A 55407-nucleotide genomic window follows, 5' to 3' on the forward strand; every position below is an offset into this window, starting at 1 on the left:
GCCAACCTGCGCCCGGTGCGCCCGCACGCGGCCGCGCTCGGCGCGTCGCCGATCAAGTCCGAACTGCTGCAAGGCGTGGACATCATGGTGGTGCGCGAGCTCACCGGCGGCATCTACTTCGGCGACAAGACCCGCAGCGAGACCGAGGCGACCGACCTCTGCCGCTACAGCGTGGTCGAGATCGAACGCGTGGTCCGCAGCGCGGCGGCGCTTGCGCGCGCTCGCCGCGGCCACCTGACCTCGGTCGACAAGGCCAACGTGCTGGAAACCTCGCGGCTTTGGCGCGACGTCACCACGCGCGTGATGCGCGACGAATTCCCCGACGTGACCCTCGAGCACCAGCTGGTCGACTCGATGGCGATGCACCTGCTGTCGAAGCCACGCGCCTACGACGTGATCGTGACCGAGAACATGTTCGGCGACATCCTCACCGACGAGGCCTCGATGCTGGCCGGTTCGCTCGGCCTGCTGGCGTCGGCGTCGCTCGGCTCGGGCAAGGTCGGGATCTACGAGCCGATCCACGGCTCCGCGCCCGACATCGCCGGCAAGGGCATCGCCAACCCCTATGCCACCATCCTCAGCGCGGCGATGCTGCTGCGCCATTCGCTGGGACTGGAGGCCGAGGCCGCGGCGGTCGAGGCCGCCGTCTCGTCGGCGCTCGATGCGAAGGTGTTCACCGCCGACCTCGCGGCCGCGGGCCAGGGTGTCGACACGCGGACCGCGGCCCAGGCTGTCGTCGACCGCCTCGCCTGACGCATGCGCGCAACTGCGCGGCATGCGTCATTCCCGCCCAGGCCTGTTTCCCGCTTGCGTGGTTGCCAACCGGCGACCGACGGGCTCACCTGGGAATCAAGTGCCAGCGCCGAACAACCAGGGCTGCGACGCGCGATGGCGCGCTTCGAACGAGGCGATCGCCTCGTGCTCCTGCAGGGTCAGGCCGATGTCGTCGAGGCCGTTGTACAGGCAGTGCTTGCGGAAGGCGTCAATCTCGAACCGGTACTGCACGCCATCGGGCCGGGTCACCATCTGCGACGCGAGGTCGACGGTGAGCTGGTAGCCGGGTGTCGCCTCGCACTGTTCGAACAGCGCGTCGACCGCCGCTGCGTCCAGCACGATCGGAAGCAGCCCGTTCTTGAAACTGTTGTTGTAGAAGATGTCGGCGAAGCTCGGCGCGACGATCGCACGGAATCCGTATTCCTCCAGCGCCCAGGGCGCGTGCTCGCGCGAGGAGCCGCAACCGAAGTTCTCGCGCGCCAGCAGCACGCTGGCGCCGCGGTAGCGCGGGAAGTTGAGCACGAAGTCCGGATTGACCGGGCGTACGCTGTTGTCCTGCCCCGGCTGGCCGATGTCGAGGTAGCGCCATTCGTCGAACAGGTTCGGCCCGAAGCCGCTGCGCCTGATCGACTTCAGGAACTGCTTGGGGATGATCTGGTCGGTGTCGACGTTGGCGCGGTCCAGCGGTGCGACCAGGCCGGTGTGGGTGGTGAAGGGAGTCATGGCTTCGTGTCTGGTGATTGGTGATTGGCAAGGGCGTCCGGAGTCGTAGGCTTCGCTTTTTTTCGAATCACGAATTACAAATTACGAATCACTACTGGCCATTTCCCGCACATCCACGAAATGCCCCGACACCGCCGCCGCAGCGGCCATCGCCGGGCTGACCAGGTGGGTGCGCCCGCCGGCGCCCTGGCGGCCTTCGAAGTTGCGGTTGGAGGTGGACGCGCAATGCTCGCCGCTGCCGAGCTTGTCGGGATTCATCGCCAGGCACATCGAGCACCCCGGTTCGCGCCACTCGAATCCGGCGTCGAGGAATACCCTGTCCAGGCCTTCCGCTTCGGCTTGCGCCTTGACCAGGCCGGAACCGGGCACCACCAGCGCCTGCTTGATGGTGGACGCCACCTTGCGACCCCTGGCGACGGCCGCCGCCGCACGCAGGTCCTCGATCCGCGAATTGGTGCAGGAGCCGATGAACACGCGGTCGAGCCGGATCGTGGTGATCGGCTGGTTCGCCTCCAGCCCCATGTACTTCAGCGCGCGGGTGATCGAATCCTTGCGCACCGGGTCGGGTTCGCGTTCCGGGTCGGGCACGTTCTGGTCCACCGCCAGCACCATCTCCGGCGACGTGCCCCAGCTGACCTGCGGCTTGATGTCCTCGGCGCGCAGCTCGACCACGGTGTCGAAGTGTGCGTCCTCGTCGGACACCAGCCCCTGCCACGCGGCCACGGCGGCGTCCCAGTCGGCGCCTCTGGGCGCGAACGGGCGGCCTTTCACGTACTCGATCGTCTTTTCGTCGACCGCCACCATGCCCACGCGCGCACCGGCCTCGATCGCCATGTTGCAGATGGTCATGCGGCCTTCCATCGACAGCGCACGGATCGCGCTGCCGCCGAACTCCAGCGCATGGCCGTTGCCGCCGGCGGTGCCGATCCGGCCGATCACCGCCAGCACGATGTCCTTTGCGGTGACGCCGAACGGCAGCTCGCCGTCCACGCGCACCAGCATGTTCTTCATCTTCTTCGCCACCAGGCACTGGGTGGCCAGCACGTGCTCGACCTCGGAGGTGCCGATGCCGTGCGCCAGCGCACCGAACGCACCATGGGTGGAGGTGTGCGAGTCGCCGCAGACCACGGTCATGCCCGGCAGGGTCGCGCCCTGCTCCGGGCCGACCACGTGCACGATGCCCTGGCGGGCGTCGTTCATCTTGAACTCGAGGATGCCGAAGTCGTCGCAGTTCTCGTCCAGCGTCTGCACCTGCAGCCGCGAGACCTCGTCGACGATCGACTCCAGCCCACCCTGCCGCTCGGCGCGGGTGGTCGGCACGTTGTGGTCGGGCGTGGCGATGTTGGCGTCGATGCGCCAGGGCTTGCGGCCGGCCAGACGCAGGCCCTCGAACGCCTGCGGCGAGGTGACCTCGTGCAGGATGTGGCGGTCGATGTAGATCAGCGAGGAGCCGTCGTCGCGGCGCTTGACCTCGTGCATCTCCCACAGCTTGTCGTACAGCGTCTTGCCTGCCATCGGCGTGCCCCGCGTCGGTCCGTTGGTCTGGGTGGCCTCGGCGCGGACGCCGGGCGACCCCATCCTAGGCACTTGCCATCAATAACTCCAATTCATATTTTTCATTCTTCGAATAACCAGACGGAATGAAGTGGACCTCGCCAGCCTGGAGGCTTTCGTCGCGGTCGCCGACAGTGGCGGCTTTTCGGCCGCGGGCGAACGCCTGCACCTGACCCAGCCCGCCGTGAGCAAGCGCATCGCAGTACTCGAGGGGCAGCTCGGCCGACGCCTGTTCGACCGGGTCGGGCGCGAGGTGGCGCTGACCGAGGCCGGGCAGTCGCTGCTGCCCCGCGCCCGCCGCATCCTGGCCGAACTGGAGGACACCCGCCGCGCGCTCGGCCACCTCGACGCCGAGGTCGGTGGCCGGCTGAGCCTGGCCACCAGCCACCACATCGGCCTGCATCGCCTGCCGCCTCTGCTCCGGCGTTTCGGCCAGACCCATCCGCTGGCCGCACTCGACCTGCGCTTTCTCGATTCGGAACAGGCCTGGGCCGAGGTGCTGCACGGCCGGCTGGAACTGGCGATCACCACGCTGGGGCCCGCCGCGGCACCGCTGCGCACGGTTCCGGTCTGGGATGACCGGCTGGAGTTCGTGGTCGCACCGGACCATCCGCTGGCCGGGCGCGAACAGGTGGACCTGCGCGACCTCGCCGCGCATCCGGCGGTGCTGCCCGACGCCAACACCTTCACCCACCGCATCGTCGCCGAACGCTTCGCCGCCGAGGACCTGGCGCCGACGCTGCGCATGACCACCAACACCATGGAGACGCTGCGCATGCTGGCCAGCGTCGGCCTGGCCTGGAGCGTGCTGCCTCAGACGATGCTCGACGCGCAGACCGTGGTACTGCGCGTGCCGGGCGTGGCGTTGCAGCGCCAGCTGGGCTACGTGACCCACGCAGGGCGCACGCTGTCGAGTGCGGCGCGGGCGTTCATGGCGCTGCTCGACGACGCCGCCGCACGCGACTGAGGCTCAGCCCGACGGGGCGGGCTGTGGCTGCGATGCAGCTGGTTCCGGTTCATCGCGGCGCACCCGGAACCACGCTGCGTACAGCGCCGGCAGGAACAGCAGGGTCAGCACCGTCGCCACCGTCAGACCGCCCATGATCGCCACCGCCATCGGCCCGAAGAACACGCTGCGCGAGAGCGGGATCATCGCCAGGATCGCGGCCAGCGCGGTCAGCACGATCGGCCGGAAGCGGCGCACCGTGGCATCGACCACCGCATCCCAGCGCGCGTGCCCGGCGGCGATGTCCTGCTCGATCTGGTCCACGAGGATCACCGAGTTGCGCATGATCATGCCCGCCAGCGCGATCGTGCCCAGCATCGCCACGAAGCCGAACGGCACCCGGAACACCAGCAGGAACAGCACCACGCCGATCATCCCAAGCGGCGCGGTCAGCAGCACCAGCGCGGTCCGCGACAGGCTGCGCAGCTGCAGCATCAGCAGCGTCACCACCACGAACAGGAACAGCGGCAGCCCGGCCCTGATCGAATCCTGGCCGCGGGTGGAGTCCTCGACCGTGCCGCCGGTCTCGAGCCGGTAGCCCCCGGGCAGTTCCGCGCGGATTTCCTCAAGGGTCGGCAGGATCTGCGCGACCACCGTCGGCGGCGTCAGCCGGTCGCGGATGTCGGCGCGCACGGTGACGGTCGGCAGCCGGTCGCGATGCCAGATGATGCCGTCCTCGAACACGTATTCGAGGTTGCCGATCTGCGACAGCGGCACCGACTGCCCGCTCTGTGTCGGGACCGCCAGGCTGCCGAGCAGGTCGAGCCGCGCGCGCTCGTCGTCCGTGCCGCGCAGCAACATGCCGACCAGCTCGTTGCCTTCGCGATAGGTGCTGACCTGCAGCCCGCTCAGCGAACCGGACAGGAACTGCGCGACATGCTGCGAACTGACGCCGAGCGCGCGGGCGCGGTCCTGGTCGATGCGCACCCGCACCACCTTGCTCGGCTCGTCCCAGTCGAGGTTGACGTTGGCCACGTGCGGATTCTCCCGCACCTTCTCCGCGACCCGCACGGCGATCGCGCGCACGCGCTCGACGTGTTCGCCGGAAACGCGCAGCTGCACCGGATAGCCCACCGGCGGCCCGGTCTCCAGTCGCGTCACCCGCAGCTGCAGCTCGGGGAACGCGGGGGCGACCTCGTCGGTCAGCCAGGCGCGCAGCGCCTCGCGCGCGTCGACGTCCCGGGTCATCACCACGAACTGGGCGAAGTTGGGCTGCGGCAGTTGCTGGTCGAGCGGCAGGTAGAAGCGTGGCGAACCGGTGCCGACGTAGGCGACGTAGTTCTCGACGCCCTCGCGCCCGTCGAGCAGCGCCTCGAGCCGCCGCACCTGCGCTTCGGTCGCGCGCAGCGAACTGCCTTCGGCCAGCTCGACGTCGATCATCAGCTCGAGCCGGGTGGAATCCGGGAAGAACTGCTGCGGCACGAAGCGGAACATCGCGATCGAGGCGACGAAGGCCGCGACGGTCGCCCCGATCACCAGCCAGCGATGGCGCAGCGACCAGTCGAGCACGCCACGCAGGCGAACATAGAACGGCCGCTGGTAAGGATCGTGGTCATGCGCGTCGTGCGCCGCCGGTTGCAGTGCGAACGCCAGCCGCGGCCAGCGCAACGCCATGCGTTCGCGCTGCCCGCGCCAGCGCGCGGCCAGGGATCCCGGGCGTGGCGGCCGCGGATGCGCAAGATCCGGCAGCATCTTGTCGCCCAGGTACGGGATGAACAGCACCGCGGCCACCCAGGACACCAGCAGCGCGATCGTCACCACCTGGAACAGCGAGCGCGTGTACTCGCCGGTGCCGGAAGCGGCGGTCGCGATCGGCAGGAAGCCGGCGGCGGTCACCAGGGTGCCGGTGAGCATCGGGAAGGCGGTGCTGGTCCAGGCGAAGCTCGCCGCGCGGAAGCGGTCGAAGCCCTGCTCCATCTTGATCGCCATCATCTCCACCGCGATGATCGCGTCGTCGACCATCAGCCCCAGCGCCAGCACCAGCGCGCCGAGCGAGATCTTGTGCAGGCCGACGTCGAACCAGCGCATGGCGATGAAGGTCATCGCCAGCACCAGCGGGATCGACACCGCGACCACCAGCCCGGTGCGGAAGCCGAGCGAGAAGAAGCTGACCAGCAGCACGATGGTCACCGCCTCGGCCAGCACGCGCATGAACTCGCCGACCGAAGCATCCACCGCCGCCGGCTGGTCGGCGACCTTGCGCAGTTCCATGCCTGCCGGCAGGGTGCGCTGCAGCCGCGCGAATTCGCGCTCGAGGGTCTCGCCCAGGCGCAGGATGTCGCCCCCTTCGTGCATCGACACGGCCAGGCCGATCGCGTCCTCGCCCATGAAGCGCATGCGCGGCGCCGCCGGATCGGCGAAGCCGCGGGTCACCGTGCCGATGTCGCCGAGGCGGATGGTGCGGTCGCCGGCGCGGATCGGGAACTGACGCACCTGCTCGACCGAACCGAACGCACCATCCACGCGGATCTGGACGCGGTCGGTGGCGGTTTCGAAGAAACCGGCCGGCACCACCGCGTTCTGCTGCGACAGCGCCTCCTGCACCGCCGCCAGCGGGATCCCGAGCGTGGCCAGCCGGGTGTTGCTGACCTCGATCCACAGCTTCTCGTCCTGCAGGCCGACCAGTTCGACCTTGCCGACGTCGTCCATGCGCTGCAGCTCGAGCTGCACCCGGTCGGCGTAGTCCTTGAGCACCGCGTAGTCGAAGCCCTTCCCGGTCAGCGCGTAGATGTTGCCGAAGGTGTCGCCGAACTCGTCGTTGAAGAACGGTCCGACCACGCCCTCGGGCAGGGTGGCGCGGATGTCGCCGACCTTCTTGCGCACCTGGTACCAGAGGTCCGGGATCTCGCGCGAATGCATCGCATCGCGGGCCATGAAGATCACCTGCGACTCGCCCGGGCGCGAGTACGAGCGGATGAACTCGTAGTCGCCGGTCTCCATCAGCTTCTTCTCGATCCGCTCGGTGACCTGGCGCGCGACCTCGTCGGCGGTCGCGCCCGGCCACAGCGTGCGCACCACCATCGCCTTGAAGGTGAAAGGCGGGTCCTCGGAACGGCCGAGTTGCAGGTACGAGAACACGCCCGCGATCGCGACCACGATCATCGTGTAGAGCACCAGGCTGCGGTTGCGCAGCGCCCACTCGGAGAGGTTGAAGCGCATCGTTCAGCGGCTCCGTGGTGCGCCAACGCGGCCTGCGCTGTTGCGCACAGGCGCCCGCTGCGGACGCGGCCGCACCCGGATCACGGTGCGCGTTCCGGAGCCGGTGACGACGCGGCCGCCACCGGCCGGTTGTCGCGATCGACCGGCGACACGCGCTGCCCTTCCCGCAACAGGTGTCCGCCCGCGGACACCACCCAGTCGTCCGCGGAAAGTCCGGACAGCACGGGCACCCTGGTTTCACCGAAGTCACCGAGCTTCACCGGAACCGATCGCAGCGTGCCGTCGGCCGGTTCCACCACCCAGACCGAGTGGCCGCCATCCGGACCAGGCTGCAGCGCGGACAGGGGCACGCTCAGCGGCGCACCTGCGCCGTTGCCGGCCACGTACACGCGCGCGCTCTGGCCGAGCTCGACCGAAGTCCGCGCCCCGGCATCGAGCGCGACTCGCGCAGCAAAGGTGCGGGACTGCGGGTCGGCGGCCGCGGCGATCTCGCGGATGCTGCCGGGCAGGCGCCGGCCCGGCGTGTTCCACAGTTCGACCTCGACCGGCTGTCCGACACTGATCCCGCGGATGCGCGATTCCGGCAGCGCGATCGCCACCTCGCGGCCGCCGTCGCCGGCCAGGGAGAACACCGCCTGCCCGGCCGCGACCACCTGACCGGCCTCGACCAGGCGATCGGCGATCACGCCGTCGCGCGGCGCCCGCAGCTGCGAATACGCCGCCTGGTTGCGCGCCACCTCCAGCTCGGCCCGCGCCGCGCGCGCCTGCTCGGCGGCGGCCTTCCACGCCGTCTCCTGCGCATCCATCGCCGAGGCGCTGACCAGCTGCTCGCCGGCCAGGGCCGCATAGCGTGCGCGGTCGGACCGGGCGCGAGCCAGTTCGGCCTCGGCCGCGGCCAGCTGCGCCTGCGCCGCCTGCACCTGCAGGCGCTGGTCTCCGGGGTCGAGCTCGGCCAGCACCTGACCCTTGCGCGCCTGGTCGCCGGCGTCGACGTGTCGTCTTACCAGGTTGCCGCCGATGCGGAAGGCGAGCGGGCTCTCTTCGCGCGCACGGACTTCGCCGGCGTAGGCGGTGACCGCCGCGCCCGCTCCACCCGTAGGCTGCTCGACCAGCACGGGGCGCGGCGCCTCCGCGGGTGCCTGTTCGCCAGCGCATGCCGCGAGCAGCGCGACAAGCGCCACCCCGCACAGCCATCCACCGAAGGAACGATCCGTCGCCTTCATCGGGCACCCGATTAATGAACCGACGCGTATAGTATAAATAGCATACCGATTAGTCTAGTATTACACCATGTCCCTCAAGCTCCCGCCTTCCGCCGCCACGCCCGCCTCCGCGACGGGCCCGCGTCCCGCCGCAGGTCCCGGCCGGCCCAAGGACCTGGCCAAGCGCGCCGCGATCCTCGACGCGGCCGCGCGCATGTTCACCCAGCATGGATTCGAGGGCGCGAGCATGGACCAGATCGCCGCGGAAGCCGGCGTTTCCAAGCTCACCGTGTACAGCCATTTCGGCGACAAGGAAGCCTTGTTCGGCGAGGCGGTGCGGGTGGTCTGCGCCTCGCTGATGCCCGACGACCTGTTCGTCGCCGACCCCAGCGCGCCGCTGCGCTCGCAGCTGAGCGACATCGCCAAGGCCTTCTTCGCGATGATCACCAGCGACGAGGCCCTCGCCACCCACCGCATGATGATGACCCCGGGCAGCGACGAACGCGTGCGCCAGATGTTCTGGCAGGCCGGACCGGAGCGTACCCAGCGCGCGTTCGCCTCGTTCCTGGAGGCGCGCGTCGCACGTGGCGACCTGGACGTACCCGACCTGCAGCGCGCGGCCCGGCAGTTCTTCGCCCTGCTCAAGGGCGACCTGCACACACGCATGGCCTGCGGCCTGTGCGAGCGTCCCGACGCGGCCGGGGTGGACACGCACGTCGAAGCCACCGTCGACATGTTCCTGCGTGCGTACGCCAGCCGCACTCCCGTGCAGACGTGAATCGGGCGGGCGCCATCGGTCGCGGTGACTTCCGGCACTCAGTCGGATCGGTGCCCGTGGCGATCATGACCCCGCGAATCTGCCCCCTTCCGCCAGTAGAATCCCGTTCCTTCCACTTTCGTTCCCGGACCGCACGATGACGTTCGATTACGCCAAGGCCCGCGAGACCATGGTCGAGCAGCAGATCCGCCCCTGGGAGGTGCTGGATCCGCGCGTGCTCGGGGTGCTGGTGCGCCTGCCGCGCGAAGCCTTCGTCGGCGAGCGCCACCGCGCGCTGGCCTACGCGGACCTGGAACTGCCGCTGGGCCACGGCGAGACGATGCTCAAGCCCGTGCTCGAGGGCCGCGCCCTGCAGGCGTTGGCGCTGGACGGCGACGAGTCGGTACTCGAGATCGGCACCGGTGCCGGCTACCTCACCGCATGCCTGGGCATGCTGGCGCGCGAGGTGGTGAGCATCGAACGCCACGCCGACCTCGCCGACGCCGCGCTCGCGAGGCTGCAGGTACAGGGCGTCGGCAATGCCGAGGTCCTGGCGGCCGATGCCTTCATCTGGGAACCGGCCCGCCAGTTCGACGCGATCTGCGTGACCGGCGCGGTCGACGCGGTGCCGTCACGTTTCGTGCAATGGCTGCGTCCCGGTGGCCGCATGTTCATCGTCCACGGCCGCGTGCCGGCGATGCAGGCGGCGTTGCTGCGCAACGAGGTCGGCGGCCACCGCACCGAATCGTTGTTCGAAACCGAATTGCCCTACCTCGTCGGCGCCGAGCCACGGCCCGAGTTCAAGTTCTGACACGTTCCGATTTTCGCCAAGGATCTCCAATGCGCCGCCGCTCCCTCGTCCTCTCCCTCGCCCTCGTCCTGACGTCCGCGCCGGTCTTCGCCGAAGACCTGATGCAGACCTACGAGATGGCGCGGACCAACGACCCGCAGCTGTCGATCGCGGAATCCCAGCGACTGTCCACGCGCGAGAACGCGGTGCAATCGCGCGCCGCGCTGCTGCCGCAGATCAACGGTTCGGCGGAGCTGGGCCGCACGTATGGCGCCGGCGAAAGCGGCAGTGCGCGCAATCGTTCCTATCGCGCCACCCTGGGACAGGCCATCGTCGACCTCGGGGCGATCTCGGACCTGCGGGCGCAGCGCGACTACAGCACCGCCGCCGACTACGACCTCGAGGCCGCCGGCGACGAGTTGATCTCGCGCACCGCCAATGCCTACTTCGACGTGCTCGTGGCGCTGGAAACGCTGGCGGCGGCGGAGGCGGCCGAGGAAGCGTTCCAGAAGCAGTTCGACTATGCCGACAAGCGCCTGGAAGTGGGACTGGCCCCGATCACCGACGTGCACGAGGCCCGGGCGCAGTACGACGGCGCGCGCGCCAACACCATCCTCTCGCGCAATGCCCTGCAGGATGCCTACCAGGCGCTGGCCGAGATCACCGGCACGCCGGTCAATACGCTCAAGGCGCTGCCGGACGACTTCCGGCCGGAACTGCCACAGGGTGGCGATGCCGAGGCCTGGGTGCAGCGGGCGGTCGAGGGCAATCCCAGCCTGCAGGCGGCCCGCTACTCGGTGCAGGGCGCCGAACATGGCGTTTCCACCGCGCGCGCCGCGCACTTGCCCACCCTGGACCTCGGCGTCACGTACAGCAACGGGACCAACTGGTACTCGCCGGGCCCGGGCTCCGTGCCGCCCAACGACGAGGGCCACAGCATCGGCCTGACCCTCACCGTGCCGATCTTCTCAGGCGGCGCGACCCAGTCGCGCGTGCGCCAGGCCATCGCCGGCCGGGACATCGCCCAGGACCAGCTGGAACAGGGCCGCCGCGCGATCGAGCGCAACACCCGCTACGCCTACCAGGCGCTGGTGGCCGGCATCAGCGAGGTCGAGGCGCGCCGCCTGGCCCTGGTCTCGGCGCAGAGCGCGTACGACGCTTCGCAGGTCGGCCTCGAGGTCGGCACCCGTACCGTCATCGACGTGCTGATCAACCAGCAGAACCTGTTCAGCGCACGCCAGGCCTACGCGACGGCCAAGTACAACTACCTGCGCAACCGCCTGCTGCTCGAGCAGGCGGCGGGCACCGTGGACGCGGCCACCGTGCAGGACGTCAACCGCCTGCTGACCGTCGACGCCACCGTCCCCGCCCAGCAGCAGTAGCACCGCCCCGGCGTGCGCGGAACGGGCAACTGACCGCCTGTTCAGCGCCAGTACCCGGCAGGCCGGCGCCTGCCTCCCGGCCGCGCTGGTTCACCCGCGTTGCCCGCGCTGTTGCTGTCCCGATGCGTACGCGCCGGGCCGATGCGTACGCGCCGGGGTCCGCTGCTTCGCCGTCTCAGGCGCGCAGGTGGCCCGGCAGGTCAGCGCGGATCACGTCCAGCGTGCGCTGCAACGCACCGCGCCCGTCGCGCACCAGCGCCAGGCCCGCATCGCGCATCGTCGCGCGCGCGGCTGCGTCGTCCAGCAGCTCTGCCAGGCCCGTCGCCACCGCGTCCGCGTCCGCGCCTATCCGTAGCGCGCTGGCGGCCTGCATGAGCCGCGCGATGTCGGCGAAGTTGTGCAGGTGCGGGCCGGTGACGACCGGCGTGCCCACCGCCGCCGGTTCCAGCAGGTTGTGGCCGCCGATGTCCTGCAGGCTGCCGCCGACGAAGGCGACGTCGGCGCAGGCGTAGAACTGCTGCAGCTCGCCCAGGGTGTCGAGCACGAACACCGCGTCGTCGGCGTCCGGCCAGTGCGTGAGCTTGCGCGTGGCCACCCGCCAGCCGGCGTCGACCGCCTGCTGCGCGGCGCCACGGAAGCGTTCGGGATGGCGCGGTGCCCACAGCATCAGCAGGTCCGGCCAGCGTTCGCGCAGACGCCTGTGCATGGCCACCACCAGGGGCTCTTCTTCGGGATGCGTGCTGGCGGCGATCCACACCGCACGCGCGCCGATGCGGTCGCGGAATCCGGTCGCGGCGCGCGCGATCTTCTGCACGTCGATCGCGATGTCGTACTTGAGGTTCCCGGTGACCGCGATCGAAGCGGCGGTCGCACCGAGGGCGGCGAAACGGCGGGCGTCGTCTGCCGACTGCGCGGCGATCCGGCGCAGCGTGCGCAACGCGCGCGACAGCAGCGGCCGCAACACGCGGTAACCGCGCAGCGACCGCTCCGACAGGCGCGCGTTGACCAGGTAGGCCGGAATGCCCGCGTCGCGGCAGCAGAACAGCAGGTTCGGCCACAGTTCGGTTTCCACGACCAGGGCGATCTTCGGCGAGAAATGCGCAAGGAAGCGGCGCACCGCGCCCGACAGGTCGTAGGGCAGGTAGACATGTTCGACGCGGTCACCCCAGAGCGCGCGCACCCTCGCCGAGCCGGTCGGGGTGATGGTGGTGACCAGCAGCCGCTGGCCCGGAAGCGCGTCGAGCAGGGCATCCACCAGCGGCGCGACCGCATTGACTTCGCCCACCGAGACCGCGTGCACCCAGACCGGTGCCGGTCTCGCTGGCGCGGCGTAGCGCGCATAGCGCTCGCCCCAGCGCTCGAAGTACGCCTCCTGGCGGAATCCGCGCCAGATCAGGTGGTACACGGTCACCGGCACCAGCAGGTACAGCACCGCCGAATACAGGCCGCGCAACAGGCGTTCGGTCGGGTCGGCACGCATCGGCACAGGATAGCGGGGAATCGGGGATCGGGAATCGGAAAAGCCTGGCGAATGCGCTTCTGCGGGCGGGCCTGGCGACCACGCTTCCAGACCTGCAGCTCGAAGGCGCCTCGCAACTCGTGATGCATGACCGACGAGGGCCATGGAACGCCGGCGAGGGCCCGCACTCGTGGCCCGCGAGCAACTGGTGACGCTCACGGCTGCGCTTGCCACCAGCGACTACAATCGCCCGATGAGTTCCCCGCGGACCCCCCTGCCCGGGCCGCCGCTGTCGCTGCGCCACTGGCCGACCTGGCTGGGCATCGGCGCGATGGCGCTGGCGGCACGACTGCCGTGGCTATGGCAGCGTGCGATCGGCCGCGGCATCGGCACCCTGCTGCGGCACCTGCTGCGCGAGCGCCGCGCGGTCGCCGCGCGCAACCTCGCGCTGTGTTTCCCGGAACTGGACGAGGCCGCGCGCGAAGCGCTGCTGCGTGCGCACTTCACTTCGCTGGGCATCGGCCTGTTCGAGTTCGCGCGGGCGTGGTGGGGATCGGTCGAGCCGATGCGCAGGCGCCTGGTGGTCGAGGGCCTGGAGCACATCGAGGCCGCGCGCGCCGGCGGCCGCGGCGTGATCGTGGTCTCCGGCCACTTCAGCACGCTGGAGATGTGCGGCCGGCTGATGTGCGACCACGTGCCGCTGGCCGGGATGTACCGCCCGCATGCCGAGCCGGCGATGGAATGGGCGGTGCGGCGCGGGCGCGCGCGTTACGCGGCGGCGATGTTCCCCAAGCAGGACGTGCGCAGCGCGGTACGGCACCTGAAGCAGGGCGGCCTGCTGTGGTACGCGCCGGACCAGGATCCGAGTCGCGGCGACGCGGTCTACGTCCCCTTTTTCGGCCAGCCCGCGCACAGCCTGACCTCGACCCATGCCCTGGCGCGCATGTCCGGCGCGGCGGTGGTGCTGTACCAGCATCGGCGCCGCGCAGACGGTGGCTACACGCTGACGCTGTGGCCGGCCATGGAAGACTACCCGTCGCGCGACGCCACCGCCGACACCGCGCGCGTGATCGCCGGCATCGAGACCATGGCGCGCGCGGCCCCGGACCAGTACCTGTGGATCCACCGCCGCTTCAAGCGCCGGCCCGACGGCACATCGCCCTACGCCGATCCCTGAATCGGGGAAGACATCCCTGCGCCGGCATGTTCCGCTCGCATGGCAGTGCGCGACTGCCACAGGGATCCGGCCGCACGAGCGCCGCGCGCCGCTTGCCGTTGCACGCATCCGCAGCAGCCGGTTACGCGGCGGCGGCTTCCTGCGGCTGCGTCGCGGGCGCGGGCTGGCGTCCGGCCAGCAGGCTGCCGGCATACAACGCCGCGAGCAGCAGGGTGAGCCCGCCCCAGAACGTGGAATAGAACGCGAGATGGGTATTGAGCGGGAACACCGTCACCGCCAACGCCAGCATCGCCGGTCGCGCCCGCGCGCGCGCCTGCGCATCGGCGAACCGCCAGGCGCGCCAGGCCAGCGCCGCGCCGGCCAGCCACAACAGCAGGCCGATGCCGCCAGTCTCGCTGAGGATCTCCAGCACGATCTGATGCGCATGGAACGCAGGGCCATCGCCCCATTCGGCGGGCTCGTCCGGCTCCGGGTCGCAGCCCGGGAAAGCCTGGCGGAAACCGCGCGCGCCGACGCCGTTCACCGGATGCTCCCGCGCCATGCATACCGCCGCGCCCCAGATGCGCGTGCGACCGGAGAGCGCGGTATCAACCCCCTCGTCACCTTCCGCGGTCCATGCCTGCGCGGTCCGCACCACCCGCTGCTGCACCTGCGGCGACAGGTAGTACAGCGCCGCCAGCGCCACCGCACCGGCGGCGAAGACCCCCATCAGCTTTTTCCAGCCGAGCAGGCTCCAGCCGCTGAACAGCAGCACCAGCGCGAAGGTGAGCCACGACGCGCGCGAGCCGGCGAACAGCACCACCACGCCGACCAGCAGCGCCGCCACGACCCAGCCGGCGTTCCCGAAACGCCGGCCCGCGGCATACAGCGCGAACGGCGACAGGCTGGCCAGGACCACGCCGAGCTTGAGGTTGCACGGACCCAGCACGCCGCCGAGCCGGTCGGCGGCCGCCAGTTGTTCGACGCTGCACATCGGCCGCCCGCTGATGGCCTGCTTGATCGAATCGATGCCCCAGAACAACGGACTGGTTCCGCTGACCACCTGCACCAGCGCGTCGAGCGTCCACGCCAGCACGATCACCGCGAGCCCGCCGAACGTGATCCGCCGGCCGTGCGGGTTGGCCACCGCCGATGCCGCCAGCCACAGGAACGGCAGGTAGCGCAGGTCGACCAGCGATTCGCGCAGCGCGCGTCCCTGGTCGAGCGCATCGGACGCCGACACCAGCTGGGGCAGCCAGTACGCGCAGAACAGCACGCTGGTCAGCGCCCAGGCCTGGTGGCTGAGCAGGCGCGTGCCGCCGCGGAAGCGGCCGATCGCCAGGTGCGTGATCGCGGCCAGCGCGCCGAGCACCATCACGCCCTCCGCGTAGCCCGGCGCCGGCCACAGGATCACGAACGCCAGCACCCAGTGCGGCGCCCAGCGCCAGCCGGCGCGGGGCGCGTCAGCGGGCGTCGGAGGCGTGAGCGTCGCGGAGTTCGTCATAGACCGACAGCGTGGCGTCCTGCATCGCCTGCAAGGTAAACGCAATGGTATCGGGAAGCGATGGCGGCCGTGCGAGCGCGGCGCGCACCGTGCGCAGCAGCGCGTCGGCATCGAATGGCGCCACCGCACCCGCCGGCTGCAGCGCGCGCAGCAGTTCGCCGACGCCGCCGTGGTCCCAGCCGACCACCGGTCGCCCCACCGAGAGCGCCTCGACCACGGTGCGGCCGAACGATTCGGGCTTGCGCGAGAGCTGCAGCACCAGGTCGCTGGCGGCGAAGGCCTCGGCGATGGCGCCGGTCGCGGGCGTGATCGCGATCGCGTGGTCGACGCCGGCCTCGAGCGCGCGGCGGCGCAGCTCGGCGCCATACGCCTTGCGCCCCTCCTGCAGCGCGCCGGGCATCCACAGCCGGGCGTCGACCCCGTGCACGCGCAACGCGGCGAGCAGCACGATCGCATCCATGTGCCCCTTCAGCCGGGTGCCGCGTCCGGGCAGCAGCAGCAGCGGCCCCTCGCCACCGAGCACCGCATGCCGCGCGGCCACCCGTGCCCGCGCGCCGCGGTCGGGCCAGGCGACGCGCGGGAACTCCGCGGGATCCACGCCGCGCGGGATCACCCGCAGCACGGCCGGATCGGTACGCGGATAATGGTGCAGCACGAAATCGCGCACCGTCTCCGACACGCACACCACGCGCTCGCCGCGCGCCATGATCGCGCTGTAGCGCGAGGGCGAGTTCAGCCCGTGAACGGTGGTGACGAAGCGCGGGCGCAGCGGCGCCGGGATGCCGCGCAGCGCGCGCCAGCCCACCCACGCCGGCAGCCGCGAACGCGCATGCACGATGTCCACGCGCTCGCGCGCGAACAGGCGCCGCAACGCCGGCACGTGGCGCACCACCAGCGGCGACTTGCGACCGACGTCGAGTTCGACGTGCTCAGCGCCGCTCGCCAGCAGGCGCGGCAGCAGCCGTCCGCCGGCGGACACGACGATGGCGCGATGGCCCGCGCGCACCAGTGCATCGGCGATCTCGAGGGTGGAGCGTTCGACGCCGCCCGACTCCAGCGCCGGCAGCAGTTGCACCACGGTCAGCGGGCGCGGCATGCGCGATCCCGCGCCGCCGTCAGTCGACCAGGACGAAATGCGCGCCGCAGTAGGGGCAGTCGGCCTGTCCGCCGTCCGCCTCGATCGGCAGGTACACGCGCGGATGCGAGTTCCACAGCGCCATCGACGGCAGCGGGCAGCTCAGCGGCAGGTCGCTGCGACGCACCTCGTAGCGGGTCTGCGCATTGGCTTGCGTGGGCTGGGGCTGGATGGCGGTCATGGCATCGGCGTCGGGGCTGGAACCGCGGCATTCTAGCGCGGAAGTCGCGGAGGCCTGCGCGCGCGGGGACGTCCGTGGCCGCTCCGACGCAGGACCGGCCCCAGCGAGGTGCCCCGGGATTCCATCGATGCCTGATCGCGGCGGCAAGCCACCTCCATGGGTTCCCGCCCTGGCGGGAACGACGACACGTTCGTCCTGCATTGCCGATGCCGATGCCGGGCCGGCGGGGCCGCCACGCCAGGCCGGCGACCGTGGTTCACGGCGGCAGGTCGAACAGCAGCAGGTCCGCGGTGCCATCGCCCTGGCCTGTGATCTGCAGATGGCCCGGTTCGCCGGACACGCCGATCGCGTCGCCGGCGGCCAGTGGTTCGCCATCGACGACCACCGCGCCCTGCACCAGGTGCAGCCAGTACAAGCGCGACGGATCCAGCGTGTGCTCCACGCGCTCGCCCTCCCCCAGCCGCGTGCCGTGCAGCCAGGCCTGCTGGCGGATCGCGAGGCTGCCGTCCGCGCCATCGGGTGAAGCCAGCGCGGCCCAGCGGCCCTGGCGCTTCGCCGGATCGAAGACGCGCTGGGCGTAGCCGGGTGGCGGATCGCCGCGGTCGGGCATGATCCAGATCTGCAGGAAATGCACCGGTTCGCTGTCCGAGCCGTTGTACTCGCTGTGCTCGATGCCGCTGCCGGCGCTCATCCACTGCACTTCGCCCGGCCGCAGCACGCCACTGCTGCCGGTGCTGTCGCGGTGCGCCAGCGCGCCGCTGATCACATAGCTGAGGATCTCCATGTTCGCGTGCCGGTGCGGCGGAAAGCCGCCGCCCGGCGCCACCCGGTCCTCGTTGATCACGCGCAGCGGCCCGAAGCCCATCCACGCCGGATCGTGGTAATGGCCGAACGAGAACGTGTGCCGGCTGTCGAGCCAGCCGGCATCCACGTGCCCGCGTTCGCCGGAGCGGCGGACGATGCGCATCGCCGCGCCTCAGCCTTCCGCGGCGTCGGCACCTTCGGGCGCCGCGACCATGGCTTCGGTGGTGATGCGCAGTTCGACCTCGTCGCTGACGTTCGGCGCATACGCACCCACGCCGAAATCGCTGCGCTTGAGCGTGGTGGTGGCATCGAAGCCGGCGGCGGCGCGCTTGGCCATCGGATGCTCGGCGAAACGGTTGATGGTGGCGTCCAGCACCACCGGGCGGGTGATGTCCTTGACCGTGAGGTCGCCGGTGACCTTGAGCCTGTTGCCGCCGGCGGATTCGACAGACGTGCTCTTGAAGGTGATGGCGGGAAACTTCTCCGCGTCGAAGAAGTCGGCGCTGCGCAGATGGTCGTTGAAATCTTCCGCGAACGAGCTCAGCCCGTCGAGCGGCAGGGTGACCTCCACCGACGAGGCGGAGACGTTGTCGGCGTCGTACACGATCCTGCCTTCGGCCTGGCCGAAGTTGGCGACCGGGTTGGAGAAGCCGAAGTGGCTCCACTGCGCGACCACGTTGGTGTGGTTGGGGTCGATCAGGTAGGTACCGGAGACGCCTTCGACCGGCGCGGCATCGGCCGGCGCCGGCTCGGCGGCAGGCGCGGCGGCGTCCGCGGTGGCGGCGGGCGTGGCGGGAGCCTCGGCAGCGGCCGGTGGCTCGGCGGGGCTGCATGCGGCAATGGCCAGGGTCAGGGCGAGCGGGAGCAGGAGGAGCGCGGGACGTTGCATGGTGGTGACCTCGGAATGCGTGGGTGGATGGCGCGGCGCCGGCCGGAGGGTTGCTCCGCCTCGCCGCAGGGACTGCGGAAGTTCACTGCATTGCACTGCCGGACGGGCGTCACCGCCCCGGCACGAAACCGGACCCGGCGCCCGAGACGCCGCCGGCGGCGCCGGCAAGCGTGGTGTCGCAGGGCACAGGATGCCTCATTCGATCCGTGCCGCCTCGTCGAACGACAGTCTCGGCGAGCGCGGATACAGCACCGAGGCGTCTCCCCGGCCGAGGTTGACCAGGATGTTCGAGCGCACCGCCGTGCCGGGAAAAAAGGCGGCATCGACCTTGTCGTTGTCGAAGCCGGTCATCGGGCCTGCATCGAGCCCCAGCGCGCGCGCCGCCACGATCAGGTACGCGGTCTGCATGCTCGAGCCGCGCAGGGCCACGCGCTGCAGCCGCTCGTCCGGCGAACCCTCGAACCAGGACTTCGCGTCCGCGTGGGGGAACAGCAGCGGCAGCTTGTCGTAGAAGCGCAGGTCGTGGCCGACGATCACGGTGACCGGGGCGGCCATCGTCTTCTCGAAGTTGCCCTCGCTCAGCGCCGGGCCCAGCCTCTCCTTGGCCTCGCGCGAGCGCACGAACACGAACCGCGCCGGGCAGGCGTTGGCTTCCGTCGGTCCCAGCTTCACCAGGTCGTACAGGCTGCGCAGGGTGGCATCGTCGATCTGCCCGGAGAATGCGTTGTGGGTGCGGGCTGTGCGGAAGATCTGGTCGAGTGCGGCATCGGGCAACGTGTCGGTCATCGGGCGTCCTGCGGAAGCGGTCTGGATGGGCTGCAGTGTAGAGTTCCACGCATGACGTTCAGCCGCGGTCATCGGAACGGATGATTACAGAAATGGAACGAGCCGCCGCCGCGGGCCCGCATTCACCGCAAATCTGGTCGATCAGCGACGGCCGCGCCGGCAACGCGCGCCAGGCCGATGCACTGGCCGCCGCACTCGGCGGCGCGGTCCGCACCCTCGCGCTGGAGCCGCGCCCACCCTGGCACTGGCTGGCGCCGCGCCTGCTCCCGGGTGCCAGGCATGCCTTCGGCGACGCATTTGCCGATACCCTGCACGCGCCTCCCGCCCTCGCCATCGGCTGCGGCCGCCAGGCCGCACTGGCCACCCGCCTGCTCGGCGCATGCGGCGCGAAGACCGTGCAGATCCTCGACCCGCGGATCGACGCCCGCCACTGGGACCTGCTGGTCCTGCCCGAGCACGACCGCCGCAGCGGCGACAACGTCATCCCCCTGCTCGGCAGCCTGCATCCGGTCGACGACGCCTGGCTGGCCGAAGCCCGGCACACCTTCGCCACCCTCGCGGAACTGCCCGCGCCGCGCACCGCGTTGCTCGTGGGCGGGCCCACCGCGCACGCCCGTTTCGACCGGGCGCGGATCGAAATGCTGTGCGCCGACCTCGCCGCGCAGGCCGCGCGCACGGGTGGCAGCGTGCTCGCCACCGTCTCGCGCCGCACGCCGCCGGGCATGGTCGAGGCCGTGCATCGCGCACTGGCCGGCACCCCCGGTCTCGCCTGGCGCGGTACCCACGACGGGCCCAACCCCTACCCCGGCCTGCTGGCCTGGGCCGATCGCATCGTCTGCTCGCCCGACTCGGTGAACATGGTGAGCGAAGCCTGCGCCACCCGCGCACCCGTCCACGTCTTCGACGCCGATCGCAGCGACGGGCGGCCGCGGCGGTTCCTCGATGCGTTGCGCGCACGCCGACGCATCGGTGCGTTCGACGCGGCCCCCGGCCAACGCCCGGACCTCGTGCCGCTGCGGGAAACCGGCCGGGTGGCGGAAGTGGTGCGGCAGCGGCTGGGGTGGGAGTGAGCCGACGCGACCGGCCCGGTTCGTCGACCAACGGACGCTTCGGCTTCACGTAGCCCGGACAAGGCCGCAGGCCGTATCCGGGGCCCTCGGTAATACCTTCACCATCGCAACCCCGGGTGCGCTTCGCTTACCCGGGCTACGCCGGTGCTTGGTCCTCGACCAACGAACGCTTCGGCTTCACGTAGCCCGGACAAGGCCGCAGGCCGCATCCGGGGCCCTCGGCAATACCTTCACCATCGCAACCCCGGGTGCGCTTCGCTTACCCGGGCTACGTCGGTGCTTGGTCGTCGACCAACGGACGCTTCGGCTTCACGTAGCCCGGACAAGGCCGCAGGCCGCATCCGGGGCCCTCGGCCATACCTTCACCATCGCAACCCCGGGTGCGCTTCGCTTACCCGGGCTACGCGACCAGGCACCGGCGCATCGGTCAGGACGTGGCCCGGCTACTGCGGCGGAGCCGCCAGTTCGCGCGCGTCCAGGAACCCGTCGCCGTTCGCGTCCTGACGACGGAACCGCTCGGCGAGGCGGACGCGGTGCTGGTCACGGGTCAGCGGCTTGCCCTTGCCCCCCGGTTGCTCGGACGCGGTCAGGACGCCGTCCGCATCGAGGTCCATGCCGTCGAACGCGTAGCTCATCCAGTCCTGGTACTCGGTGAGCGAGACGCGGCCGTCGCCGTCGGTGTCCATCTTCGCGAGGTATTCGCCGGTGCGGGTGACCTGGGCAAGCAGGGCTACGGGCAGCAGCAGGAGAGCAAAGGCGATCAGGGTGCGCATGGGGGGAGTGTAGCGGCAGGGTTGCCCTGCCCCGCAGGCAGGTGGGAGGGCGACAGGGCGTTCGCGCTCGATTGCGGCGCAGGCGGCGCGCGGTGTGCGCCCGGCCTTCTTCCGAAGGCGGGAGAGCTGCGCTGGATCATGCTCTGCGCGGAGAGCATTCCCGCAAGGCACGAAGAGGCGCGCTCTATGCTCTCCGCCGACCCGCTGCCACGAGGCGGGAGACAGATGTGCGGCGTCGGATTCTGCGCCGAACCTCCCACAAGCGGGAGAGGTGTGTCTGGTCCGCCCCGCGCGTCAGGCGCGGACCGACTGCAGCGAGTAGCCCTTGAGCCTTGCCGAGTACTCCTGCAGCACGCGGATGCCGCTGGCCTCGGCCTCGCGGCACCAGTCCTGCAGGGCATGCAGCGCGTCGCTGGCGTTGCTGCTGCGCGCCTCGAGCACGGCGGCCAGGCGGCGGCGGTATTCGACCAGGGTGTGGATGCGCGGCCGCTGCGAGATCCACTGCTGCATCTGTTCGCGCGCTTCCGGCTTGAGCCAGCGGCCGTCGTCGACCAGCGCCTTGCGCTGCTGCCGCGGCAACAGCGAGCGCAGCTTGCCGCCGGCGATGGCCGCTTCCTCGCGCAGCGCCGGCATCAGCACGTTGCGCTGGTAGTCGGTCATCGCCTGGAAGCGGTGCGCGAGCAGTGCACGCATGGTGTCGGTGTCGGGCACCTGGATGTTCGGGCGCACGTCGAGCGCCGGGGCCACGCGCAGCACCTTGGCGAGCTTCACGGTCTCAAGGCCCCTGATCACCGCCCAGCCGATGTCGAACTCCCACTTGCGCAACGCGAACTTGGCCGAGCTCGGGAACGCATGGTGGTTGTTGTGCAGCTCCTCGCCGCCGATCCACACGCCCCACGGGGTGAGGTTGGTGGCGGTGTCGGTGGTCTCGAAGTTGCGGTAGCCCCACCAGTGGCCGAGGCCGTTGACCACGCCTGCGGCCCAGAACGGGATCCACGCCATCTGGATCGCCCAGATCGCGATGCCGGCGAAGCCGAACAGGGCGAAGCTGATGAACAGAAGCAGGGTCGGGCCAAGCGTGGCATGCGGCGTGTACAGGTGGCGCTCGATCCAGTCGCTGGGCGCGCCCTTGCCGTATTGCTCGATGTCGGCGCGCATGCCGCGCGCTTCGCGGTAGAGTTCGACGCCCTGCCAGAACACGGTCCTGATGCCCTTGTGCATCGGGCTGTGCGGGTCTTCCTCGGTCTCGCACTTGGCGTGGTGCTTGCGGTGGATGGCGACCCACTCGCGGGTGATCATCGAGGTGGTGAGCCAGGTCCAGAAACGGAAGAAGTGCGCCAGCATCGGATGGAAATCCACGCCGCGGTGCGCCTGGCTGCGATGCAGGTACAGGGTGACCGAGAGGATGGTCAGCTGGGTGGCGACCAGGAAGTAGGCGGCCAGCGGCCAGAAGCCCCACTGCAGGAGGCCACCGGCGAGGAAGTCGATCAGGGACGCGGGCATGACGTTTTCGGCAAGTTCGGGACCCCTGCATGATGGGGCCCTCGCGATGCCAAGGCCAGCCCTGCGGCCGCGTATGGTGTTCATTGGATTCATCCCCATGTCCCGCAGATGACCGACGACGCAGGCCTTCACGCCACCGTCCTGATCGAACTCGACGACGTCCGCGTGCTGCGCGACGGGCGCGCCGCGCTCGACGGGGTGACCCTCGCACTGCCGCTGGGGCGGCACACCGCGATCCTCGGCCCGAACGGCTGCGGCAAGTCCACCTTCATCCAGTTGGTGACGCGCCAGCTCTACCCGGCGGCGCGTGCGGACGGACGCCCGGCGGTGCGGATCCTCGGCGAACACCTGTGGAACGTGCGCGCGATCCGTTCGCGGCTCGGGATCGTCACCGGCGCGATGCACGACGAGCTCGCCACCCTGCCAGAGCTGTCGGTGAAGGACGTGGTACTGGGCGCTTTCGACGCACGCCTGGCGCCGCAGCAGGGCGAGGTGCCGGAAGACCGCCTGCGCCTTGCCGCCGAAGCGCTGGGGCGGGCCGATGCCGCGCACCTCGCCGACCGTCTGTACGCCAGCCTGTCCACCGGCGAGGCGCGGCGCGTGCTGCTGGCGCGCGCCCTGGTGCACGCGCCGCTGGCCCTGCTGCTCGATGAACCCGCGGCAGGGCTGGACGTGGTCGCCCGCGAGCGGCTGCTGCACACGCTGCGCCGGCTGGCCCGCGAGGGCGTGACCCTGCTGCTGGTCACCCACCACGCCGAGGAGCTGGTGCCGGAGATCGGCCATGTGGTGCTGCTGCGCGAGGGCCGCGTGGTCGCGGATGGGCCTCGCGGCGAAGTGCTCACGCCCGCCCTGCTCGCGCGCGCGTTCGATGCGCCACTGCGGCTGCGCGACGGCGCGGTCCCGGCCTTCGAGTTCGACCGGACCGGCGCCGATGCCTGAACTGCCCGAGGTCGAGACCACGCGCGCGGGGCTGGCGCCGCATGTCGAAGGTCGCCGCGTGCGCGAGGTGGTGCTGCGCCGGGCCGACCTGCGCTGGCCGATCCCGGCCGAGGTCGCCACCCTGTTGCCCGGGCAACGCATCGTCGCCGTGCGTCGCCGCGCGAAATACCTGCTGCTCGACACCGCCGCCGGCAGCGCCCTGCTGCACCTGGGCATGTCCGGCAGCCTGCGCGTACTGCCGGCGACGACCCCGGTGCGCGACCACGATCATGTCGACTTCGCGCTCGAGGGCGGCCGCACGGGGCCGAAGCGCGTGCTCCGCTTCAACGATCCACGCCGCTTCGGTTGCCTGCTGTGGCAGCCACCCGGGGAGATCCACGCGCTGCTGCAGGGTCTGGGGCCGGAACCGCTGTCGGACGACTTCGACGGCGACCACCTGTTCGCGCGCAGCCGCGGCCGCAGCGCGCCGGTGAAGGCCTTCCTGATGGACCAGCGGATCGTGGTGGGCGTGGGCAACATCTATGCGGCCGAGGCACTGCATGCCGCCGGCATCTCGCCGCTGCGCGCCGCCGGGCGGGTCTCGCGCGAGCGCTACCGGGTGCTGGCGGGCGAGATCCGTCGCATCCTCGACCACGCGATCCGCCGCGGCGGCACCACCCTGCGCGACTTCCTCGCCCCGGACGGCGCGCCCGGCTACTTCGAGCAGGAGCTGTCGGCCTACGGCCGCGGCGGAGAACCGTGTCCGCGCTGCGGGCGGCCGTTGCGGCAGGCGGCGATCGGCCAGCGCACCACGGTCTGGTGCGGCCACTGCCAGCGCTGAAGGGGCCCTCGGGCCGCGCGTCACGGCGACCGGCCGCGCGGCTTCGCGGTATAGTCCGGCGCTGGGACGGGACTCCTCGCGCATGACCGAAACCGCTGACATCACCCTCTGGCTCGACGCCGCGCGCGGCGGCGACCGCGGCGCGCTCGACCGTGTCCTGGCCACCCTGTACCAGGAACTGCACACCATGGCCCGCCGGCAGTTGTCCGGGCAGATGGGGCAGACGCTGGACGCCACCGCGCTGGTGCACGAGGCCTACCTCAAGCTGATCGGCCGCAAGGAGATCCAGTTCGACGACCGCGCCCACTTCTTCGCCTACGCCGCCTCGGCGATGCGCAGCGTGGTGGTCGACTACGCCCGCCAGCGCCTGGCCCAGAAGCGCGGCGGCGACCTGCACCGCGTCACCGACCTGCCGCAGGACATCGAGGGCGGGCTGCGCCTGGACGAGGACATGCTGGCGCTGGACGTGGCGCTCAACCGCCTGGCCGGCGTCGACGCCAAGCTCGCGCACGTGGTGGAACTGCGCTATTTCGGCGGGCTGTCCGAAGCCGAGATCGCCACCCTGCTCGGCCGCTCCGACCGCAGCATCCGCCGCGACTGGCAGAAGGCGCGGATGTACCTGCTGGCGTCGCTGCAGGATTCGTGACCGGGACAGGCGGCGACATGCGCGCCAGCGCTGAAGCGGTGGTTCCCGGCAAGCCGGATCTCGTAGCGGCAGGCGGAGTCTGCCGTTCCTTCCCCCGTTCGCGGGGGAAGGTGCCGAAGGCGGATGGGGGACCGCCGGAGGCGCACGTCGCGCCCGACGCCGGCACCTGAGCCATGGACGCCGATCGCTGGCAACGCCTGTCTCCCCTGCTCGACGCGCTGCTCGAGCTGGACGAGGGCGCGCGCGCCAGCAGCCTGGCCTCGCTGCGCGAGGAGGATCCGCAACTCGCGGACGACCTGGAGGAGCTGATCGCGCTGGAGGCCAGCGGCGACGACTTCCTCAACGAACCGCTGATCGGCGTGCGCCCGGGCGTGCAGGCCGGCGCGACCGTCGGCCCGTACGAGCTCGAACGCATGCTCGGCGAAGGCGGCATGGGCCAGGTGTGGCTGGCGCGCCGCGCCGACGGTCTCTACCAGCGGCGCGTGGCGCTGAAGCTGCTGCGTCCCGGCCTGGCCGACCCCAACCTGCGCCTGCGCTTCACCCGCGAGCGGCAGATCCTCGCCCGGCTCGAGCATCCGCACATCGCGCGCCTGCTCGATGCCGGCATCAGCAGCGACAACCAGCCCTACCTGGCGCTGGAATACGTCGAGGGCGAACCGATCACCGACTGGTGCCGCGCGCGCGAGCCCGGCGTGGTCATGCGCGTGGGTCTTTTCCTGCAGGTGTGCGAGGCCGTGAGCCATGCGCACACCAACCTGATCGTGCACCGCGACCTCAAGCCCTCGAACATCCTGGTCACGCCGCTCGACGACGTGCGCCTGCTCGACTTCGGCATCGCCAAGCTGCTCGACACCCCCGAGCAGTCGCTCGACCACACCCGCACGGGCCTGCGCACCTTCACCCTGCACTACGCCGCGCCGGAGCAGATCCGCGGCGAACCGGTCACCACCATGACCGACGTGTATTCCCTGGGCGTGGTGCTGTACGAGCTGCTGGCCAACCGCAAGCCCTACCAGCTCAAGCGCCCGAGCGATGCGCAGTGGGAGGACGCGATCCTCAACCTCGACCCGCAGCGGCCATCGCAGGCCCTGCAGCGCGCACCCGACGGCGACGAGGCCGACGCGCGACTGCGCCGCCGTGGCAAGGAGATCGCCGGCGACCTCGACAACATCGTGCTCAAGGCGCTGTCCAAGAAGCCCGAGCAGCGCTATCCGTCGGTCGAGGCGCTGGCGCTGGACCTGCAGCGCTGGCTCGAAGGCAAGCCGGTGCATGCGCGTCCGCAGAGCATGTCCTACCGGATCGGCAAGTACGTGCGCCGCCATCGATGGGCGCTGGCGACGGCGACGATGGTGACGCTGGTGCTGGTCAGCGCGCTCGGCATCGTCGCCTGGCAGGCGCGGCAGGCGGTGCAGGAATCGGCACGCGCCCAGGCGATGCAGAACTTCGTCGTCGGCCTGTTCGAGACCGCCGGCGACGTGCCTTCCGACGCGCTGGTGGACATCCGGCAACTGCTCGACGGCGGCGAGCGCCGCATAGAGAGCGAGCTGGCGCACCAGCCGGTGGCGCGCGCGGAACTGCTCGGGGTGGTGGCGCGGCTGCGCGCGGGCCTGGGCGACTACGACGCTGCGCGCACCCTGCTGCTGCGGCAGGTGGCGCTGATCGACGCGCTGGACGACCCGCCGGCGAGCCTGCGGCTGCAGTCGGCCAGCGATCTGGGCCGGGTGCTGCGGCTGAAGGGCGACATCGACGGCTGCGTCGGTCGCATGCAACCGGAGATGCCGCTCGCGCAGCGCAGCGAACGCCGGCTGCCGCTGCCGGTGTCTGCGTTCTACTCGCAGCTGGGCCGTTGCCACGCGTCCGCGCGCCGGATCGCAGATGCGCGCGTGCTGTACCTGCGTTCGCTGTCGCTGCGCCGGGACCCGCTCAAGGACAACGCCGGCATCGTCGAGAACCTGGCGGATCTCGCCGGCCTGCACGCAGCGAGCGGCGACACCGCGCGTGCGCTGGCCGAGACCCGCGCGGCGCTGGCGCTCCTGCGCAGCAGCAGCGGCGAACGCCACCCGCTGGCGATCGACCTGCTGCGTACGCTGTGTTCGCTCGAACGCGAATCGAGCGACACCGTCGCCGCCGAGCGCGACTGCAGCCAGGCGCTGTCGCTGGCGATGGAGCTGCGCGGCGCGCGCCACCACGCCACGATCGACGCGCGCCGGCAGCTGGCCGCCGTGCATGTCGACCAGGGCCGCTTCGCCGAAGCCGAAGCCGAGTTCCGCGACACCCTGGCGTGGATGACGGCCCGCCTCGGCGAGCGCCACGTCGATGTCGCGCGCAGCCACAACAGCATCGCGATCGTGGCCTGGGAACGCGGCGACCTCGACGCGGCGTTGCGCGACCTGTCCACCGCGGTGGACATCTGGCGCGAGCATCGCAGCCAGACCATGCTCGCCTCTGGCCTGTTCAACCAGGCCATGCTGCTGCATGGCGCCGGGCGGGACGGGGAGGCGCTGCCACTGCTGCAGGAGTCGCTGGCGCTGCGGCGCGAGGCGTTCGGGGCGCGCCACGGGCTGGTCGGCGATACCCTGCGACTGATCGGCGAAGTCGAAGCCGCCCTGGGCAGGACGTCGGCGCTGGCGACGCTGCGCCAGGCGCAGGCGCTGACCCGCGGCGACTACGGTGCGAACCATTCGCATACGCGGCGCGCGGAGATCTCGCTGGCCCGCTACCAGGCGTTGCGCGGAGATCCGGCGGCACTGACCCGGCTCGACGCGCTGGCGGAACTGCCGCCGCAGGAATCCGAGCTGCGCAAGGCAGGCTGGCTGGCGCGTGCCTATGCCGCCGACGCGCGCTGCCGAACGCCGGCCGAACGCGACCTGGCGCTGGCGAGCCTGCAGGCGCTGGTCGCGCAGGTGGAACAGGCCCAGCCCGAGGGTGGCGCGCTGCCGCGCGAGATCGCGGCGCTGCACGCGTCGTGCATGGCCGGCGATGCGCTCAGGCCAGCGGCAGCGGCGTCTGCAGCGGATCGATCCGCCCCTCGCCGCGCGAAATCCGCTTGAACTCGGCGCGGCTGACCGAGACGTAGCGCTCGTTGCCGCCGATCTCCACCTGCGGCCCGGTGTGCACCGCCTGGCCATGTTCGTCAACGCGCACGGTCATGGTCGCCTTGCTGCCGGTGTGGCAGATGGTCTTGATCTCGACGAGTTCGTCGGCCCAGGCCAGCAGGTACTGGCTGCCTTCGAACAGCTCGCCCTGGAAATCCGTGCGCAGCCCGTAGCACAGCACCGGTACGCGCAGCATGTCGACCACCTCGCCCAGCTGCCAGACCTGCGCCCGGGTCAGGAACTGGGCCTCGTCGGCCAGCACGCAGTCGAGCTTGCCGGCGGCGTCGATGTCGCGTTCGACCAGGGCCTGCAGGTCGTCTCCGCGATCGAAGCCTACGCCCTGCGCCTGCAACCCGATCCGCGACGCCACCCGCCCGCTGCCGTCGCGGTGGTCGAGCCGCGGGGTGAGGATCAGCGTCCGCATCCCGCGCTCGCGGTAGTTGTGCGCCGACTGCAGCAGCGTCGTGGTCTTCCCGGCGTTCATCGCCGAGTAGTAGAAGTAGAGCTTGGCCATGGATGGCAGTTTAAACCGGCCGTCCGCGGCCGGAAGCGCCGCAGCGGCCGCCGGATCGCACCATTTTCCAATGGGGCAACGCCGGTCGGGGGAGTCCGGGGCTGTAGAATGACGCCGCTCCACCATCGTCGTCCGCATGTCCCTCAATCCCCAGCAACGCGCCGCGGTCGCGCACTGCGACGGCCCCCTGCTCGTGCTCGCCGGCGCCGGCAGCGGCAAGACGCGGGTGATCGTCGAGAAGATCGCGCACCTGGTGCAGACGGGTCGGTATCCGGCCAAACGCATCGCCGCGATCACCTTCACCAACAAGGCGGCGAAGGAGATGCGCGAGCGCGTGGCGCGAAGGATCCGCGGCGACGCCGCCGAGGGGCTGACGCTGTGCACCTTCCACGCACTGGGCCTGCGGATCCTGCAATCCGAGCATGCGAAGCTGGACCTGCGCCGCGGTTTCTCGATCTTCGACAGCGACGATTCGATGGCGCAGTTCAAGGACCTGATGCCGGGCGCCAAGCCCGATGCCGTGCAGGCGATGCAGTCTCTGGTCTCGACCGTCAAGAACGCGGGGCTGTCGCCGGACCAGGCGGCGGAAGCGGCACGCAGTGCGCGCGAGCACGAGGCGGCGTCCCTGTACGCGCGCTACCAGCGGCGGCTGTCGACGTTCAACGCGGTCGATTTCGACGACCTGATCCGGCTGCCGGTGCAGTTGCTGGAAAGCGATGCCGACGCTGTCGCCGGCTGGCGCGAGCGCATCGGCTACCTGCTGGTGGACGAATGCCAGGACACCAACGACGCCCAGTACCGCCTGCTCAGGGCGCTGGCCGGGCCGAAAGCCAACTTCACCTGCGTGGGCGACGACGACCAGAGCATCTACGCCTGGCGCGGCGCCAATCCCGAGAACCTGTCCCAGCTCGGCCGCGATTATCCGAACCTGGTGGTGGTGAAGCTGGAACAGAACTACCGCTGCAGCAACCGCGTGCTGCGCGCGGCGAATGCGCTGATCGCCAACAACCCGCACGAACACCCGAAAACGCTGTGGAGCGCGCAGCCCGACGGCGAGCGCATCCGCGTGTGGGAATGCCGCGATGCCGCGCACGAGGCCGAGCGCGTCGCTGGCGAGATCCACTTCCTGCACACCGCGCGCGAGGTGCCGTGGAGCGAGTTCTGCGTGCTGTTCCGCGGCAACCACCAGTCGCGCGCGCTGGAAAAGGCGATGCAGCTGCTGCGCATCCCCTACCACCTCTCGGGCGGCACCGCGTTCCTCGACCGCGGCGAGGTGAAGGATGCACTGTCGTGGCTGCGGCTGGTCGCCAACCCCGATGACGATGCCGCCTTCCTGCGTGCGGTGCAGTCGCCGAGCCGCGGCATCGGCGCGACCTCGCTGGCGAAGCTCGCGGAAATGGCGCAGCACGCGCACCTGCCGCTGTCGCGCGCCGCCGAGTCGATGGGCCTGCTCAAGCAGCTGCAGCCGCGCGCAGCCAATGCACTGGGCGCGTTCACCGACATCTTGCGCGGCCTGCGCGCCGATGCCGCGCGCCTGCCGCCCACGGAACTGGTGCGCGGCCTGACCGAGAAGTCCGGGCTGCTGGCCGCGCTGCGCGAGCAGTGCAAGAGCGACGAGCTGTTCCGCATCCGCCGCGGCAACCTCGACGAACTCGCCGACTGGTTCGAGGGCGCGCGCGGCGCCGGCCCCGGCGAACTCGCCGCGCAGCTGGCCCTGCTCAGCCACGCCGACAAGGGCGATCCCGGCAACCAGGTGCGGCTGATGAGCCTGCATGCGGCCAAGGGCCTGGAGTTCCGCTACGTGTTCATCGTCGGCATGGACGACCACACCCTGCCGCACGAGGCCAGCATCGACGAGGGCCGGCTCGACGAGGAGCGCCGCCTGCTCTACGTCGGCATCACCCGCGCCAAGGAACAGCTGTGGCTGTCCTATTCGCTCGAAGCGCAGCGCTGGGGCGCCAAGCTGCGGCTGGCCCCGAGCAGGTTCCTGGACGAACTGCCCGCCGCCGAGCTGCAGCGCGACGGCGCCGACCCGGTCGCCGACGCGGCGCGCAAGGTCGAACGCGCCACCGTGGGTTTCGCCAGCATCCGGGCATTGCTCGGCGACTAGCGCACCACCCTCGCGCACCCGGCCCTGTCGTGCCACCTTCCGGGGTCGACAGGGTCAACGGCCCTCGCCGGCCAGCAACTGCGCCAGCTGACCGCGCAGTTCGGCCACTTCTGCCTCCAGCGCCTCGACCCGCGCCTGCAGTCCGAGGGCGACGGCTCGTGGCGCAGCCTGCGCCACCACGCGCTCCACAGCGGCCTGCACGTCCACCGCGCCGCACAACTGGTGGGTGTAGCGATCCTCGCGCTGGCCGGACGCGCGCGGCAGCAGCACCACCAGCGCCTGTGCGTGCTGGATCAGCCGTTCCAGATGGTGGCGCACGTCGTCGACATCGACGAAGGCATGCATGCGCTCGCTGCGCGCCAGCAGCTCGTGCGTGGTCTGCGCGCCGCGCAACAGCAGCAGCGCAAGCAGCACCACCTGTGGCCTGGGCAGGCTGAAGAACGCTTCGGCGCGATGTTCGTAACGCTCCGCGCGGGAAGAGAACACCTGTTTGGCCAGACCCTTGCGCTCCAGCTGCCGCAGGGCATGGTGCACGGTGCCCGTATCGAGCGACATCAGCGGTTCGCGCGCGGTCTTCTGGTTCGCCGCCGACTGCGCGGCGTTGATCGTGAGCGGATAGATGTCCGGGGTGATCGCCTGCTTCTCGATCAGGCAGCCCAGCACCCGCGCCTCGGGCGCGGTCAATGGCAGTGCGGTGTCATCGGCGTCCATGGGGCCCCTGCTGTCCTGCTGGTTCGGTCACGCCACAGCATAGCCGGGCGCCGGCGACCGCCGGAAACACGGCTTCGCTACACTCGGCGGCTCCCGAACCGCTGGAACACGCCGCATGCGCGCGCCCGCACCCGCCGCCCTCCTGCTCGCCACCGCCCTCGCCCTCGCCGCCTGCAAACCGGTGTCGTTCACCGCGCCGGATGCCGTCGCGGAGCCTCCCCGGCCCGAAGCCAGCGCGTCCGCATCGCCGGCCGGGACCGCGACGACCGACGCCGACGACAACCTCAACGCCGTGCTCTGGGTGCAACGCTCGGCCGAATACCAGGCCAATGCGATCTCGATCTTCCGCGCCGCCGCCGACCACCTCGACGCGGCGCTGAAGGAACCGAACTGGGACGCGCTGGTCCCGGAGGAACGCGAACAGGCCGCACCAGCCGCCGGGCTGCAGCCCGCGGTGATCATGGACATCGACGAGACCGTGCTGGACAACTCGCCCTACCAGGCGCGCCTGATCGCCGACGGGGCCGAGTACGACGAAGTCACCTGGGACCGGTGGGTCGCGGAGAAGAAGGCCAGACCCGTGCCCGGCGTGGTGGAGTTCGCCAGGGCCGCCGAAGCCAGGGGCGTCACCATCCTCTATCTGTCCAACCGCGCCGTGCACCTGAAGGAAGCGACCCTGGCCAACCTGCGCGCCGAAGGCCTGCCGGTGAAGGACGACAGCGTGTTCCTGGGCCTGGGCACCCATGTCGAGGGCTGCGAGCAGCAGGGTTCGGAAAAACTCTGCCGGCGCCGGCTTGCGGGGCGCGAGTACCGGGTGCTGATGCAGTTCGGCGACCAGCTCGGCGACTTCGTCGAGGTCGTCGCCAACACCCCGGACGCCCGCGCCGGCCTGTTGGCCCAGTACGGCGACTGGTTCGGCGAACGCTGGTGGATGCTGCCCAACCCCACCTACGGCTCCTGGGAACCGGCGGTGTTCAACAATGCCTGGAACGAGACGAGGCAGGCGCGCCGGGCCAGGAAGCGTGACGCTCTCGAGCAAAATAGATAATAAAAACAATTATTTGAATAAAAGAAATTAAGGTATTGCATCAGCTTTGCCTGGGCGGTAATCTGCGCCCGCCACAACACGAGTCCTCCGGCACTGCCGGATTCGACGGGAAACCAACGGTTTCCCGTTTTTTTTGCGTCGCGGCCCGGTTCCGCCTCACCGCCGGCGATGCTGGAGACAGCGGCGCCGTCAGGCCTCGGAGCAACATGCGACGCCCGCGGACTTGCGCCTGCGACGCAGGTCCCGGTCCGCCCTCCGCCCTAGGGTCGACCCCAGATACCGGCGTGCGTCGCACCGACGTAGCGTGGATCGATGACAGGCGTGTTTCGCGCCGGTATCGGGGAGGCATGCCGTGACATCCATCCCGTCCCCCATCGACGCGCTACGCGCCTTGTTGCCCATGCCCGGGCGTGGCGGCGAAGGCGGCCCGCTGATGGGGCCGGGCGGAATGATGGAAATGGGCGATGACGGACCGCTGCGGCCGCTGGGTCCGCATGGGCGGGGACATGACGGTCACTCGCCCCATACCGGTCCGATGCGGTCGGATGGCCTGCCGCCACTTTCCCTCCCGGAAGCCACGCAGGTGGCCGATCTGCTGTCCGGTGCCATGCGCCAGAATCCCTCCCATCCCCTGTTCCGGGAACTGTCGCAGGTACCGGCGGAGGAGTTCCGGCAGTGGGTGATGGATTTTCTGACCATGCCCCCGGGTGGCGCCCGTGACCTTCCTGCGCACGCGGCCGCGCCCCTGGCACAGGCCACCGCGGCGGCGGCGGCCCTGCTGCGCGAGAACGCAGCGCAGCAGTCCGCGCCTGCGCAATCGCTGGCGGAGGCGCGCGCCGAAGCCGATGCCCTGCGCGCGACGGTCCAGGCCCAGGCGCAGCAGACCGCTGCCGAACGGACGCAGGCAACACCCGGTACGCCACGCGCGGGTGAAGACGGACGCCAGATGGCGGCGGCGCTGGTGGCGGCGAACGGGGCGCAGGAGGGGCGCGTGGCGACCGATGCGCGATACGCCGGGCTGATGCAGGCGCTCGCCCAACCCGCGCGTGCCGAATCCGCGGTGCCGGCGACGCAAAACCCGGCTGGCGCGCCCACCGCCATGGCCTCGCAGACCGCGCCTGCGGTCCCGGCCCAGGCTACGGCTCCGCCGGACTCCGCGCGAACGCTCCAGGATCCGGCCGTGCCCCTCATGCAAGGACGTACCCCCGTGGAGGCCCCGCTCCCTGCACGCGCCGAACGGGTGGCAGGCTCGGCGGAGCCCATGCCCGCGGGCGGATTGCCGGGACTGGTCGGCGCCGCCGGCGTCACCCTGGCCGCAGTCGGCCAGCCGGCGGGGACCACCTTCGCCCAGGCGCCGCAGCAGGCGGTGCGTGCACGCAAGTCCGAGGAAACCCGGGACAAGCGCGACAAGCACGCGCGCGAGGCGCAACAGCGCGACAGCGATGGCGACTCCCAATCGCAATCGCGCCGGCACGCGGATGGACATGGTGACGCGGCGAGGAAGCGCTCCCCTAAGGCCGCTGCGGCAGCCGCCAGCGGCGGAGACGGTCGCAGGGCCTCGCCCGCCACGACCGCTGCCGCGGGGCACACAGCCACGGCGCCGGGTTTGCCCCCGGCGGCTTACACGCAGGATGCGGACATCGAGCCGGAAGAGCAGGCGCGTCCCGCCGGCCACACGGCTGCCGGCGAGTCGTCCGATGCGATGTCCGCACAGTCGCGGCGGCAACAATGGCTGTACTGGTCGCTGATCGCCGTCACCTACAGTTGCCTCGCAGTCGCGCTCGGGATGATGACGCCGCTGGCGGCCTCGCTGCCCATCGCGACCGAATCGCTCCCCCTGTGGCGCAATGCCCTCACCACCACCGGGTTGGCCACCGGGCTCTGGGCCTGGCTGCTCGCACGCCGCCTGCGCTAGCCCGGCGCTCCGCCCGAACCACCTCATCGCGCAGGGCGCGTCCCCGCGGGCCGCATCTGCTCCACGCGCCCCTCGCGCAGGTCGATGCCATGGCGCGCCAGTACTTCGGCGGCGACCCGATCGCCGTAGCGGCGCAGTGCGTCGCGGTCGCCCGCGCCCAGCAGTTGCGCGTATTCCCTGCTGCGAATTGCGGTCAGGATCCCGGCACGGTCGGCGACCTCCTGCTTTTCCGCATCGCCGGCATCCGTCAGTTCCCCAAGCAGGGTCGACGACGCCACGGCCTCCCGGATCGCCGGCAGTTGCTCCGGGCGAACGCGATCGCCGTTGACCACCGCCCAGTGCACCGCGTGGTGCATCGCGATGACGTCCACGAGGTCGTTCCCATCGAGCCCCAGTGTGGACATGGCCTGGTCGAAGTCCTGCAGCGCCTGGCCACTTTCCACCAGCGCACGGAGCTCGCGCGTATCCTCTTCCAGCGGTCGGTACTCACGCAGGAAGGCCTGCACGGCCTGCTGCCGCACGGCGACCGAGCGCCTGAACCGCGGATCGAAACGCGCTTCGCCGGACGCGGCGCGCCAGCCGTCGAGATACGGTCGCTCGAAGGACGATTCGAAGGACTCGCGGGTGGAGGCCGCGGCACCACCCGTGGCGCCACGCTCCGGGCCCGGTCCGGCCGACGCGGATTCATTCCCGGACGATCCGGCCCCGCAGCCCGTCAGCAGCGCCAGCGTCACGACGAAGCTCGCCCAGACTCCGGTGCGTGCAGCGCCGGCGGAGTTCGGAATGCGCGATCGCCCGGTGCGCTCGGCGCCGTCCGCAACGGAAGGGGTTCGCGAAGCCCCGGACCGCAGCAGGGACCGCAAGGCAGTGCGCGCCGAGGGATGCACCTGCCGGGCGACGAGCGGCAGCACGACCCGGCAGAACCGCCCTCGAAAGCCTGCCGCGACGCGCGAAACGATCACCTGCGGATTCGCATGCCGGCGGTTCCGCGCAGCGCGGACAGCAGGGGCCGCCTACTGCCCGTACTTCGCGCGGATCGCCGCACCGTCGCGCCGACCCATCTCGGTGGCGACCTGGCGCAGCCAGCGGTCGGCGCTCGGCCTGCCATCGCTGCGCACGCGACGTTCGTACTCGGGGAGCAGTTCTCGGCGTCGCTGGTCGATCATGCGGCGCATGTCCGCCTCCATCGCAGCCTCGTCGATCGGCCGGTGCGCAGGCGCATGCGCGAGCTGCTGCGACGCGCGCTTCTTCCTCACGGCCTCGCGATCGATCCAGTCCGGACCATCGCCGGTGCTCTGGTTGCGCATCAACGCATGTTGCTGCATCAGGTTGGCCTGGCCCCCGGCGTCGATCAGCTGCGCGCTGGCCGGCGGGATGACGCAGATCGCGCCGAGCAACCCGAGCGACAGCACGGCGAGGCGTGCGGAAGGACGATTGATGGTCGGTAGCATGGATTCCTCCTTGGCGGCGGCATCGCGCATCGAACCCGGTGAGATCGAACTTAGCATCGCGATGATTAACGTCCCGAAAAAGCCTGGCGTCAGGGCGTGACCACCGTCGCGGTCCGCAACGCGACGCAAACGATTGCGGCGGGCAATGCCCGCCGCAATGGATCGCTTGCTGCCGTTCCGGGCCACGGCCCGGAACGGATCGGCTGCCTCAGTTCTTGCGGGCAACCTGGGCCAGGCCTTCGCCGACCGACTTGATGGCGGTCGAGACGGCCTGTGCGGTCTGCGAGAAGATCTGCGACTGCACCTGGAAGTCGGTCATCGCCGCCATGTATTCCTCGGACTGCTGCTTGGCGTCGCTGTCGTAGGTGCGTTCCATGGTCTGCTGCGCTTCGATCATCTTGCCGGCGCGTGCCGCAAGGATCTTGCCCAGCCCGGCGGCCAGTGCCTCGAACCAGGAGCCGCCCTTGCCGGGCTTGAGTTCGGCCGAGTTGACTTCGCCGCTTTCGACGCGGGCGGTGAACATCTGCAGGATGTAGCTCTGGGTCATCGTAGTGTCCTCAAGTCTGGATCGTCTGTGTCGAAGAATTCGGAACAACTGCCTTGGGTGCGGTAAACCAGGCGCTTCTTCAGACGGATCCGGGCGGGCCGCGCAGCCGCCGCGACCGTGACTTGGTGATGGATTGCTTGCCGGGCAGGACGACCTGGTCGGCGAAGGCGCCGCCTGCGCCCGGCGCCGGGGCGTCGCCCGCGCGCAGGGATGCCAGCCATGCCATGGCCGCTTGCTCGCCATCGCGCTCGATGCGCTGCGCGAGTTCCAGCGCGACCTGGACTTCCCGGTTCTGGACCTGGCTGGTCGCCTCGCCGAACTGGCGGATGAGGCTTTCCCGCTCTTCCCGGGCAAGCAGCCCGTCGCGCGCTAGCGCTTCCAGGGTGTCGACCCAGGCGGTGCGCTCGATTCCCGTCGCCGCCGGCTGCAGGTTCGCCTCCGCCACGGCCTTGCGCATGTGGGCGATGACGAAGTCGAGGTCCTCGTCGTCGCCCGCCGGTGCGGTGGTCCGCAACGAGGCTTCGAGCAGGTCAAGGATTTCGCGCTGCTGCTCCTCGAGCCCGACCCCCGTCGGCGCCTCCGCCGTGGCCGGCGTTGCGTCCACCGGCGCCGCGGTCCTCGCCAGCGCGACCGGGCCGCGATCGGCGGCTCGGGGGGCGACTTTGCGGGGCGGGCGGATGGCCATGTGCCGGCGGGATCCTTTGCAGGGAGAAGGAGCGTTGGGGGAGGTCTGGATGGAGTGTCCCCGCTGCGCACGGGACCGGCAACTGGGGCCGACCCTAGCCGACGTCAGGCGGCGGACGGGGGCTGCGTGAGGGCGGGAATGGTCTGGAACAGGTGGCGCATGCGTTCGCCCTGCCGGCGCCCCAGGGCCTCCGCGGCCTCTGCCAGCCAGGCGCGGCTGGCGTCCTGGCCATCGCGGCTGGTGCGCTCGCGGAACTCGGCCTCGAGTCTGGCCTTGTCGCTTTTCAGCTCGCCGAGCAGCACGTCGTATTCGCGCAGGATCGCGGCCTCGTCGGCGACGTCCAGGCTGCCCTGGGCACGCATCTCGCCGAGCGACTCGATGAATTCCTCGCGACTGGTCGGCAGCGCGAGCGACGCGGCGCGGTCGGCCACTGGCGGTTCCACGGCGGGCGCCGCCTGGGCGTCGACATCGTGGGCGAATGCCGCGGCGCCGAACGGGACGGCGGGGCCGTCATCGGGCTTGCGCTGCGGGCGTTGGGGAGGACGCTTGGCCATGATGCTCGTGTGCAACCGGTTGGTGGTGTCGGGTGCAGCGGCCGGCCTTGGGGACGGCCGCTGCAACAGGTCCAACTGCCGGTCAGGCGCCGACTGCGTTCAGGAAGCCGTTGCTGAACGCGGAGTTGAACACGTCGTCGAACGCGGAATTGCCCGAACCGCCGGAATCGCTGAGCAGCGAGCTGACCAGGCCGCCGGCCAGCTGGCCGAGCATCGGGTTGCCGGTATAGGCGGTGACGACCGCACTGACGACGGAGGAAAGAACATCGCTGAGACCGCTGAGGAAGCTCATGGGGTGACTCCTGTCTGAAGATTGATGTTGGGGTATCGGTTCTTCGTGAAGCGCTGGTCCGCGCCTTGGAGTCTGTGGAGAGGAGGCAGGCCGTCCAAGCTGGGGCGTTCCCCACCTGGGGCAAACCCTGGCCTCAGCCGTCGAAGCGGGGATCGATCTCGAGGTGGCCGAGGTTGTGTGCGGCGAAGCGCTCGGCCAGCGCCGGGGCGGCCTCGCGGATGGCATCAAAGCTGTCGCGCGAGCGCACGTCGGCGCGCAGGTGCCAGCCGTCGGCGGTCCTGCTCAGCAGCAGGTCGGTGCCGGGCAGGGTCGCGTCGGACATGCGCAACAGCACGTGGCCTTCGCCGTCGGTGGCGGTGGCGCCATCGACAGCGAGCTGGCGTACATGTCGTTCCAGCATCTCCGCCAGCGCCTTGCCGCTGGCCATCGGCGGCGCGGGAGCGGTCGGCGGCGGCAGGCCGCCACCGTCGCGCAGCGCGGCCTGCGCCTGCATCATCGCCAGCAGGTCGGCGCCCTCGATCGAGTTCGCGCCCATGCCGTTGTTGTCGGTGCCGTCGTGGGTGCCTCGCTGCTCCGTCAGGCCACGCAGCGCCGCCTGGTCCTCGCCATGGCGCGTGGCGCCGTGCGCAACCTGCCGGCCTGGCTCCAGCGCGCCGCGCGGCGACTCCTCGCGCTCCTGCGGACCGCTGCGGCCTTCCTGGCGGCCGTGCTGCATCAACTGGCGGAAGCGATCCACCTGCTCCTTCGGCGGCGCCTCGCGCGGCTTGTCCGCGGGGCGGTCGTTTTCGGTGCCGCGGGTTTCCGTGGCCGGGCGGCTGGACAGCGACGAACTGCTGCTGTGATCGATGCTCATGTCCGGATCCTCAGTGTCGGGTGCGGGCGCTGTGGGCGGCCTGCACCAGGTCGGCGGCGGCGTCCTCTTCGCGGCGCGCCTCCAGCGCGACCACCTCGCCGCGCCACAGGGCCTTGCGCTTTTCCAGCGCGTCCTCGCGGGCCTTGGCGCGGAAGAAAGCCTGCATCGCCTCGGCCAGCGCCTGTTCGGCCTGCTGCAGCTTCTGTTGCGCCTGCTGCAGGCGCAGGCATGCGGCCTGTTCCTGTTCGCCCAGCCAGTCGATGTGCGCCTCCCTCTGCTCCAGGGCAAGCGGGAACGGAATGCCCGGAGGCGGGGGCTCCAGCATCCGCATCCGCTGCCCGGCGCGCTCCTGGCGCAGCCCGGTGATCTCGGTCTCGATCCGGGTGCAGGCGTCGCGGCAATCGCGCACGACGCGCTGCTTCTCGACCACGACCAGTCGCGCCTTGCCGGTGCGATGCTCGCGCAGCTGCAACAGCTGCTGCAGCGGATAGCGCTTGCGCGATGCGCTGCTCATGCGAACAGCTTCTTCAGCGTGTCGGACGACTGCGCGAACGGCACCAGCTCGGCCGATCCCTGCTGCAGCAGTTTGCGGATCGGGCCGATGCGGTCGATCGCGAAGTCGGCCTCGGGATCGCTGCCGCGCTTGTACTCGCCCAGCTGCAGCAGCAGTTCGATGTCTTGGTGCTTGGCCAGCGCCTTGCGCAGCTGGCCGGCGGCGCGCAGGTGCGCCTGGTCGACCACGCGGGGCATGGTGCGGCTGAGGCTGGTGAGCACGTCGATCGCCGGGTAGTGGTAGGCGGCGGCGAGCTTGCGCGAGAGCACGATGTGGCCGTCGAGGATCGAGCGCACTTCCTCGACGATCGGGTCGCCGCCGTCCTCGTCCTCCGCCAGCACCGTGTAGAACGCGGTGATGCTGCCGGTCTCGTTGTTGCCGGCGCGCTCGAACAGCCGCGGCAGTGCACTGAACACCGAAGGCGGGAAGCCGCGCCGCGCCGGCGGCTCGCCGATCGCCAGGCCGACGTCGCGCAGCGCACGCGCGAAGCGGGTGACCGAGTCGAGCAGCAGCAGCACGCGCTTGCCCTGGTCGCGGAAATGTTCGGCGATGGCGGTGCCCACCCACGCCGCGCGGCTGCGTTCCAGCGCCGGCCGGTCGGAGGTCGCCACCACCACCACCGAGCGCGCCAGGCCGCGCTCGCCGAGGTTGTCGTGGATGAATTCGTTGACCTCGCGGCCGCGCTCGCCCACCAGCACGATCACGTTGACGTCGGCGTCGCCGCCACGCGCGAGCATGCCCAGCAGGGTGCTCTTGCCGCCGCCGGCGACCGCGAAGATGCCCACGCGCTGGCCCTCGCCGGCGGTCATCACCGCGTCGATCGCGCGCACGCCGGTGGAGAACGGCCGCTCGATCAGGTTGCGGGTGAGCGGGTTGGGCGAGGCGGCGTAGATCGGCATCTCGACGGCGGGCCCGATCGGGCCCTTGCCGTCGATCGGCTCGCCATGGGCGTCGAGGATGCGTCCGAGCAGGCCCTGGCCCGCGCGCACCGACGCCTGGCGACCGCTGGCGACGATCTGGGTGGTGGCGGAAATCCCGTCGAGCGCACCGAGCGGCGTCAGCAGCGTGTGCTGGCGCGAGACGCCGACCACTTCGGCGGCGAGGTCGAATGCAGGATCGCCCTCGCCGGGCGGATTGCGCAGGTGGCACAGTTCGCCGATCGCGGCCTTCAGACCGGTGGCGCGGATCAGGGTGCCGTAGGCCTCGACCACCCGGCCCACGCGCTGGATCGACTTCACGCCCGCCAGCGCGCTGAGCAGCGGATCGATTCCCGCGTCGTCGCGGTCCTCGCGCAGCTGCGACGCCGGCAGCCCCGGCAGGTTCATTGCGCGTGCCCCGGCTGGCTGGCACCCGCGAGCGCGACCCGGATCGCCTCGATCTGCTGCGCCACGCCGGCGCGCACTTCGCCCGCTTCCGAAACCACCACGCAGCTCAGCGGATCCAGGCTTTCGTCGTCGACCAGCTCGATCACGCCGACCGCGGGATGCGCCTGGCGCACCGCACCGAGGCCAGCCTGCACGGACTCGCGCGCGCCGGGATGCACACGGATCAACAGGAACTGCTCGGCCTGCGCGGCCTCGACGGCCTGCATCACCAGCGGCGGCACCACGCGCGACGCGTCGAAGCCCGGCGCGACCCGCGCCACGATCGCGCAGGCCAGCTCGGTGATGCGCCCGGCGGCCTCGGCCAGCACCCGCGCGCGGCGTTCGTTGAGCGCGGTCAACTGTTCGGCCATCTGCTGTTGCGCGCGCTTGAGGCCTTCGGCGAAGCCCTCGGCCTGCCCGGCCTCGCGCGCCTGCGCGACCTCGGCCTCCACCTCACCGCACAGCGCATTGGCGCGGGCCAGCAACTGGTCGAGTTCCTCGAGCCGTGCCCAGTGGCGGGCGCGGACCACGCGCGCCGACACCGCACGCTCGAACTCGCGGCGCTCGAACACGGTGACGGTGCCATGCGCCGGCGCCCGGCTCACGGCTGCCGCGGAAGGTTTCGCCTGGACCCTAGTCGCCATCATGGTTCTCGTGGTGGGACGCGACCACCAGCACCGCCTTTTCCGGCAGGTGCGCGGCGCACAGCGGACCGTTGTCGTGGAGCAGGCGCGCCCAGTCGGCCAGCATGCGATGGCGGCGCGACGCCCACGCATGCAGTTCGCCCCGGCCCTGCCGGTCGAGCAGGTCGCCGAGCAGCGACGGATCGGTCAGGAATCCGGGTGCAGCCAGCAGGGTTTCCCATTCGGCAGACAGGCGTGCACGGGTCGCCTGATCGAGGCGGCCATCCCAGACGGTCCTGTCGAGGGCGAGCAGGTAGCTGTTGCCCAGCGTGGCGCGCAGCCAGCGCACGGGCTCGCGACGTACTTCCGCCCGGATCAAGGGCGCATAGGCCAGCACGCCGAGGTCGCGCACCAGTGCGCGCAGGCGCGCAGGTGGCCAGCGACGCGGCGTCGCCATGTGCGTGCGGTCACCCGGCCGCGGCGCCAGCAGCCCATCGAGAAAGGCCGGCGGCAGCGCCCGTACCAGCAGACGCTGGCCAAGCGCGCTGGTGCGCGCCCTTTCCACCAGTTGCGGATCGAGCGCCTGCCCCGCTTCATCCGCGTACCACGCGGGATGGACGTCGGCGAGCAGCGCCTGCAACGGCATGCGTCAGCCGTTCCAGATCCTGCCGTCGGCGGCCGACTGCGGCGCGCGACGCTGGCGCAGGCGACCCCAGGCGGCCCAGACCAGCGCCAGCAGCGCGAGCACGCCCAGGCCGATGCCGATCGACATCGCGTTGGCCGCCGACATCGCCGCGGGAACGGAGGACGCGCGTTGCGGCGCGTCCGCCACGACGGGCGCGCCCGGCATCGGCACGAACTCGACCGAAACCTTGTTGATGTCGCTCAGCCCTTCGATGCCGTCCTTGACCACCGTCTTGATCCGGGTCTGCATGTTCTCGAGGTTGGCGCCAGGCTGCTGGAAGATCACCACCGCAGCCGACGATTCGCCGTCCTCGCCGCCCAGCGGATCGCGCTGGGCCATGGCGATGTGCACGCGCGCGTCGACCACACCCGGGTAGCCGGACAGCGTTCGCGCAAGCTCCTGCTGACGGCTGCACAGGTACCGCGCGTTCTCCTCGACCGAGGAGGAGGCGATGCCTTCCTTCTTGAAGACGTCGCACATCGACACGTACTGCTGCCGCGGCAGCCCGCGCGCCTGCAGCACCTGCATGGCCTGGGCGAACTCGCCCTTGTCGACCCGGATTTCCCAGCCGGTCTTGCTGATGGACGTGCGCTTCTCGGCATTCACCCCCGAAGCGAGCAGCGCCGCGAACACCTCGTTGGCCTGACGTTCCTCCAGGTCCCCGTACAGCGTGACCCGGGAACAGGCGGCCAGCAGCAGGCAGGCCAGCAGAACGCAAGCTGCGCGCAGGCCGGCGGTCAGGGGGGAGCGGGAACGGGGGGTGTCCATCGGCAGGGCTCCGGAAGGATCAGGACTGCTGCCGGAACAGCTGTTGCACGCCATCGGAGGTGCGGTTGGCGACATTGGAGGTGAGCTGCGACTGGAACAGGAACTGATGACACTGCATCGTCATCTCCAGCATCTGCCCGGGCGACATCTCGGTGGCGCTGGCGGACATCGCGCGCGACAGCGACTCGATGTCCTTCGCGGCGCCGTTGAGGCTGTCGAACGCGTTCACCATCATCTTGGCGGAAGCGGACTCACCCGCGGGTGCCGCAGTGGAAACCGCTTCGGCCGAAGCGCCCGGCTTCGCCGCGTCCACGCCACCGTTGCGCTCGAGCGCCTGCGCGAACTCGCGCACGTCCACCGCCGCTGCCTGCGGCTGCACGGCCCGGGCCGCGGCGGGATTCGCCGCCGCGTCCATGGCCGCCACCTGGATTGCATCGATCATGTTCTGGCTCCTTGCTGCATGCGCCATGCAGGCGCCACCGGATCCGGGCGCGCACGGCAGCGCGCCATGCACGCACCGCGACCCATCGACCGCGGCCGGTTACTGCTTCCGCGCGACCGCACTCAACGATTCGGCCACGCTGTTCTGCGAGGTGGCCGCATTGTTGGACATGAACTGCATCTTGAGGCTGGCCGCGGTCAGCGCGACCATCTGCGAGGGCTCGTCGGAACCCGTCCCGATCTGGTCGGAAAGCTGGGTGATCTCGGACGCCTGCGCATCGAGCGTCTGCCCCCATGCGCGGGACATCGCTTCGTACCAGCTGGTGCCGCTGCCTGCGCCGCCGCTCGAACGCGTGCCGCTGGCGCCGGGGCCGTTGGCGATCGTGGCAGCGCCGATGTACTGGTTGATGAGGTTGCCGTCGGTTGAAATCGTCATCGCAATGCTCCTTGTGCGTCGGAGGTGGACCTGACCTGCGGGGGAATCGAGACGGACTCGACGGGTCCGGACCGTCTCGAATGTGACTTTAGCGGATAAATGTTGCCGTAAACCGTCACCTAGGGTTTACCGCAGGAGATGTTCAAAGCGTGTCGGCGTCGAGCACGTTGGCGCGCAGCCCGGAACGGATTTCAGGTTGCTGAACAAGGTCTCCACGGCGCGCCGCGGCGGGGGCTTCGGGCACTGCCGCGTCGGCCGAGGCGTCCGCGGGCGGGGGCTCGGCCTCGATGGAAGGCGCCGGCGAGGGCCGGAGCTTGGCGAGCGCGCCGTCGGGCCGCAACACGTGCGCATGCGCGCCGATCGAGATCAGCTCGCCCCAGCCCGGGATGGCGTCGCCGACGCTGTAACGCTCACCGTCGGCGGTTTCCACGTACGGCGCGTCGCCACGCACGATCGAGACGACATGGGCCTGGTATTGCGCGGCGTCCGCGGCCTCTTCGCCCGCGTCGGCGATCGCCGCGTCGAGGTTCACCGGTTCGACCATGTTGACGCCGGTCTCGGCCATCGCCCGCGAGCGGATGAATTCGCGCACCGGCTGCTCGTCGCCGCCGAAGTGGCCGGTGACGCGCACGTTGTTGTCGCCCAGGTACTCGGCCTGCGCCGGATAGCCGCCGCTGCGCATGACCTCGGCGACGTCGACCGCGAGGTCCTCGCCGCTGCGCAGCGACACGCTGGCCGGCAGCGCCTCGCTCTCCACCTGCGCGGCGAGCCGCTCGCGTGCGGCGCTGTCGTCGACCGTTCCCGCCAGCACCGCGTTGCCCTCGACATCCCGGGTGATCCGGACTTCGCTGACCCTGTGTTCGCGCGCCAGTTCGCGCAGCCGCTGCTCCACATCGACCGGCGGCGGGCTGGCCGGCATCCACGCGGCGAAGATGGCGAGCCCGGACAGTGCCAGGACCGCGATGCCGGCGATCATCGGCAGGCGGCTGGTGAACGCGGCCCGTGGGCGCGGAGGCGGCTCGTGGCCGAACTCGGGGGCGAGCGCGAGCCATTCCGGGGCATCGGCGCGGCCGAAGGCGATCGCCGCCTGGCCCAGGCCGATGCGCTGGACCTTGGCGATCTCCACCGGATCGCCGGGATGCAGGGTGCGTTCGGGCAGCTCCACCGGCGCATCCAGCGCGCGAAGGTGGAAGCGCCCGTCGACGATGTTCAGCAGCGCGTGGTGCGCGGCCACGCCCGTATCGGCGAGCACCACGTCGCAATCGTCGCCGCTACCGACGAGCACCATCTCGCGTCGCGACAGCGCCCGGGTGGCGCCCGCGTGCAGTCCGGCGACGATGCGCAGCACCGCGTCGTGGTCAACAGGATGGGTGGAGGTATCGGGGGAAGACGACATCGGGACGGACTCCTGCGGGCGGGGGACCCCACGGGACGGGTTTGGACGACGGCGGCACGGACCGGTCAGGCATTGATCTGTCCGGCCTGGACGATGCGCAGGTCAGGCGCAAGCTCCTGGTAGGAGAGCACCGGCAGTTCGAAGAAGTCCACCTCCAGCAGCTTGCGCAGGTGGCGGCGGACGTCGAGCGAGCACAGCAGCGCCGGTCGCACGCCCGGCGCCTGGCGACCGAGCTGGGCGCGCACCTCGCCGCCCAGCCGCGCAGCCAGTTCCGGCGAGATCGCCAGCTGGCTCGCGCCGCCGGCGACGCGCACGGACTGGCGCAGCTTGTCCTCGAGCTCGGGGTGGATCAGCAGCACGTGCAGGTTGCGGTCGCGGTCCGACCAGCGCTCGGCGATCTCGCGCTTGAGCGCCACGCGCACGTACTCGGTGAGCAGCACCACGTCCTTCTCGCGGCTGCCGACATCGGTGATCGCCTCGAAGGCGTCGCGCAGGTTGCGTACCGGCACGCCTTCCTCGGCCAGCCGCCGCAGCACGTCGGCCACGCGCTGCGGCGCGACCACGCGCAGCATCTCCTTCACCAGGTCGGGATAGTCGCGCTGCATCTTGCCGAACAGGTTCGAGGTCTCCTGGATGCCGAGGAAGCTGCCGAGCCGGCGCCGCAGCGCTGCGTCGACATGCCAGGCCAGCAGGTCGAGCGGCGCCAGCGCGCCCGCCTCGGCCACGCCCTCGCGCCAATGCCCGTGGACGGGCGGGAAGAACCCCGGCTGCGCCGCCGTGCCGGCGATCTGCGGTTCGAACACGCCCTCGCGCGGCAGCCGGCCCGACGCGACCCGCGCGCCGTGCGCACTGAGCCGGTACTCGCCCTCCGGCAACGCGGGGGAGATGCGCACCACCGGGGTCGGCAGCGGCACGCCGAACTCGTCGCGCACCTGCCTGGTCACCGCGCCCATGCGCGCACGCGCGGGTTCCTGCCCGATCGCGGTGGCCAGCGAAGGCGACAGTTCCAGCAGCAGCGGGGGCGGCGGCGCGAAATCGTCGGTCTCGACCGGCACCTGCGAGGCGGCCATCTCCTCGTCGCTGACCTTGAACAGCTTGCGCAGGGTCTCGAACTGCAGCCGGTAGCGCCAGGCGCTGAAACCGAGCAGGCCCAGGCCCAGCACCAGGAACACCGGCCACGGGAAGCCCGGCACCAGCGTCATCAGCATCGCCAGCAGGCCGGTGATCAACGCGACCCGCGGCTGCGCGCCGACCTGGCGCGAGATCGCGTCGCCGAGGTGGCGATCCTCGACTTCGCCGGCCGTGCGGGTCACCACCAGTCCGGCGGCCATCGTGGCGAGGATCGCGGGGATCTGCGACACCAGGCCGTCGCCGATGGTCAGGATGCTGTAGGTGTGCGTGGCCTGCGCCAGCGACATGTCCTTCTGCAGCACGCCGATCGCCAGGCCGCCGAGCAGGTTGACCAGGATGATGACGATGCCGCAGATCGCGTCGCCCTTGACGAACTTCATCGCGCCGTCGAGCGAGCCGTGCAACTGGCTCTCGGTCTCGAGCAGGCGGCGCTTGCGGCGCGCCTCGTCCTTGTCGATCAGGCCGGCGCGCAGGTCCGAGTCGATCGACAGCTGCTTGCCCGGCATCGCATCGAGGGTGAAGCGCGCGGCGACCTCGGCCACGCGCTCGGCGCCCTTGGCGATCACGATGAACTGGACCACGGTGATGATCAGGAACACCACCAGGCCGACCACCAGGTTGTTGCCGGCGACCAGGGTGCCGAAGGTCTCGACGATGTGGCCGCCCTCGGCGTGCAGCAGGATCGACTTGGTGATCGCTATCGAGATCGCGAGCCGGAACAGCGTGGTCAGCAGCAGCACGCTCGGGAAGCTGGAGAACGCGACCGGGTTGGGGATGTAGATGCCCAGCAGCAGCAGGCCGAAGCCGATCGAGATGTTGACCGCGACCAGCGCATCGAGCGCCACCAGCGGCAAGGGCAGGATCATCACGCTGATGATCAGCACCGCGCCGAAGGCCAGCACCACGTCGCTGTAGCCCGGGCGACGTCGAGGCGCGGAGCCTTCCGGGGCCGCGAACAGCGATGTCAGCCAACTGCGTACGTTCGTCGTCATCCGTGGCCCTGGGGGAAGGGGGGCATGGTCTGCAGCCTGCGCAGGGAGCCGTGGGATCCTGCGGAATGGTGCATCGAGCCTGCGCCAGCATGTCGACGGCGGCCCCTGCCCCACCCGCACGACGCCGCGTGCGGAAAGCGGTCGCCCGCGCCCTGCGCCGGCCCCACCTTCCGCGACGCATCGCGCCGCTGCAACGCGACCATATATCGCCGCGATGTTATGCGTACGTCAACAGGATGTTGCATCCGGATGTCTCATCCATCACGGCGCGCCCCGTCCCGCGCAGGTGGATTCGCATCACGGTCGTTTAACCTTGAGCCGCTGTAATAAGCTCAACGGACCCCCGCCGCCGTCAGGTGTCTCCCTGGCGGCGAGGGGACCCAGGTCGTCGTCGTCGAGCGTGGAAACCAGCGTTACCGCGTGCGCGCTCACTCCGATGGCGAATGCGCGCCCGGCGCGCGAACGCACCACCACGATGCGCTCGCGCGGCCCGACCGGGAGCACCTGCACCACGGACAGCGGCGCGTCCGGACCCGCCAGGCCGAAGCGCCGCCGCAGCATGTGGAGCAGCACCAGCAGGAAGACGATGATGAATGCCAGAGGCAACAGGATCGCCATGAGCTCCCACAGGTACGAACCTCCCTCCGCGGTGGATGCGGTCGCCGGCGGGACCGCGGCAGTGGCCTGCGCCGCCAGGAACGTCGGCGCGGTCGACAGGAGCAGGATCAGGGCGTGGCGCGGTGGGCTGGAGATCATCGTTGGGCATCGCACGGCAGGGAGTCCGGACGCGGCGGGCGATCCGGCCGCATACCGTAGCAGGCCGGCGTGGCGCGGGCGCGCGAGCGCCTGCGCACCTCGCGCCAGCGGTCGGGGCGCGGCTGCATGACGCCGCCGGCGGCGCGCCGACGCCCCGCCGCCGACGCGGCGCCGGGGCTTGGCGCGATCCTCGGCGCGATCCCCTTCGCCTGCGCCGCGTATGCGCGCGCCGACGGCGCCCTGGTGGCAGGCAACCGCGGCTTCACCGACGCGTTTTCGGCGCTGCCCGGCCATCGCGACCGCGCGCAACTGGCGGCCGCACTGGGCGTGCCTGCCGACGCCGACGGCGCGGAGGCGCGCGCGCCGCACAGCGGCCACTGGTACGCCCTGCACTGGCGCCCACTTTCGCTCGAAGGCCACGACCTCGAACTGCTCACCGCAGTCGACATCAGTGCCCGGCTCGAAGCTCTGGACACCCACAAGCACCAGCAGGAGAAGCTGCTGTTCACCTCGCGCCTGATGTCGGTCGGCGAGATGGCGGCCACGCTGGCGCACGAACTCAACCAGCCGCTGGCCGCGATCGTCAACTACCTCAACGGCAGCCTGCGTCTGGTGGGCCAGGCCGGCGGCCCGGCGCAGGTCGAACGCGCCCTGGTCGCGGCACGCACCCAGGCCGAACACGCGAGCGCGGTGATCTCCCGGGTGCGCGAGTTCGTGCGCGCCCGCGAGCCGAAGCGCGATGCGCAAGATGTGACGGTGATCGCAAATACGGTCCTCGAACTGCTCCGCCTGGAGGCCGAGCGCCAGCAGCTGCGCATCGACCTGGCGCTGTCCGCGGCCCTGCCCATGGTCTACGCCGACCGGGTGATGGTCGAGCAGGTGCTGCTCAACCTGGTGAAGAACGCGATCGAAGCCATGCGCGAGATCCCGGCCGCGCAGCGCGAGCTGCGCATCGAAGGCCGCGTGAACCTCGACGACGAGATCGAGGTGCGGGTGCTGGACCGCGGCGGCGGCCTCGATGCCGCGGAGAGCGAGCAGCTGTTCTCGCCGTTCTTCACCACCAAGACCGACGGCCTCGGCATCGGCCTGGCGATCTGCCGCTCGATCATCGAATACCATGAAGGACGATTGTTCTTCGAACCCAGGCCGGACGGTGGCAGTGTGTTCGCATTCACGCTGCCGCGGGCCGAAGGGAGGCTCTAGGGCATGGCACCGGCGCGGATCTACCTGGTCGACGACAACGACGCGTTCCGCGAATCGACCGCGTGGCTGCTGGAAACCGCGGGCTTCGAACCGCGCCCCTTCGCCTCAGGCGCCGCCTTCCTCGCCGCCTACGAAGCCGAACGCCACGGCGCGCGCGACGAGTGCCTGGTTTCCGACATCCGCATGCCGCAGATGAGCGGCCTGCAGTTGCAGGACGAGCTGATCCGGCGCGGCATCCGCCTGCCGCTGGTGTTCGTGACCGCACACGGCGACGTGCCGCTGGCGGTCGAGGCGATGCGCAAGGGCGCCACCAATTTCCTCGAGAAGCCGTTCACCGACGAAGCCCTGACCCATGCCCTCCACGCCGCGTTCGCCAGCCGCAGCCAGCATGCGCGGATGCGCAACGAGGCGCTGGAGAAGCTGAGCCCGCGCGAGCGCCAGGTGCTCGACCTGGTGGTGGCGAGCAAGCCCAACAAGATCATCGCGGACATCCTCGGGATCAGCATCAAGACCGTGGAACTGCACCGCGCCAACATGATGTCCAAACTCGGCGTGCGTTCGCTGCCGGAACTGATGAAGGTGGCGCTCGGACATGGCTGAAACCGCGAAGAAGTCCCGCAAGTCCACCGGCCGCGCCGCACGCAGCGGCCCCGCGGCGGGCCCGGCGCCCGCGACGCGCACGCTGCGCGGCCTGGTGCCGTCGCTGTCGGCCGCGGAGGCTGCGGCGCTGCGCGGCCTGTTCGCCACGCCGCAGGGCTGGACCCTGCGCGACAACGGCGTGCTGCAGTTCATGCCCGGCAAACCGGCCCCCGCCGCGCAGACCTTCGCACTCGATGCCGAAGGCACCCGCATCGGGCTAGCACTGCAGGCCCCCGACGACGGCGGTGGCCTGCACTGGAGCGATTACCAGGGGCGCTCGCGCGTGCTCGCCTGGAGCCTTGCGCACGAGGCCCAGCTGATGCGGCTGAGCGAAGCCTTCGGCGTGGTGCTGACGCCCGTCGCCGACGACGATGCCGGCACCGACGGGACCGACGCGTTGTGGCTGGATTTCATCGTCGACGAGGAGCCGGCCGACGACAGCGCCTCGCGCATGCCGGCGCTGCAGGGCGCGCTGCGCATGCCGGCGCGCTGGAGCGAGCGTCTGCTGGAACGCGCCGACCCGCCGTACGAGGATGCGCCGACGGCGCTGGGCCGTTGGCGCGAACTCGGCGTGCCGGTGTCGTTGCAATGGCGGCTGCCGCCGCTGCCGTTCGCGGAATGGTCGTCGCTGCAGCCCGGCGACGTGCTCGTCGCCGGCCGCCGCAGCCGGCCGCCGCAGGCGCTGGCGTGCGCCGGTGATCTGGCATGGCCGCTGGCCCCGACCCCGGATGGCTGGCGGATCGACGGCCCTCCCAGGCATCTTCCGACCGTAGCGCAGGAGACTTCCCCGATGACCGATACCCTCCCCGATGCCGGCGGCGACGCCGCGGGCGATCTTCCCGCCGACGGCGAAGCACTGGCGCGCCGGCTTCCGGTCGATGTCAGCTTCGAACTGGGCCGCAGCGAACTGCGGGTCGGCGAACTGTCTTCGCTGCAGCCGGGCTACGTATTTCCGTTGGCCGTGCCGGTCGAAGGCGCGAACGTGACCATCCGCGCCAACGGCCAAGCGGTGGGCCAGGGCGAGGTGGTCGCCGTCGGCGACACCCTCGGCGTGCGCCTGCTGTGGTGGAACTGAGCGGCGCCTGCCGCGCACCTCGCCTCGTCGGCGCCGACCGGGAAGCCCCATGGACCTGAGCAGCTACTCCCCCGCCCTCGTTCTCGTCGTCATCGTCGCCCTCGCGCTGGCGCCGTTCGTCGCGGTCATGGTGACCTCGTTCACCAAGATCGTGGTCGTGCTCAGCCTGCTGCGCAACGCGCTCGGCCTGCAGCAGGTGCCCCCGAACGTGGTGATCAACGGCCTGGCGATCGTGCTGTCGATCTACGTGATGTATCCGGTGATCCTGCAGACGTACGAGGCGGTCACCGCCCACCAACAGGGCCTCCCCGTACCGGCGGACGTCCAGGCGCAGGTCGACCGGCGCGAACGCGAACAGGCGGCGCGCGCCAGGGCGCAGGCCGAACGCGCCGCGCAGCGCGCGCAGTCGACGCAGGAGCAGGCCGCGGCCGGCGCGACCGATGCGCAGCTCGCCGCGGACGAGCCGGCACCCACCAGCCCCGCGGCGGCAGACGCGCTGCAGGCCGAGTCCGAGGCGGACGCCGCGCGCGCCTCCGGCAGCGGGGCCGAGCCGGGGCCGCTGTTCCGCAACGTCACCACCGGCGACCCGGTGGCGGACCCCGGCGACGGGGCGCAGGCGGAGATCGTGGTTCCGGCGCCTGCGCAGTCCACGCCGGAGGCCGGGGGCACCGACGGCGCGCGGCTGCTGGCCATGTTCGAAGCGGGCAAGGAACCGTTGCGGACCTTCCTCATCGAGCATTCCAATCCCGCCGAGCGCGGCTTCTTCCTGCGCAGTGCGCGCAGCCTGCTCCCCGAGGAGCGCCGCAACGACCTCGGTGTGGACGATTTCATCGTGGTCATCCCGGCATTCACCGTGAGCGAGCTCACCGCCGCGTTCCAGATCGGCTTCCTGATCTTCCTGCCGTTCCTGATCATCGACCTGGTGGTGGCCAATATCCTGCTCGCGCTGGGCATGATGATGATGTCGCCGACCACGGTATCGCTGCCGTTCAAGCTGCTGCTGTTCGTACTGATCGACGGCTGGGCCAAGCTGGTGCATGGCCTGGTCCTGACCTACACGCCCTAGGAGGACGACGATGGGCGAAACCCTCGAACTCACCCGGCAGGCGCTGTGGCTGGTGCTGCTGCTGTCGGGACCGCCGATCGCGGCGGCGGCGATCGTCGGCCTGGTGGTGGCGTTCCTGCAGGCCGCGACGCAGATCCAGGACCAGACCTTCGCCTACGCGCTGAAGTTCGTCGCGATCGTGCTGGCGCTGTTCGTCACCGGGGCGATGATCGGCGGCACGCTGTACACCTACTCCAATCGGATCTTCATCGAGTTCCCTGGCCTGATCCGGCGCTGATGGAAATCTTCTCCTCGGCCGAGACCGCGCTGCTGGCGCTGGGCCTGACGCTTCCTCGCATCGTCGGCGCGTTCATCATGCTGCCGCTGATCAGCCCGCAGAACATGCCGGCGATGGTGCGCAACAGCTTCCTGGTCAGCCTGGCGATCGTGGCGCTGCCGATCGTGGTCACCACCGCGCCGCCGGGGACGATGAGCACGCTGTCGTGGCCGGCGCTGGTGGTCAAGGAGCTGTTCATCGGCATCGCCATCGGCTTCTGCTTCGGCATCGTGTTCTGGGCGATCGCCGCGGCGGGCAACGTCATCGACACCCAGATCGGCATGTCGATGGCCACCGTGTTCGACCCGATCCAGGGCCACCAGACCTCGCTGCACAGCGAGTTCCTGTCGCATTTCGCCGCGTGGGTGTTCATGGCCAGCGGCGCGTTCCTGATCTTCCTCGACCTGCTGATGTCGAGCTACGCGATCTGGCCGCCGACCTCGTTCTTCCCGAACCTGCCCGCGGCCGGCATGAACCTGTTCGTCGGCCATTTCAGCTACTTCATGACCACGATGCTGGTGCTGGCCGCGCCGGTGATGGTGATCCTGCTGATCATCGACCTGGCCTTCGGCCTGGTGAACCGCTACGCGCCGCAGCTCAACGTGTTCGCGCTGACGCTGCCGCTCAAGGCCTGGGCGGCGACCGGCATCATCCTGCTGCTGCTGGGCGTGTACGTCGAAGTACTGGTGCGCCGGCTCGGCGACAGCCAGGGGCTGGTGGAAATGTTGCGCAGGACGTTCGGCGGCTAGCGCGGACGGTCGCCGCGCCGCCTGCGCAATGCGAGCTGCTGCCCAGGATCCCTCGCTGCGCTCGGGATGACAGATTCCATCATCGCCAGTCATCCCGGGCGCAGCGAGGGATCTCGCGCAGCGAAACACCTTGCGCCACGCGACGTCAGGTCCTTGCCGCGCCCTCGCCGGGAACACTCCGCCGCCCGATCACGGCGACTCCGCCTGCACCCGGATCTCGTGCGCCCGCAGCAGGATCTCCGGCGGGCCGGTTTCCTCCGGCGTGGCGAAGATGCCGGCCCGCCGCAGCCAGTCGCCGGGCGCCTTCGCCGACGTCAGGGCGACCACGGGGATCGACAGCACCAGCCCCGCGATCACCGGCGACATCCAGGCCGCCAGTCCCGGCGAGACCAGGTAGGCCGCCACGCCCGCGCCCACGCCGAACAGCGTCAGCCCGCCATAGCGCGCCACCAGCGCCGACAGCGGCAGCGTGCCGTCGTCGCGGCGCTGCGCGTCCCAGCCCGAATCCTTGCCCGACAGCACCTCGGCCACCCCGCGCGACTGCAGGTACATCGTGACCGGCGCCATCAGCGCGGCCAGCACCGTCTCGAGCAGCAGTCCGGCGGCCAGCCGCGCCGTCCCGCCGCAGGCGCGGCGCGTGGCGCGGTCGCGCAGCGTCGCCACGAAACCGAGCAGCTTGGGCGCGAACAGCAGCGCCATGGTCAGTGCGAACACCCACAGGAAGCGTTCCGGATCGGCGTCGCGCCAGTACGCCAGCGGCGAATAACCGCCGTCGCCGCCGCCGATTCCGGCGGCCTCGAGCGGGATCGACAGGCCCACCAGCATCAGCATCGCCCACATCGGCGCGGTGAAGTAGTGGCCGATGCCGATCAGCAGGTGCACGCGGCTGACCCAGTGCAGGCCGCGCGCCGGCAGCACCACCGAGTGCTGCAGGTTGCCCTGGCACCAGCGACGGTCGCGCACCAGCATGTCGGTCAGCGACGGCGGTCCTTCCTCGTAGCTTCCGCCCAGACCCGGCTCCATGTGCAGCGCCCAGCCGCCGCGGCGCATCAGCGCCGCCTCGACGAAATCGTGGCTGAGCACGGTGCCGCCGAACGGTTCGCGTCCGCGCAGTTCCGGCAAGCCCGCGAACCCGGCGAACGCCCGGGTGCGGATCATCGCGTTGTGTCCCCAGTAGTTGCTTTCCGCGCCGTGCCACCATGCCACCCCGTGCGCGACCACCGGTCCATAGACGCGACCGGAGAACTGCTGCATGCGCGCGAACACGGTGGCGCCGTTGACCACCAGCGGCAGGGTCTGGATCAGCGCGACGTCGGCATGGCGCTCCATCGCGGCCGCCAGGCGCACGATGGTGGCGCCGCTCATCAGGCTGTCGGCGTCCAGGATCAGCATGTGCGCGAACCCGCCGCCGAAGCGGCGCACCCAGCCGGCGATGTTGCCGGCCTTGCGCTCGCTGTTGTCCTCGCGGCGCCGGTAGTACAGGCCGATGCCCGCGCCCAGCCGCCGGCGGAGGTCGAGGAATGCGCGTTCCTCTTCCGCGGCGATCTCCGGCCGGCGCGTGTCGCTGAGGATGAAGCAGTCGAAGTGCGCGGCCCGGCCGGTGGCCGCCACAGATTCCAGGATCGCCTGTACGCCGGCCAGGGTGCGCCGCGGGTCCTCGTTGTAGACCGGCACCAGCAGCGCGGTGCGGGTGGCCAGTTCCGGCAATGGCCCCTCGTTCGCCAGGCCCAGTCGCAGCGGCCGACGCGCGACGACGCGCGCGAATCCCGGCAGCGCGCCCATGAACGAGAACGCGATCCACGCGAACAACAGCACGAACAGCACCAGCAGCACGCCCTCGAGGATCTCGATGCCGTCGCCGCGCATCAGCCACCACATCTGGTACGCGGCGAGCGCGGTCAACGCCGCGGTGCCGCCGAACACGAAGGCGCGTCGCAACCCGATCGACGCCGGCGTGCTCGGCAGGCGCGCGTTGGCCAGCCGGCCGGCATGCAGATCCTGTACCGGCATCGCCAGCGGTGCCTCGGGCGGAACCCAGGGGGCGTCGGCAAGATCGGCAGGCGCAACGGTCGCGGCGTCCATGGTCACGCCGGCCACCGCGACAGCCAGGTTTCCGAGAGTGGCTCACCGGACGCATCGAGCAGGCGCGCGCGCAGTTCCACCTCGGCCGTCCCCGCCGGCATCAGTTCGAAGCTCATGCGCCAGCGACCGGTGGCCGCGACGCGGTAGGCCACCGGATTGCGCAACTCGCCGGCCGAAGCGGACGCCTCGACCCGCGGCGCCGCGTCCGCGGCCAGCGTGGCCAGGCGTCCGCCGTCGAAATCGACAACGAACAGCCTCGGCCGCGCGCCCTCGCCATCGCCTTCGCCGGTGCGGGTGGCCACCACCCGCGCCAGTTGCGGCAGCCAGGCGTGGTCGCGGCCCCAG

At 70.8% G+C, this 55407-nt stretch carries 54 protein-coding genes (2 of these 54 running past the window's edge); 20 read left to right on the forward strand and 34 right to left on the reverse strand.

Going from position 1 to position 55407, the window contains the following annotated elements:
- Window positions 1-753, forward strand: partial view of a 3-isopropylmalate dehydrogenase gene (gene leuB / locus FZO89_RS06200; protein ID WP_149102423.1) — the 3' portion only. Its footprint begins 306 nt before the window's first position; only the last 753 of its 1059 coding nucleotides appear in the window; its start codon lies beyond the left edge, outside the window; it ends in the stop codon at window positions 751-753.
- Between the two features lie 96 nt (window positions 754-849).
- Here leuB and leuD read toward each other — a convergent pair whose 3' ends face one another.
- Window positions 850-1497 (reverse strand): 3-isopropylmalate dehydratase small subunit, encoded by a 648-nt coding sequence (leuD, locus tag FZO89_RS06205; protein ID WP_149102424.1) that lies wholly within the window; start codon window positions 1495-1497, stop codon window positions 850-852.
- An 81-nt stretch (window positions 1498-1578) separates the two neighbouring features.
- Window positions 1579-3012, reverse strand: coding sequence for a 3-isopropylmalate dehydratase large subunit (gene leuC / locus FZO89_RS06210; RefSeq protein WP_149102425.1), 1434 nt, complete (start codon window positions 3010-3012; stop codon window positions 1579-1581).
- 130 nt (window positions 3013-3142) lie between these two features.
- On the opposite strand from leuC, the gene FZO89_RS06215 reads away from it, so the two are divergent.
- Entirely contained in the window at window positions 3143-4018 is an 876-nt protein-coding gene (locus tag FZO89_RS06215) for a LysR family transcriptional regulator (protein ID WP_149102426.1), read from the forward strand.
- Window positions 4019-4021: 3 nt separating this feature from the next.
- On the opposite strand, the gene FZO89_RS06220 is transcribed toward FZO89_RS06215, so the two are convergent.
- Together FZO89_RS06220 and FZO89_RS06225 are read right to left on the reverse strand one after the other, a co-directional pair.
- Window positions 4022-7216, reverse strand: a complete 3195-nt coding sequence (locus FZO89_RS06220) for an efflux RND transporter permease subunit (RefSeq protein ID WP_149102427.1) — start codon at window positions 7214-7216, stop codon at window positions 4022-4024.
- A gap of 80 nt (window positions 7217-7296) precedes the next feature.
- The gene (locus FZO89_RS06225) at window positions 7297-8439 is read right to left on the reverse strand and encodes an efflux RND transporter periplasmic adaptor subunit (protein WP_149102428.1); all 1143 of its coding nucleotides are present in this window, start codon (window positions 8437-8439) and stop codon (window positions 7297-7299) included.
- Window positions 8440-8506: 67 nt separating this feature from the next.
- Here FZO89_RS06225 and FZO89_RS06230 point away from each other — a divergent pair, with 67 nt between their 5' ends.
- The 3 genes from FZO89_RS06230 to FZO89_RS06240 all read left to right on the forward strand — a co-directional run bounded on the left by FZO89_RS06230 (window position 8507) and on the right by FZO89_RS06240 (window position 11347).
- Window positions 8507-9196 carry a TetR/AcrR family transcriptional regulator gene (locus FZO89_RS06230; RefSeq protein WP_149102429.1) on the forward strand — a complete coding sequence of 230 codons (690 nt, stop codon included), beginning with the start codon at window positions 8507-8509 and terminating at the stop codon, window positions 9194-9196.
- Between the two features lie 136 nt (window positions 9197-9332).
- On the forward strand, window positions 9333-9986 hold the full coding sequence (locus tag FZO89_RS06235; RefSeq protein WP_149102430.1) for a protein-L-isoaspartate O-methyltransferase family protein: 654 nt from the start codon (window positions 9333-9335) through the stop codon (window positions 9984-9986).
- 29 nt (window positions 9987-10015) lie between these two features.
- Window positions 10016-11347: a TolC family outer membrane protein gene (locus FZO89_RS06240; RefSeq protein WP_149102431.1), complete on the forward strand. Its 1332-nt coding sequence runs from the start codon at window positions 10016-10018 to the stop codon at window positions 11345-11347.
- Window positions 11348-11522: 175 nt separating this feature from the next.
- Here the strand turns inward: FZO89_RS06240 and waaA are convergent, their stop codons facing one another.
- A complete protein-coding gene (gene waaA / locus FZO89_RS06245) occupies window positions 11523-12827 on the reverse strand; it encodes a lipid IV(A) 3-deoxy-D-manno-octulosonic acid transferase (protein WP_149102432.1) in 1305 nt (434 codons plus the stop codon).
- 232 nt (window positions 12828-13059) lie between these two features.
- Between waaA and lpxL the strand changes: the two genes are divergently transcribed.
- The gene (gene lpxL, locus FZO89_RS06250; RefSeq protein ID WP_149102433.1) at window positions 13060-13983 is read left to right on the forward strand and encodes an LpxL/LpxP family Kdo(2)-lipid IV(A) lauroyl/palmitoleoyl acyltransferase; all 924 of its coding nucleotides are present in this window, start codon (window positions 13060-13062) and stop codon (window positions 13981-13983) included.
- 121 nt (window positions 13984-14104) lie between these two features.
- On the opposite strand, the gene FZO89_RS06255 is transcribed toward lpxL, so the two are convergent.
- From FZO89_RS06255 to FZO89_RS06280, 6 genes are all read right to left on the reverse strand, one after another.
- The gene (locus FZO89_RS06255) at window positions 14105-15466 is read right to left on the reverse strand and encodes an O-antigen ligase family protein (RefSeq protein WP_149102434.1); all 1362 of its coding nucleotides are present in this window, start codon (window positions 15464-15466) and stop codon (window positions 14105-14107) included.
- Entirely contained in the window at window positions 15426-16562 is a 1137-nt protein-coding gene (locus FZO89_RS06260) for a glycosyltransferase (protein ID WP_149102435.1), read from the reverse strand. Before FZO89_RS06260 ends, FZO89_RS06255 begins: the two co-directional genes overlap by 41 nt.
- A gap of 19 nt (window positions 16563-16581) precedes the next feature.
- Window positions 16582-16782, reverse strand: coding sequence for a zinc-finger domain-containing protein (locus FZO89_RS06265; RefSeq protein WP_149102436.1), 201 nt, complete (start codon window positions 16780-16782; stop codon window positions 16582-16584).
- Between the two features lie 256 nt (window positions 16783-17038).
- Window positions 17039-17749, reverse strand: a complete 711-nt coding sequence (locus FZO89_RS06270; protein ID WP_149102437.1) for a pirin family protein — start codon at window positions 17747-17749, stop codon at window positions 17039-17041.
- A 9-nt stretch (window positions 17750-17758) separates the two neighbouring features.
- On the reverse strand, window positions 17759-18475 hold the full coding sequence (locus FZO89_RS06275; protein WP_149102438.1) for a YceI family protein: 717 nt from the start codon (window positions 18473-18475) through the stop codon (window positions 17759-17761).
- Between the two features lie 195 nt (window positions 18476-18670).
- The gene (locus FZO89_RS06280; RefSeq protein ID WP_149102439.1) at window positions 18671-19261 is read right to left on the reverse strand and encodes a malonic semialdehyde reductase; all 591 of its coding nucleotides are present in this window, start codon (window positions 19259-19261) and stop codon (window positions 18671-18673) included.
- Window positions 19262-19353: 92 nt separating this feature from the next.
- On the opposite strand from FZO89_RS06280, the gene FZO89_RS06285 reads away from it, so the two are divergent.
- Window positions 19354-20331: a mitochondrial fission ELM1 family protein gene (locus tag FZO89_RS06285; protein ID WP_149102440.1), complete on the forward strand. Its 978-nt coding sequence runs from the start codon at window positions 19354-19356 to the stop codon at window positions 20329-20331.
- Window positions 20332-20774: 443 nt separating this feature from the next.
- Here FZO89_RS06285 and FZO89_RS06290 read toward each other — a convergent pair whose 3' ends face one another.
- Window positions 20775-21104 carry an EF-hand domain-containing protein gene (locus tag FZO89_RS06290; RefSeq protein ID WP_149102441.1) on the reverse strand — a complete coding sequence of 110 codons (330 nt, stop codon included), beginning with the start codon at window positions 21102-21104 and terminating at the stop codon, window positions 20775-20777.
- Between the two features lie 294 nt (window positions 21105-21398).
- On the reverse strand, window positions 21399-22607 hold the full coding sequence (locus FZO89_RS06295) for a DesA family fatty acid desaturase (RefSeq protein ID WP_149102442.1): 1209 nt from the start codon (window positions 22605-22607) through the stop codon (window positions 21399-21401).
- Window positions 22608-22715: 108 nt separating this feature from the next.
- On the opposite strand from FZO89_RS06295, the gene FZO89_RS06300 reads away from it, so the two are divergent.
- From FZO89_RS06300 to FZO89_RS06315, 4 genes are all read left to right on the forward strand, one after another.
- Window positions 22716-23546, forward strand: coding sequence for an ABC transporter ATP-binding protein (locus FZO89_RS06300; protein WP_149102443.1), 831 nt, complete (start codon window positions 22716-22718; stop codon window positions 23544-23546).
- Window positions 23539-24366 (forward strand): bifunctional DNA-formamidopyrimidine glycosylase/DNA-(apurinic or apyrimidinic site) lyase, encoded by an 828-nt coding sequence (gene mutM / locus FZO89_RS06305; RefSeq protein ID WP_149102444.1) that lies wholly within the window; start codon window positions 23539-23541, stop codon window positions 24364-24366. Before FZO89_RS06300 ends, mutM begins: the two co-directional genes overlap by 8 nt.
- Before the next feature lie 82 nt (window positions 24367-24448).
- Window positions 24449-25012: an ECF-type sigma factor gene (locus tag FZO89_RS06310; RefSeq protein WP_149102445.1), complete on the forward strand. Its 564-nt coding sequence runs from the start codon at window positions 24449-24451 to the stop codon at window positions 25010-25012.
- Window positions 25013-25185: 173 nt separating this feature from the next.
- Entirely contained in the window at window positions 25186-28062 is a 2877-nt protein-coding gene (locus FZO89_RS06315) for a serine/threonine-protein kinase (protein WP_149102446.1), read from the forward strand.
- Here the strand turns inward: FZO89_RS06315 and FZO89_RS06320 are convergent.
- Entirely contained in the window at window positions 27998-28621 is a 624-nt protein-coding gene (locus FZO89_RS06320) for a thymidine kinase (protein ID WP_149102447.1), read from the reverse strand. The genes FZO89_RS06315 and FZO89_RS06320 overlap by 65 nt on opposite strands.
- A gap of 136 nt (window positions 28622-28757) precedes the next feature.
- Here FZO89_RS06320 and FZO89_RS06325 point away from each other — a divergent pair, with 136 nt between their 5' ends.
- On the forward strand, window positions 28758-30731 hold the full coding sequence (locus tag FZO89_RS06325) for a UvrD-helicase domain-containing protein (RefSeq protein ID WP_149102448.1): 1974 nt from the start codon (window positions 28758-28760) through the stop codon (window positions 30729-30731).
- Window positions 30732-30785: 54 nt separating this feature from the next.
- Here the strand turns inward: FZO89_RS06325 and FZO89_RS06330 are convergent, their stop codons facing one another.
- Complete coding sequence (locus FZO89_RS06330) at window positions 30786-31442, reverse strand: YceH family protein (RefSeq protein WP_149102449.1); 657 nt, start codon at window positions 31440-31442, stop codon at window positions 30786-30788.
- Between the two features lie 115 nt (window positions 31443-31557).
- Between FZO89_RS06330 and FZO89_RS06335 the strand changes: the two genes are divergently transcribed.
- Together FZO89_RS06335 and FZO89_RS06340 are read left to right on the forward strand one after the other, a co-directional pair.
- A complete protein-coding gene (locus tag FZO89_RS06335; RefSeq protein ID WP_149102450.1) occupies window positions 31558-32490 on the forward strand; it encodes a 5'-nucleotidase, lipoprotein e(P4) family in 933 nt (310 codons plus the stop codon).
- A 583-nt stretch (window positions 32491-33073) separates the two neighbouring features.
- Window positions 33074-34405, forward strand: coding sequence for a hypothetical protein (locus tag FZO89_RS06340; protein WP_149102451.1), 1332 nt, complete (start codon window positions 33074-33076; stop codon window positions 34403-34405).
- A 23-nt stretch (window positions 34406-34428) separates the two neighbouring features.
- Here FZO89_RS06340 and FZO89_RS06345 read toward each other — a convergent pair whose 3' ends face one another.
- The 17 genes from FZO89_RS06345 to FZO89_RS18470 form a co-directional block, all read right to left on the reverse strand.
- On the reverse strand, window positions 34429-35367 hold the full coding sequence (locus tag FZO89_RS06345; protein WP_149102452.1) for a hypothetical protein: 939 nt from the start codon (window positions 35365-35367) through the stop codon (window positions 34429-34431).
- 51 nt (window positions 35368-35418) lie between these two features.
- The gene (locus FZO89_RS06350; protein WP_187471054.1) at window positions 35419-36042 is read right to left on the reverse strand and encodes a hypothetical protein; all 624 of its coding nucleotides are present in this window, start codon (window positions 36040-36042) and stop codon (window positions 35419-35421) included.
- A gap of 22 nt (window positions 36043-36064) precedes the next feature.
- Complete coding sequence (locus FZO89_RS06355; protein ID WP_149102454.1) at window positions 36065-36403, reverse strand: hypothetical protein; 339 nt, start codon at window positions 36401-36403, stop codon at window positions 36065-36067.
- A 79-nt stretch (window positions 36404-36482) separates the two neighbouring features.
- Window positions 36483-37088, reverse strand: a complete 606-nt coding sequence (locus FZO89_RS06360; protein WP_149102455.1) for a hypothetical protein — start codon at window positions 37086-37088, stop codon at window positions 36483-36485.
- 104 nt (window positions 37089-37192) lie between these two features.
- The gene (locus FZO89_RS06365) at window positions 37193-37642 is read right to left on the reverse strand and encodes a hypothetical protein (RefSeq protein ID WP_149102456.1); all 450 of its coding nucleotides are present in this window, start codon (window positions 37640-37642) and stop codon (window positions 37193-37195) included.
- 82 nt (window positions 37643-37724) lie between these two features.
- A complete protein-coding gene (locus FZO89_RS06370; protein ID WP_149102457.1) occupies window positions 37725-37934 on the reverse strand; it encodes a hypothetical protein in 210 nt (69 codons plus the stop codon).
- Between the two features lie 133 nt (window positions 37935-38067).
- On the reverse strand, window positions 38068-38787 hold the full coding sequence (locus FZO89_RS06375; RefSeq protein ID WP_149102458.1) for a type III secretion HpaP family protein: 720 nt from the start codon (window positions 38785-38787) through the stop codon (window positions 38068-38070).
- 10 nt (window positions 38788-38797) lie between these two features.
- Window positions 38798-39301 (reverse strand): hypothetical protein, encoded by a 504-nt coding sequence (locus FZO89_RS06380; RefSeq protein ID WP_149102459.1) that lies wholly within the window; start codon window positions 39299-39301, stop codon window positions 38798-38800.
- Window positions 39298-40665, reverse strand: a complete 1368-nt coding sequence (locus FZO89_RS06385) for a FliI/YscN family ATPase (RefSeq protein ID WP_149102460.1) — start codon at window positions 40663-40665, stop codon at window positions 39298-39300. Before FZO89_RS06385 ends, FZO89_RS06380 begins: the two co-directional genes overlap by 4 nt.
- Window positions 40662-41348 (reverse strand): FliH/SctL family protein, encoded by a 687-nt coding sequence (locus FZO89_RS06390; RefSeq protein ID WP_187471055.1) that lies wholly within the window; start codon window positions 41346-41348, stop codon window positions 40662-40664. Before FZO89_RS06390 ends, FZO89_RS06385 begins: the two co-directional genes overlap by 4 nt.
- On the reverse strand, window positions 41338-41973 hold the full coding sequence (locus FZO89_RS18465) for a hypothetical protein (protein ID WP_187471056.1): 636 nt from the start codon (window positions 41971-41973) through the stop codon (window positions 41338-41340). Before FZO89_RS18465 ends, FZO89_RS06390 begins: the two co-directional genes overlap by 11 nt.
- Window positions 41974-41976: 3 nt before the next feature.
- Window positions 41977-42780, reverse strand: a complete 804-nt coding sequence (sctJ, locus tag FZO89_RS06395; protein ID WP_187471057.1) for a type III secretion system inner membrane ring lipoprotein SctJ — start codon at window positions 42778-42780, stop codon at window positions 41977-41979.
- 19 nt (window positions 42781-42799) lie between these two features.
- Window positions 42800-43222 (reverse strand): hypothetical protein, encoded by a 423-nt coding sequence (locus tag FZO89_RS06400; protein WP_149102463.1) that lies wholly within the window; start codon window positions 43220-43222, stop codon window positions 42800-42802.
- A gap of 99 nt (window positions 43223-43321) precedes the next feature.
- Entirely contained in the window at window positions 43322-43657 is a 336-nt protein-coding gene (locus tag FZO89_RS06405; protein ID WP_222928096.1) for a hypothetical protein, read from the reverse strand.
- A 142-nt stretch (window positions 43658-43799) separates the two neighbouring features.
- Window positions 43800-45053 carry an FHA domain-containing protein gene (locus tag FZO89_RS06410; protein WP_149102464.1) on the reverse strand — a complete coding sequence of 418 codons (1254 nt, stop codon included), beginning with the start codon at window positions 45051-45053 and terminating at the stop codon, window positions 43800-43802.
- 65 nt (window positions 45054-45118) lie between these two features.
- Window positions 45119-47176 carry a type III secretion system export apparatus subunit SctV gene (gene sctV, locus FZO89_RS06415; protein WP_149102465.1) on the reverse strand — a complete coding sequence of 686 codons (2058 nt, stop codon included), beginning with the start codon at window positions 47174-47176 and terminating at the stop codon, window positions 45119-45121.
- A 297-nt stretch (window positions 47177-47473) separates the two neighbouring features.
- On the reverse strand, window positions 47474-47932 hold the full coding sequence (locus tag FZO89_RS18470) for a FliO/MopB family protein (protein WP_187471058.1): 459 nt from the start codon (window positions 47930-47932) through the stop codon (window positions 47474-47476).
- A gap of 69 nt (window positions 47933-48001) precedes the next feature.
- On the opposite strand from FZO89_RS18470, the gene FZO89_RS06425 reads away from it, so the two are divergent.
- The 6 genes from FZO89_RS06425 to sctT are packed head-to-tail and all read left to right on the forward strand — an operon-like array spanning window position 48002 to window position 52980.
- A complete protein-coding gene (locus tag FZO89_RS06425) occupies window positions 48002-49135 on the forward strand; it encodes a sensor histidine kinase (protein WP_187471059.1) in 1134 nt (377 codons plus the stop codon).
- A gap of 3 nt (window positions 49136-49138) precedes the next feature.
- Window positions 49139-49735, forward strand: coding sequence for a response regulator transcription factor (locus FZO89_RS06430; protein WP_149102468.1), 597 nt, complete (start codon window positions 49139-49141; stop codon window positions 49733-49735).
- Entirely contained in the window at window positions 49728-50849 is a 1122-nt protein-coding gene (sctQ, locus tag FZO89_RS06435; RefSeq protein ID WP_149102469.1) for a type III secretion system cytoplasmic ring protein SctQ, read from the forward strand. The genes FZO89_RS06430 and sctQ overlap by 8 nt, the downstream gene beginning before the upstream one ends.
- 49 nt (window positions 50850-50898) lie before the next feature.
- Complete coding sequence (locus tag FZO89_RS18980) at window positions 50899-51915, forward strand: hypothetical protein (protein WP_316247533.1); 1017 nt, start codon at window positions 50899-50901, stop codon at window positions 51913-51915.
- A gap of 10 nt (window positions 51916-51925) precedes the next feature.
- Window positions 51926-52192 carry a type III secretion system export apparatus subunit SctS gene (gene sctS, locus FZO89_RS06450; RefSeq protein WP_149102470.1) on the forward strand — a complete coding sequence of 89 codons (267 nt, stop codon included), beginning with the start codon at window positions 51926-51928 and terminating at the stop codon, window positions 52190-52192.
- Window positions 52192-52980 carry a type III secretion system export apparatus subunit SctT gene (sctT, locus tag FZO89_RS06455; RefSeq protein WP_149102471.1) on the forward strand — a complete coding sequence of 263 codons (789 nt, stop codon included), beginning with the start codon at window positions 52192-52194 and terminating at the stop codon, window positions 52978-52980. The genes sctS and sctT overlap by 1 nt, the downstream gene beginning before the upstream one ends.
- 189 nt (window positions 52981-53169) lie before the next feature.
- On the opposite strand, the gene mdoH is transcribed toward sctT, so the two are convergent.
- Together mdoH and FZO89_RS06465 are read right to left on the reverse strand one after the other, a co-directional pair.
- The gene (gene mdoH, locus FZO89_RS06460; protein ID WP_149104071.1) at window positions 53170-55062 is read right to left on the reverse strand and encodes a glucans biosynthesis glucosyltransferase MdoH; all 1893 of its coding nucleotides are present in this window, start codon (window positions 55060-55062) and stop codon (window positions 53170-53172) included.
- 2 nt (window positions 55063-55064) lie between these two features.
- A protein-coding gene (locus FZO89_RS06465; RefSeq protein ID WP_149102472.1) for an OpgD/OpgG family glucan biosynthesis protein crosses the window boundary here: on the reverse strand, window positions 55065-55407 show its end. It continues 1193 nt past the right edge of the window; the window shows 343 of its 1536 coding nt (coding positions 1194-1536); its start codon lies beyond the right edge, outside the window; it ends in the stop codon at window positions 55065-55067.

The organism is Luteimonas viscosa, assembly GCF_008244685.1.
GTDB classification, from domain to species: Bacteria; Pseudomonadota; Gammaproteobacteria; order Xanthomonadales; family Xanthomonadaceae; genus Luteimonas; species Luteimonas viscosa.

What these genes read in the sequence shown, in the direction of transcription:
- leuD (WP_149102424.1), bottom strand. Translation starts at nt 1,497, where the DNA reads ATGACTCCCTTCACCACCCACACCGGCCTGGTCGCACCGCTGGACCGC.
- leuC (WP_149102425.1), bottom strand. Translation starts at nt 3,012, where the DNA reads ATGGCAGGCAAGACGCTGTACGACAAGCTGTGGGAGATGCACGAGGTC.
- FZO89_RS06220 (WP_149102427.1), bottom strand. Translation starts at nt 7,216, where the DNA reads ATGCGCTTCAACCTCTCCGAGTGGGCGCTGCGCAACCGCAGCCTGGTG.
- FZO89_RS06225 (WP_149102428.1), bottom strand. Translation starts at nt 8,439, where the DNA reads ATGAAGGCGACGGATCGTTCCTTCGGTGGATGGCTGTGCGGGGTGGCG.
- FZO89_RS06230 (WP_149102429.1), top strand. Translation starts at nt 8,507, where the DNA reads ATGTCCCTCAAGCTCCCGCCTTCCGCCGCCACGCCCGCCTCCGCGACG.
- FZO89_RS06235 (WP_149102430.1), top strand. Translation starts at nt 9,333, where the DNA reads ATGACGTTCGATTACGCCAAGGCCCGCGAGACCATGGTCGAGCAGCAG.
- FZO89_RS06240 (WP_149102431.1), top strand. Translation starts at nt 10,016, where the DNA reads ATGCGCCGCCGCTCCCTCGTCCTCTCCCTCGCCCTCGTCCTGACGTCC.
- waaA (WP_149102432.1), bottom strand. Translation starts at nt 12,827, where the DNA reads ATGCGTGCCGACCCGACCGAACGCCTGTTGCGCGGCCTGTATTCGGCG.
- lpxL (WP_149102433.1), top strand. Translation starts at nt 13,060, where the DNA reads ATGAGTTCCCCGCGGACCCCCCTGCCCGGGCCGCCGCTGTCGCTGCGC.
- FZO89_RS06255 (WP_149102434.1), bottom strand. Translation starts at nt 15,466, where the DNA reads ATGACGAACTCCGCGACGCTCACGCCTCCGACGCCCGCTGACGCGCCC.
- FZO89_RS06260 (WP_149102435.1), bottom strand. Translation starts at nt 16,562, where the DNA reads ATGCCGCGCCCGCTGACCGTGGTGCAACTGCTGCCGGCGCTGGAGTCG.
- FZO89_RS06265 (WP_149102436.1), bottom strand. Translation starts at nt 16,782, where the DNA reads ATGACCGCCATCCAGCCCCAGCCCACGCAAGCCAATGCGCAGACCCGC.
- FZO89_RS06270 (WP_149102437.1), bottom strand. Translation starts at nt 17,749, where the DNA reads ATGCGCATCGTCCGCCGCTCCGGCGAACGCGGGCACGTGGATGCCGGC.
- FZO89_RS06275 (WP_149102438.1), bottom strand. Translation starts at nt 18,475, where the DNA reads ATGCAACGTCCCGCGCTCCTCCTGCTCCCGCTCGCCCTGACCCTGGCC.
- FZO89_RS06280 (WP_149102439.1), bottom strand. Translation starts at nt 19,261, where the DNA reads ATGACCGACACGTTGCCCGATGCCGCACTCGACCAGATCTTCCGCACA.
- FZO89_RS06285 (WP_149102440.1), top strand. Translation starts at nt 19,354, where the DNA reads ATGGAACGAGCCGCCGCCGCGGGCCCGCATTCACCGCAAATCTGGTCG.
- FZO89_RS06290 (WP_149102441.1), bottom strand. Translation starts at nt 21,104, where the DNA reads ATGCGCACCCTGATCGCCTTTGCTCTCCTGCTGCTGCCCGTAGCCCTG.
- FZO89_RS06295 (WP_149102442.1), bottom strand. Translation starts at nt 22,607, where the DNA reads ATGCCCGCGTCCCTGATCGACTTCCTCGCCGGTGGCCTCCTGCAGTGG.
- FZO89_RS06300 (WP_149102443.1), top strand. Translation starts at nt 22,716, where the DNA reads ATGACCGACGACGCAGGCCTTCACGCCACCGTCCTGATCGAACTCGAC.
- mutM (WP_149102444.1), top strand. Translation starts at nt 23,539, where the DNA reads ATGCCTGAACTGCCCGAGGTCGAGACCACGCGCGCGGGGCTGGCGCCG.
- FZO89_RS06310 (WP_149102445.1), top strand. Translation starts at nt 24,449, where the DNA reads ATGACCGAAACCGCTGACATCACCCTCTGGCTCGACGCCGCGCGCGGC.
- FZO89_RS06315 (WP_149102446.1), top strand. Translation starts at nt 25,186, where the DNA reads ATGGACGCCGATCGCTGGCAACGCCTGTCTCCCCTGCTCGACGCGCTG.
- FZO89_RS06320 (WP_149102447.1), bottom strand. Translation starts at nt 28,621, where the DNA reads ATGGCCAAGCTCTACTTCTACTACTCGGCGATGAACGCCGGGAAGACC.
- FZO89_RS06325 (WP_149102448.1), top strand. Translation starts at nt 28,758, where the DNA reads ATGTCCCTCAATCCCCAGCAACGCGCCGCGGTCGCGCACTGCGACGGC.
- FZO89_RS06330 (WP_149102449.1), bottom strand. Translation starts at nt 31,442, where the DNA reads ATGGACGCCGATGACACCGCACTGCCATTGACCGCGCCCGAGGCGCGG.
- FZO89_RS06335 (WP_149102450.1), top strand. Translation starts at nt 31,558, where the DNA reads ATGCGCGCGCCCGCACCCGCCGCCCTCCTGCTCGCCACCGCCCTCGCC.
- FZO89_RS06355 (WP_149102454.1), bottom strand. Translation starts at nt 36,403, where the DNA reads ATGACCCAGAGCTACATCCTGCAGATGTTCACCGCCCGCGTCGAAAGC.
- FZO89_RS06360 (WP_149102455.1), bottom strand. Translation starts at nt 37,088, where the DNA reads ATGGCCATCCGCCCGCCCCGCAAAGTCGCCCCCCGAGCCGCCGATCGC.
- FZO89_RS06365 (WP_149102456.1), bottom strand. Translation starts at nt 37,642, where the DNA reads ATGGCCAAGCGTCCTCCCCAACGCCCGCAGCGCAAGCCCGATGACGGC.
- FZO89_RS06370 (WP_149102457.1), bottom strand. Translation starts at nt 37,934, where the DNA reads ATGAGCTTCCTCAGCGGTCTCAGCGATGTTCTTTCCTCCGTCGTCAGT.
- FZO89_RS06375 (WP_149102458.1), bottom strand. Translation starts at nt 38,787, where the DNA reads ATGAGCATCGATCACAGCAGCAGTTCGTCGCTGTCCAGCCGCCCGGCC.
- FZO89_RS06380 (WP_149102459.1), bottom strand. Translation starts at nt 39,301, where the DNA reads ATGAGCAGCGCATCGCGCAAGCGCTATCCGCTGCAGCAGCTGTTGCAG.
- FZO89_RS06385 (WP_149102460.1), bottom strand. Translation starts at nt 40,665, where the DNA reads ATGAACCTGCCGGGGCTGCCGGCGTCGCAGCTGCGCGAGGACCGCGAC.
- FZO89_RS06390 (WP_187471055.1), bottom strand. Translation starts at nt 41,348, where the DNA reads ATGGCGACTAGGGTCCAGGCGAAACCTTCCGCGGCAGCCGTGAGCCGG.
- FZO89_RS18465 (WP_187471056.1), bottom strand. Translation starts at nt 41,973, where the DNA reads ATGCCGTTGCAGGCGCTGCTCGCCGACGTCCATCCCGCGTGGTACGCG.
- sctJ (WP_187471057.1), bottom strand. Translation starts at nt 42,780, where the DNA reads ATGGACACCCCCCGTTCCCGCTCCCCCCTGACCGCCGGCCTGCGCGCA.
- FZO89_RS06400 (WP_149102463.1), bottom strand. Translation starts at nt 43,222, where the DNA reads ATGATCGATGCAATCCAGGTGGCGGCCATGGACGCGGCGGCGAATCCC.
- FZO89_RS06405 (WP_222928096.1), bottom strand. Translation starts at nt 43,657, where the DNA reads ATGACGATTTCAACCGACGGCAACCTCATCAACCAGTACATCGGCGCT.
- FZO89_RS06410 (WP_149102464.1), bottom strand. Translation starts at nt 45,053, where the DNA reads ATGTCGTCTTCCCCCGATACCTCCACCCATCCTGTTGACCACGACGCG.
- sctV (WP_149102465.1), bottom strand. Translation starts at nt 47,176, where the DNA reads ATGACGACGAACGTACGCAGTTGGCTGACATCGCTGTTCGCGGCCCCG.
- FZO89_RS18470 (WP_187471058.1), bottom strand. Translation starts at nt 47,932, where the DNA reads ATGATCTCCAGCCCACCGCGCCACGCCCTGATCCTGCTCCTGTCGACC.
- FZO89_RS06430 (WP_149102468.1), top strand. Translation starts at nt 49,139, where the DNA reads ATGGCACCGGCGCGGATCTACCTGGTCGACGACAACGACGCGTTCCGC.
- sctQ (WP_149102469.1), top strand. Translation starts at nt 49,728, where the DNA reads ATGGCTGAAACCGCGAAGAAGTCCCGCAAGTCCACCGGCCGCGCCGCA.
- FZO89_RS18980 (WP_316247533.1), top strand. Translation starts at nt 50,899, where the DNA reads ATGGACCTGAGCAGCTACTCCCCCGCCCTCGTTCTCGTCGTCATCGTC.
- sctS (WP_149102470.1), top strand. Translation starts at nt 51,926, where the DNA reads ATGGGCGAAACCCTCGAACTCACCCGGCAGGCGCTGTGGCTGGTGCTG.
- sctT (WP_149102471.1), top strand. Translation starts at nt 52,192, where the DNA reads ATGGAAATCTTCTCCTCGGCCGAGACCGCGCTGCTGGCGCTGGGCCTG.
- mdoH (WP_149104071.1), bottom strand. Translation starts at nt 55,062, where the DNA reads ATGGACGCCGCGACCGTTGCGCCTGCCGATCTTGCCGACGCCCCCTGG.